Genomic DNA, 53,777 nt, shown 5'->3' with positions numbered 1-53,777 from the left:
GAAGGAGTGGGGGCAACAGCAGCTGCGCTGGTAGACTTATCCACAGTTGCTGGTAACAAAATCAGCAATCCGCCCTGGGTCAAATTTCAATCGGCAGGGTGGGTCAATTTTCCATCAGCGCCAACAGGCCTCGGGGTTGTCCAGGTAGCCTTTCATCACTGTGTTGCCGCGCACCACCAGCTCCCCCAGGGTGAGGCCGTCGGCCGGCACCGGCCGACCGCTGTCGGTATCCAGCACCGTGGCCTCCTCCAACATCGGGTGGGCGACGCCCTGGCGGCTCATGAACCGGGCGCGGGCCTCCAGGGGCAGTTCGTCGACGCCCGGCTGCCACAGGCACAAGGTGCTGGGGCCGTAGCTCTCGGTCATGCCGTAGGCGTGGGTGATGCTGAAGCCGCGGGCCTCCATGGCGGCGATCACCGCGCTGGGTGGCGCGGCGCCGCCGGTGATCACCGATACCGGCCCGCTCGGCGCGCCGGCGTGCTGCGCGTGGATCAGCATCGACATCACCACCGGCGCGGCGCTCAAATGGGTCACGCCATGCACGGCGATCGCCGCGTGGATCGCCTCGGGCTGGACCTTGCGCAGGCACACATGGGTGCCACCGGACAGGGTCACCGCCCAGGTGTGACTCCAGCCGTTGCAGTGGAACATCGGCAAGGTCCACAGGTAGACGCTGCGTGGCCCCAGCTGGAAGATCAGCGCCCCGGCGCAGGCATTGAGGTAGGCGCCGCGGTGATGCAGCACCACCCCCTTGGGGTCGCCGGTGGTGCCGGAGGTGTAGTTGATGGCAATCGACTGCCATTCATTTTGTGGCGCGCTCAGCGGCCTGGCCGGGTCGCCCTGGGCCAGGAACGCCTCGTAGTCAAGGTCATCGGCCAGCTCGCCCGGCTCGGCCGCGTCATCGTCGATAGCCACCAGCAGCGGCGGTGTGTCGAGCATGGCCAGTGCCTGTTGCACCACCGCGCCGAACTCACGGTCGCAGATCAGCACCCTGGCCGCGCAATGGCGCAGGATGAAGGCGATGCTGCGCGCTTCCAGGCGGATATTGATGCACACCAGCACGGCCCCCGCGCCCGGCACGCCATAGTGCGCCTCGAGCATCTCGGGGATGTTCGGCGCCAGGATCGCCACCCGCTCGCCCGGCTGCACACCCACCCGCTCCAGCGCACTGGCCAGGGCGCGGCTGCGCTGGTGCAGCTGCTGGTAGCTGTAGCGCCGCTCGCCATAGACCACGGCATCACGCTGCGGGTACACCTGGGCGGCGCGCTTGAGGAACGACAAGGGTGAAAGGGGCACATGGTTGGCTTCGTTGGGGGCAAGCTCATGCTCGAAGGTTGGGTGAATCATCACTGCCACCTCACTGACGGGTCATCCAGGCATTGAAAGTACATACACATCTCCTGCTTATTGTTGTTCTCGCCTCAGGCTTGCGTCGGCGTCAGATCACAGGCTGCTGCACAGATGCCCGCCATCGACCACGATCTCGGTGCCGCTCATGGCCCGCCCGGCATCGCTGGCCAGCAACAGCAAGGCGCCGTCCAGGTCCTGCGGCTGGCTGAAGCGCCGGCTGGGGATACGCGCGCGCAGCTTGTCCCCGGCCTCGCCGGCCAGGAACGCATCGTTGAGTTCGGTCATCACGTAGCCCGGCGCCAGGGCGTTGACCCGGATACCATGGCGCGCCAGTTCCAGGGCCATGGCGCGGGTCAGGTGGGCAAGCCCGGCCTTGGCCGCCAGATAAGGGCCGACGGCGCCGGCCACGCGGCTGGCGAGGATCGAGGTGACATTGATCAGGCTGCCGCCCTGCCCCGCGGCGACCATCCGCCGGGCGCACTCCTGGGCGACGGTCCAGGCGCCCTTGAGGTTGGTGTCGAGCACTCGGTCCCAGCTCTGGTCGTCACAGGCCAGCAGCGGCTGGCTGTCGCTCACCCCGGCGTTGTTGACCAGCACATCCAGCGGGCCAGCGGCGTCGAGCACCCGGCACACATCGTCGCGGCAGGTCACATCCAGGGCCAGCGCCCGGGCGCGACCACCGGCCAGCTCGATGGCCTCGACCAGGCTCTGCAGCGGCGCCAGGCGCCTGGCCGTCACCACCACCTCGGCACCGGCCGCCGCCAGGGTGGTGGCGAAATGTCGGCCGAGGCCGCTGGAGGCGCCGGTCACCAGGGCGCGGCGGCCATCAAGGGCGAACAGTTGGGCAAGGGTCGGCTGCATCAGTGGGCTCCCGGGCGTTGGTCGAGGAGTTTCTTCGCCAGGCTCATGCGGTGCACTTCGCTCGGGCCGTCATAGATGCGGAACGGGCGAATGTCGCGGAAGATGCGCTCCACCACGGTCTCCCCGGTCACCCCGCGCCCGCCCAGCACCTGCACGCAGCGATCGACCACCCGCCACAGCGCCTCGGCACTGATCACCTTGGCCATGCTCGAATCGACATTGGCACGCTGGCCCTGGTCGAGCACCCAGGCGCAGTGCCACACCGCCAGGCGTACCACATGCAGGTCCATCAGGTTGTCGGCCAGCATGAAGCCCACGCCCTGGTGCTCGCCCAGCGGCTTGCCGAACGCGTCGCGGGTGCGGGCGTAGTCACGGGCGATGTCATGGGCCCGTCGCGCGGCGCCGAGCCAGCGCATGCAGTGGGTCAGGCGCGCCGGTGCCAGGCGCACCTGGGCATAGCGGAAGCCCTTGCCGATCTCGCCCAGCACATCGCTGGCCGGTACCCGCAGGTTGTCGAAGCGAAGCTGCCCGTGGCCACCGGTGAAGCAGCTGTCCAGGGTATCGAGCTGGCGCTCGTGGATGATCCCTTCGCGCTGCATGTCGGACAGGAACATGGTCGCCGAGCCATCCTCCATGCGCGCCATGATGATGGCGAACCCGGCACCGTCGGCCCCGGTGATCAACCATTTGCGGCCGTTGATCAGGTAGTCGTCGCCATCGCGGGTGGCGGTGGTGCGCAGCATCGACGGATCGGACCCCGAGCCCGGCGCCGGCTCGGTCATGGCGAAGCACGAACGTACGTGCCCCTGGACCAAAGGCCGCAGCCAGCGGTCCTTCTGCGCTTCGGTGGCCACCACGTCCATCAGGTGGATATTGCCTTCGTCCGGGGCATGGATGTTCAGCGCCACCGGGCCCAGGGGCGAATAACCGGCCTCTTCGAAAACGATGGCCTTGGCCGCGTGGCTCAGGCCCAGCCCACCCATTTCGCGGCTGGCGTGGGGCGTCAGCAGGCCTGCGGCCTGGGCGCTGGCCTGCAGGTCCCGGCGCAGGGCGTCGCTGGGGCCGTGGCCATCCTGGCGGGGGTCGTTTTCGAACGGGATGACCTGTTCGGCAATGAAAGTGCGGGTTCTGGCCTGCAGTTCGAGCAGTTCGTCTGGGAGCGCGAAGTTCATGGGTTTCCTTCTTCGTACGTGTCGGTCTTGAAACAAGGGCTCGCCGCGCTCAGCGCACGGCCTTGGGGTTGCTGATCGCCAGCCGGTGGAGCGTCACCTGGCGCAGCGTCTCGACCAGGGCGCGAGCGCTGTGCGGGGCGTCATGGCGCCCCTGGCGAATCGCCCGCGCCAGCTGGCTGCGGGCATCCTGCAATGACGGGGCGGGGGCATCGTTCAGCGCGGCCAGGCGCGTCTGCTCCTGGAGGCTGACGACGGCGTCCAGGCGGTTTTCCCGGGCGGCGATGGCCATGGCGTTGGCGATCATCAGCGTCGGGTAGCGCAGCTCGCCGGGCAGCGCCGGCAATACCTGCTCCAGCAAGGTCTGGCGGGCAATCTCGAGGAGTTGATGGGCGTGCGGCTGGGTCATGGCGCATCGGCTCCGGTCATGTTCAGGATGTCGAGTTCAAGCTCGGGCAGCAGGCGCGCAGTCAGTGCCAGCTCCAGGGAAGGCTCTTCGCCGGACAGGTGGCGCTGCCCCTGCTGCAGGGCGATCACCGCCCAGCGCAGGGTCGCCATGACCTGCCAGTAACGCAGTTGGCCGGGCTCGATCCACAGTGGCGATACCTGGTGGTAGCCACGCAGGAAGTCCGCCAGCTGGCCGATGCCGCCGGCTTCCAGGTCAGGGCGGGTGAAACGCCAGCAGGGGGCGGTGAACCAGCCCAGGTCCTCGTAAGGGTCGCCCCAGCCGGTGAACTCCCAGTCCAGTACCGCCTCCAGCCCCTGCTCGCTGGCCAGGTAGTTGCCGGTGCGGTAGTCGCGGTGCAGCAGGCACAGACGGCTGTCGCGCGGGGCATGCAGCTCGCACCAGCGCAGGCCCCACTCCAGTGCCGGATAGGCATCGTCGAGGGTGTCGAGGTAACGACGGTAGGCATCGACCGTGGCCAACGCTGGCGAACGCTCCGGCACGGGCAAAAAGTCCAATGCCGCACTCGGCGGGCGGATCTGATGCAGGCGCGCCAGGTTGTCCCCGAGCTGTTCCGCCAGCCGGGCCTGGCCCTGGGCGCCCGCCCCTGCGCTAAGCAGCCGCCCGGCAGCGACACCCGGCACATACTCCATCAGGAAGAACAGCCGCCCATGGACCTGTGTATCGCGACACAGCCAGAGCGGGCGCGGCACTTTCACCCCGGCCCGATGGGCCACCTGCAACACCGCGAACTCCTGGGCGCGGTCGAGGCTGGCCGGCAGCGCCGACAGCGCGTCGCTGCGCAACACCCAGCGCCGGGCACCGGCCCAGGGGCCGCCCTCGACCAGCAGATCGAGCAGCCAGTTTTCCTGGATGGCACCACCGCTCAGGCGCTTGCGGGCCTGAATCACAACGCGCGTTGCCGTTGCCTGATCACGGATGAAGTCGACAAGGCGCTGCTCATCGGTCGCGACCGCGAGCGTGTCGCCTGCCGGACAAGTCGTAGAGGAACTGCTCATGAATCAAGGGTCCTGCCTTCGGTTTCAAGTGGGCAGGTCAGCTAGAGCAACGCCCGGGCCAACTTTGCCAAGAACACCTGCAGAGCCCGTCACACCTGGCTTTCAGCGCTTTATGGGAAGGGCTGACGAGGCGCCTTATTGCATATGTGAAACAAATTAGTTCACGATGGAAACACTTCATTTTTGAACAGGCGCCACCATGCACTCCCCCACGTCCCAGGTCGTCGTGCTGATCAGCCACCTGCAGCGCCCCCGGCAACGCAGCCGCCTCGCCCATATGGTGGCCGCGCTTGCCACGGACTACCCCGACACCCACATTGAAGTGCTCGACACCTCGGTGACCGAGGCGCTGCAAGTCGCCCGCGAACTGGAGTTGCGCGGTGAAGCCGACGTGTTCATCTGCGCCGGGGCCACTGCCGCCTACCTGCGCAAGCACCTGGCGCGCCCGGTACTGACGATGCGCGTGGGTGGCGATGACCTGCTGCGGGCGCTGGGGCAGGCGCGCGAGCATGCCTCGCAAGTGGCCTTGCTCAGTTACAACCGCATCGACCAGGGCCTTAAGGCCATGGCCGCGCTGTTCACGGTGCAGGTTCACCAGGCCGCCTACACCTCCCTGGAAGAAGCGCGCCAAGCGGTCGAACAGGCCGCCCGGCTGGGGTGTCGCAGCATCATCGGTTCCTCGACAGTGGTGGAACTGGCCGAACAGGCAGGCCTGCACGGCGTGCTTTCACTGAGCGAAGACACTGTGCGCAAGGCGCTCGAAGAGGCCCTGGGCATCCTCGACAGCCAACGTATCGAGATCGCCAAGCGCCGGCACTTGAACGCCGTGCTGCAACACATCCCCACCGGCGTGGCGGCGGTCGACAACCAGGGCGTGGTGCAGTCGCTCAATCCGGCCCTGGCCCACCTGCTGGACTTGCCGCTCAGCGCGGCGCTGGGCCGTCCGCTGCAGCAGCTGTGCCCGGAACTGGACCTGCAGCAGGCATTTGCAGAGGGTAGCGAAGAAAACCGAGTAATCCGGCTCGGCTCCCATGCCGTGGTCAGCAACCTGCTGCCAATCCTCGAGAACGGCCAGCGCACCGGCCTGGTCCTGACCTGCCAGGACACCACAGCCGTGCAGCGGGCGGACCAACGCATCCGCTCCACCCGCCGCCCCGGCGCCTTCACTGCCCGCTACCGGCTCGAACAGCTCGACGGCAACAGCCGGGCCCATCGCGACATGCTGCAGTTGGCCAGGCGTTTCGCCGCCAGCCACTCAACCATCCTGATCACCGGTGAAAGCGGCACCGGCAAAGAGTTGCTGGCCCAGGGCATCCACAACGAGAGCCCGCGCCGGCAAGGCCCCTTCGTCGCCATCAACTGCGCGGCGTTCCCGGAGTCATTGCTGGAAAGCGAACTGTTCGGCTACGAGGAAGGCGCCTTCAGCGGTTCGCGCAAGGGCGGCAAGCCTGGCCTGTTCGAAGTGGCGCACCGCGGCACATTGTTTCTCGACGAGATCGGTGACATGCCCGTGTCGCTGCAGACACGCTTGCTGCGTGTGCTGCAGGAGCGCGAGGTACTGCGCCTGGGCGCCACCGAGCCGATCGCGATCGATGTGCGCATCATCGCCGCCACCCACCAGGACCTGCGCACCGCGATAGAGGATGGCGACTTCCGCACCGACCTGTATTACCGGCTCAATATCCTGCGCCTGCAGACCACCCCCTTGCGCGAGCGCCCCGAGGATATTGCCCTGATCTGCCGGGGCATCAGCCAGCGCCTGCTGGTCCAGGGCCAGCCGCCGGGCGCGGCGGACGTGCCAGGCGCCCTGCTGCCCTACCTGACGCGCCATGGCTGGCCGGGCAATGTGCGCGAGCTGGAGAACGTGATCGAGCGCGCGATGCTCTCGGCCCGCGAGCTGCTGGGGGAGCATGGCGTGGACGAACAGTACCTGGCGCGGGTGCTGCCCGAGCTGTGCGAAGGCGGTGCGCCAACCCGCCGTGCCAGGCCCTCCCGGGCGTCGGACCTGCACAGCGTCGGCAAGGCCGCCCAGCTGCGCCATGTGCAGGAAACCCTGGACAGCTGCCAGGGCAATCTCGACGAAGCGGCGCGCCAGCTCGGCATCAGCCGGACCACGTTGTGGCGACGGCTCAGGGCGGCGCGTTGAACCGAAGACTAAGCCAGCGCTGACCTGAGCGTTCGCAGTGCCCCCAGCCCACTCAGCGATGCGCCCACCTGGCGCGCGTGAGTGCATAGCACTTCCACAGCCTTGACGCGCCTGAAAGGTTGAGTTGCGCATCGTAGAGATGCTCGGCACCCAGTTTCAACGTGGCCTTTTGCGACCGTATGTTGGTCGGTGCGATGTGGAAGAACACCCTGTCATGGCGCTTGAATGCGTGCTCGAGCATCAGCCCCTTGAGTTCACGATTGCTGGCACCTCCCCAGTGCGCCCTCACCAGGAAGGTGAAACCGATGGCGATGCCGTCCAGTTGATCCGGTGGCGTGTAGTAACTGGACCCACCGATCACTGTCCCTTGTCGAACATCGATCACGGCAAGCGCCTTTCCAGTGGCCAGCAGTGTCTCGAGATAGGGCTCGAAGACCTCAGGCTTGTAGCGGTCCGCAGAGGGGTGCCCTGCCCAGATCAACGGGTCGCTGGCGGCAAGCAGCATCGCCTCGAAGTGAAGCCTGGTGAGCGACTCGAGTCTTAGCGAAACTCCTTGCAATACGGGTTGGTAGTCAAAGGCCTGATCAGGCATGGTCTGTTTGCACTCGCGTCCATGGGTGGGCAGGCCGAGTCTACCGGCGTCGCATCTCCTGAAAAGGTCCAATGCCCGGGCTTTGCAGGGTGCCAACCCGAGGCAGCCTCGGATCGGCAATCACCCTGCGCCGGTCGCCTGCGTCAGGCAGACAGATGCTGCTTGAAGAATGGCAGCACCCGGGCCAAGGCATTGCCCGTCGCCTCTGGCTGGTCGTAAAGCTCGTAATGCGAGGTATTGGGCAGGACCAGCAGCTCCTTGTCCTTCGACGCGGCGCGGCCGTAGATTTCCTGGCCGTCACGATAGGCACCGAAGCCGCCGGGCTTGTCACCGATGACCACCAGCAACGGTTGGGTCAACAGCACTTCGGCCAAATGGAAGGCATCCCAGTCCACGGCCGCCGCGCGGCGCGAAAACAGGATGCGGGTCGGCCCGTGCTCGGCATGGCCACGCGCGGTCTTGTAGTAGTCGGTCGCTTCCAGGATATCGATATCGTTGATGCCGGCTTGCATGGCCACCTCCACCGAAGGCGGCAGCACATCATCCACGCGGGCCTGGCCACCACGCACTTCGACCGTCCTTTGCTCGGCGATGGCCTCCAGCGTGCCAATGGGGTCGTAGCCGGCAAAGCCTTCACGGCTGAGGCGCCCGAAATTGACGCCGGTGATGCTGACCACGGCCTTGATGCGCCGTTCGGACTTGGCGGCACTGATGGCATAGCCACCGCCGCCGCAGATGCCCAGCACGCCGATACGGCTGCTGTCGACATAGGGCAGTGTCACCAGGTAATCGACCACCTGGCGAAAGTCTTCCACCCGCTGCCCCGGCTCCTCGATGTAACGCGGCTCACCGCCGCTCGCGCCCTGGTAGCTGGCATCGAAAGCGATCACCACAAAGCCTGCCTTGGCCAGGGCCGCGCCATAGACATTGCCGGCGGTCTGCTCCTTGCAACTGCCGATCGGATGGGCGCTGATGATGGCGGGGTACTGGCTGTGCGTGTCGAAGTGAGGGGGGAAATGGATATCCGCGGCGATGGCCCAGGCCATGCCGGGGTTGCGGAACTGGATGGTTTCGATGGTGTGGCTCATGGCTGAGTCCTCGCAATGATGATGAACGGGCAATCCGGTCTTTCGGCCAACGCCGAACTGTCACCAAGGTAAGCCGTGAGGCGTTGATTTATAATCCAGCAAAATCAGGATTCAGTCATAAGCAGGTTTGATAAATGCAGGCACGTCGGCTACGGGACCTGGAGGCGTTTCTCGCAGTAGCGCAAGAGGCCAGTTTCACTCGCGCGGCTGCCCGCCTGGGCATCTCGCAATCAGCCCTGAGCCAAGTGATCCGTGGGCTGGAGGAGAGCCTCGGCCTGCCGCTGTTCGCACGCACCACGCGCAGCGTTGCCGTGACCCCGGCAGGCGAGCGCCTGCTGTTGCTGATCGGGCCGGCGGTGGGCCAGATTCAAGCGGGGCTGGAACAGGTCACCGAGCTGCGTGACAAGCCCTCCGGGACGATCCGCATCACGGCGGATGAATACGCCGTGCAGAGCGTGCTGCAACCGGTGTTGAGCCGCTTCCTGCCGCAGTACCCGGACATCAATGTCGAGCTCACCGTCGACTACGGCATGACCGATATCGTCAGTGGCCGCTACGATGCCGGTGTGCGTCGAGGCGCCCTGGTGGCCAAGGACATGATTGCGGTGAACATCAGCCCGCCGCACGCCATGGCCGTGGTCGGCTCGCCGACTTACCTGGCGCAACGGCAACAGCCCAGGCATCCTCGCGACCTGACTGAGCACGCCTGCATCAACCTGCGCCTGCCCACCCATGGCGAGCATTTCGCCTGGCTCTTCACCAAAGCGGGCCGGGAGCAGCGCGTCAGGGTGACAGGCCAGTTCGTCAGTAACAGTCTCTGGTCGGCACGCGATGCCGCCCTGCATGGGTTGGGGCTGGCCTATCTGCCCTTGGCCTATGTGCACGATGCCCTGGGTAACGGCCAGCTCAGCGAGGTTTTGCCCGACTGGCGCAAGACATTCGAGCCCTATTGCTTGTACTACCCCAGCCGAAGGCACCCCAGCGCCGCCTTTACCTTGTTTGTCGAGGCCCTGCGCCACAGGCCATAGCTGTACAAGCCGGCTGGACCTGCTGAAAACGTGGCGCCAGGCCGCAGGCCGGCCATGCAGTCACAGCCGGCTTCCTCATTGACGGTTCACTACCTGACCCAGGGCACGCCGCGTGTTCTGCGGTTGTCGGCCAGCGTCGACTTTTGAGCGCGGCCAGCACTGCCTTGGGCCTGGATATCTACACGACGCAATCCATTCACACCCGATTGTTTCGCGTATTTGGTCTGGCATTTGAAAAATTTGCGCAGCCATCCCGATCCAGCCGACGTCGATACGTTACACACCTTCTGTGTGCAATCGACCTGAGGTAATGATCATGGCTAACAATCAAGGCAGCGGTGGGCATCAGGGTGGCAGCACGCCGGGCACTCCTGAACATCAGGACAAGGCCTGGGAAGATAAGCGCCAAAGCGGTGGGGTTCCGGGCGGTGACGCAGGCAAGGACCAGCAGCGCAGTACTGAGCACGGGCCGGGTGGCGGCGAAGCCTCGCGCCAAACGACAACTCAGGATCCACAGCGCAGCGCTGAAGAAGGACAGCGAGGGGCCCAGGGAGGACGCGCCTCTTCAGACATGACGGACGAGGAACGCAAGCAACGCATGGACCCGGACTCAGCGGACTGGGAAGGCAACGATGCCGGCAAGGATCAGGATGACGAAAATCGTTGATCCTGGGTTCGCAGGCCAGGGTGAAGGATCATCCTGGCCACCGGGCCCGGCTGAGCGCATTCGCGGTTGATATGACAGTGGCAGCGAGCGTAGGGTGTATGACTCTCCCTGCCTGACTGATCACAGATGCCTGACCTCGAATCGCAGCTGGCCCGTATCCGTGCCGGTAAGATGTACAACGACCTGACAGCCGAACTGGTCGCCGCTCGCCAACACGCGGTACTGCTGACGAACCAGTACAACGGCGCATTCTCCCGCCCTGCCAGCGAACGCGAAGGCATCCTGCGGCAATTGCTGGGCAGCGTCGGCAGCGCGGTGCATTTCGAACCGACCTTTCGCTGCGAATTCGGTCGGCACATACACATCGGCAACAACTTCTACGCCAACTTCGACTGCGTCATGCTCGATGGCGGTGGCATCACCATCGGCGACGATGTGCTGTTCGGCCCACGCGTGGGCATCTACACCTCCAACCATGCCATCGACCCTGCCGAACGCGCAGCTGGGGCTTGCTTTGCCAGGCCAGTGAGGATCGGCAACCGCGTCTGGGTGGGTGCAGGGGTACATATCAACCCCGGGGTGGCCATCGGTGATGGATCGATCATCGGTTCCGGGAGTGTCGTCACCTCGGATATACCGGCTGGCGTCATCGCCGCTGGCGTACCCTGCCGGGTCATCCGAGCGATTACCGAAGCTGACAAGTCCGGATACTTGCCGTGAAGCTCACGCCATCAAGATATCAATCAACAATTGTGCATTCCTGCTCAACTCTATCTCCTTGCGCGTCACTACCTCATAGGGCTCGCTGCGGGATTTGATCAGCAATGGCAGCCGCACCACCATGCCATGCTCCACGGCCACCTTGGCCACATCCCACGGCATGACGGCCAGCAGCCCGGCGTCCTGGCGCAGCATGGCCAGGGTGGTGAAGGTCGAGGACGTCTCGATCGGGTACTGCGGAAAACTCAGCCCCGCCTCGCGAAACTCGCGCTCCAAAGTGACCCGCATCGGCATGTTCACCGGGAACACGATCCAGCGTGAGGCCGCCAGCTGATCCAACGCCAGGCTTTGGCTGGCGGCCAGCGGGTGCTGCGGGTTGGCCACCAGCACCAACTGCTCCTGGTGTTTGACCCGGCTGTCATAGGCATCCGGCCGCCGACTGACGCTGGTCCGGCAGACCACCAGGTCCAGCCGGCCCTGGTCCAGCAGGCTGAGCAAACGCTCGCTGGTGTCCTCCACCACGGTAACCGACAAATCCGGCTGCTCCTGGCGCAAGCGGGCCAGGCCCTCCACCAGCATCGGCACCGCGCCCATGATGGTGCCCACCGACAAACGCCCGCCGTGCCCCTGGAGAATGCCCAGCATCTCCTCGCGCAAGTGCGCAAGGTCGGTGTTGATCAGGCGCGCGTAGCGCAGCACGCAACGCCCGAGGTCATTGGCCTCCAGGCCCTTGCTGGTGCGCTCGAACAACACCGCGCCCAAGGTGCTCTCGATTTCATTGAGCGCCTTGGTGGCCCCGGGCTGGGTAATCGACATCGCCTCGGCAGCCTTGTGGATCGAGCCCAGCTCATCGAGGCTGATCAACAGGCGCAACTGGCGCAGGCGCAGGCGTGAAGCCATGGAACTCAGGGATGGCAGCATAGGGGATCACTAAAAGTTATCACGGGGTCAACAGGTCTCATTAGGCAGCATCAGCCGGGAAAATTAAAGTGAGCCTCACCTGTCTACCCACAAGAACAACCCGGAGCCAGCATGCGCCTGATCCAGTTCGAATCCACCACTGCCCAACGCCATGTCGGCGTGATCGAGGGCGATAACATCCAGTTGGTCCGCGGCTGCAGCAACATGCGCGAACTGGCACTGGCGGCGATCCGCAATGGCCACGGCCTGGTCGAAGAAGTCCTCGCCCGCGGCCTGGCCAGCAGTGGCGAGTCCTATGCCCAGGCCTTGGCCGAACAGCGCATCCTCCCTCCCCTGGACCATGAAGACCCGGCGCACTGCCTGGTCAGCGGCACCGGCCTGACCCACCTGGGCAGCGCCTCGACCCGCGACAAGATGCACCAGCAAAAAGCCGAGCAGCAGACGGCCATGACCGACACCGCGCGCATGTTCCAGTGGGGCATCGACGGTGGGCGCCCGCCGGCCGGCAACGCCGGTGTGCAGCCGGAATGGTTCTACAAGGGTGACGGCAGCATCGTCGTGCGCCCAGGCCAGGCGCTCCAGAGCCCGGCCTTCGCCGAAGACGCCGGCGAAGAGCCGGAGCTGGCCGGCCTGTATGTGATCGGCGACGACGGCCAGCCCTGGCGCCTGGGTTTTGCCATAGGCAACGAGTTCTCCGACCATGTGATGGAGCGGCGCAACTACCTGTACCTGGCGCACTCCAAGCTGCGCAGCTGCGCCTTCGGCCCGGAACTGCGGGTGGGCGAACTGCCCCGCCACCTCGATGGCATCAGCCGCATCCGCCGGGGCGGCGAGGTGATCTGGGAAAAGGCCTTCCTCAGCGGCGAGGACAACATGTGCCATTCGCTGGAGAACCTTGAGTACCACCATTTCAAGTACACCCAGTTCCTGCGCCCGGGCGACGTGCATGTGCATTTCTTCGGTACCGCGACCCTGTCGTTTGCCGACCAGGTGCGCACCCAAGCCGGTGACGAATTTGAAATCAGCCTGAACGAATTTGGCGCACCGCTGCGCAATGGCCTGGCCATCGCCCCGGCGCCCGCTACCCCAGGTTCGGTGAAAGCGCTCTGACCCACAGGTGGCGCAGGGCAGCGCCACCCTCGGCATTTCATAACAAACATAAAAGTGAGATGAGCATGAAAAACAGCCCCTACCCGCAGGCCAGCGCGCCTGCCATGGCCTCGGCCGACAGCGCCCGCCCCACCACCGTGCGCTGGCGCATCTTCCTGATCCTGCTGTTGCTGGCGGCAATCAACTACATCGACCGTGCCTCGTTGTCGGTGGCCCTGCCGCTGATCTCCAGCGAATTCGAACTGACCCCGGCCCTGGAAGGGCTGATCCTCAGCGCCTTCTTCTGGTCCTATGCGCTGATGCAGATCCCCAGCGGCATGCTCCTGGACCGCTTCCAGGTGCGCAACATCATCGGCGTCGCCACCGTTGGCTGGGGCGCCTTCCAGGCGCTGGGCGGCTTTGCCCACAACTGGATCACCCTGCTGGTCACCCGCATCGGCCTGGGCGTGGCCGAATCGCCGATCATGCCCGCCGGCGCCAAGCTCAACGGTGCCTGGCTGACCCCCAACGAACGCGGCCGCGGCGCCACCCTGGTGGACGGCGGCGCGCCGCTGGGCACCGCCCTGGGCGCGATCATCATTGCCGGGCTGATCACCTGGTTCGACTCCTGGCGCATCGCCTTCGTCATCGCCGGTGTCGGCACCGTGATCGTCGGCATCTGGGCCTGGTGGTACATCCGCAACCACCCCGCCGAGCACCCGCAGGTCAATGCCGCCGAACGCGACTACATCATCGGCGCCAACGAGGCGGCGGCGCAGGCCAACGCCAACCGCAAGGCGGTGCTCAAGGAGCTGCTCAAAAGCCGCTCGGTGCTGTGCATGTTCGCCGGCTACGCCTGCTACAACAGCGTGTTCTATGGCCTGCTGACCTGGATGCCCAGCTACCTGCACCAGGCCCACAACCTCGACATCAAGGCCATGGGCGGCGCGACCTTCCTGATCTTCATGTGCGGTTTCGTCGGTGAACTGGTCGGTGGCTGGGCCGCCGACAAGTGGAAAGCCAGCGGCGCCCAGCCCAACACCGTGATGCGCAGCATGTTTGCCGGCTCCGCCGCCGTCGCCGCCCTGTGCATCCTGCTGGTGGCCTACACCGCCGATGCCACCCGGGTGATCGCCCTGCTCTGCGTGGCGCTGTTCTTCATCCGCTGGTGCGGCATGTACTGGTGCCTGCCGGCCATTCTTGGCGGCAAGTCCAAGGCCGGCGTGCTGGGTGGCAGCATGAACTTCTGCGGCAACATGGTCGGCGTGCTGGTGCCGATCCTGATCGGCCTGATCGTGCAGTTCACCGGTTCCTACTTCCTGGCCCTGATCTTCTTCGTGGTCATGGCCTTCGGCCTGATGCTGTTCTCCGGCCTGATCGACTATCGCGAGCGCGGGCTGGCCTGAGCCGCGCTGCTTTTTTGAGGTGACCTCCATGCAACTCATTACAACAACAGGCCGCGAAAACGCAGCCCTCGCCGTGATCCGCCTGAACCCGCTGGACGATGTGCTGATCGCCCGCCAGCCGCTGAGCGAAGGGCTGGAACTACCGGAAGGCATCCGCGTGCGCGAGCCGATCCCGGCCGGGCACAAGGTTGCCGCCCGCGCCATCGCGGCGGGCCAGCCACTGCGCCGCTACGGCCAGATCATCGGCTTCGCCAGCCGCGACATCGAGGCCGGTGAGCACGTGCATGTGCACAATGTGGCCATGGGCGACTTCAGCCGCGACTACGCCTTCGGCGTCGATGCCAAGGGCGCGACAGCGCAGGTTGAAGACACCTTCATGGGCATCGTGCGTGCCGATGGCCGGGTCGCCACCCGCAACTACATCGGCATCCTCACTTCGGTGAACTGCTCGGCCACCGTGGCCCGCGCCATCGCCGACCACTTTCGCCGCGATATCCACCCGCAGGCACTGGCCGGCTACCCCAACATCGACGGCGTGGTCGCCCTCACCCACGGCGTCGGCTGCGCGGTCGACCCTGGCGGCGAAGCCCTGGCGATGCTGCAACGCACCCTCGGCGGCTACGCCGTGCATGCCAATTTCCATTCGGTGCTGATGATCGGCCTCGGCTGCGAGACCAACCAGATTGCCGACCTGCTCGCCGCCCAGGGCCTGCAAAGCTGCAACACCCTGCGCACCTTCACCATCCAGGGCACCGGCGGCACCTCGAAGACCATCGCCAGCGGCATTGCCCAGGTCGAATCACTGCTGGCGCAAGCCAATGCCGTGCAGCGCGAGCCGGTCAGCGTGCGCCACCTCACCGTCGGCCTGCAATGCGGCGGTTCGGACGGCTATTCGGGCATCACCGCCAACCCGGCGCTGGGCAATGCCGTGGACCGCCTGGTGGCGGCCGGGGGCACCGCGATCCTTTCGGAAACCCCGGAAATCTATGGCGCAGAACACCTGCTGACGCGCCGCGCAGTCAGCCGCCAGGTTGGCGAAAAACTCATCGCCCGCATCCAGTGGTGGGAGGCCTACTGCGCGCGGATGGGCGCCGAACTCAACAACAACCCGTCGGCCGGCAACAAGGCCGGCGGCCTGACCACCATCCTCGAAAAGTCCTTGGGCGCCGTGGCCAAGGCCGGCTCCAGCGACCTGGTGGATGTGTACGAGTACGCCGAACCGGTGCGCGCCCATGGCCTGGTGTTCATGGACACCCCCGGCTACGACCCGATTTCCGCCACCGGCCAGGTGGCCGGCGGCGCCAACCTGATCGCCTTCACCACGGGCCGTGGCTCGGCCTACGGCTGCGCCCCTTCGCCGTCGATCAAACTGGCCACCAACACCCGCCTGTGGCAAACCCAGGAAGAAGACATGGACGTGAACTGCGGCGGCATTGCCGACGGCAGCATGACCATCGAAGAACGCGGCGAGCACATCTACCGCCTGATGCTCGCCATCGCCTCGGGCGAGCGCAGCAAGAGCGAGCAGCACGGCTACGGCCAGAACGAATTCGTGCCGTGGCAGATCGGCGCCATTACCTGATGCATTGTTCAACCTGCTTACGGAGCCCTACATGACCCGCATCCTCGGCCACAACTACATCGGCGGCCAGCGCTCGGCCCAAGGCGACATTCGCCTGTACAGCCTCGATGCCAGCACCGGCGAAGCCTTGCCCTACGCCTTCAGCCAGGCCACCGAGGCCGAAGTGGCTGGCGCAGCCCAGGCGGCGAGCGCCGCGTTCCCGCGCTACCGCAACCTGAGCTGCGATCAGCGCGCGCAGTTTCTCGATGCCATCGCGGATGAACTCGATGCACTGGGCGACGACTTCGTCGCTACCGTGTGCCGCGAGACCGCGTTGCCCGCAGGCCGCATCCAGGGCGAACGCGGCCGCACCAGCGGCCAGCTGCGCCTGTTCGCCAAGGTGCTGCGCCGCGGCGACTTCCATGGCGCGCGCATCGACCGTGCGCTGCCCGAGCGCCAGCCCCTGCCCCGCCCGGACCTGCGCCAGTACCGCATCGGCGTCGGTCCGGTGGCGGTGTTCGGCGCCAGCAACTTCCCGCTGGCCTTCTCCACCGCCGGCGGCGACACCGCTGCGGCGCTGGCCGCCGGCTGCCCGGTGATCTTCAAGGCCCACAGCGGCCATATGGCCACGGCCGAATGGGTCGCCGACGCGATCCTGCGGGCCGCCGAACGCACCGGCATGCCGGCAGGCGTGTTCAACATGATCTATGGGGGCGGCGTGGGCGAATGGCTGGTCAAGCACCCCGCCGTGCAGGCCGTTGGCTTCACCGGCTCGCTCAAGGGCGGCAATGCCCTGTGCCGCCTGGCCGCCGAACGCCCCCAGCCGATCCCGGTGTTCGCCGAGATGTCCAGCATCAACCCGGTGATCCTGTTGCCCCAAGCCCTGGAGGCACGGGGCGCAACCATCGCCCGTGAGCTCAGCGCTTCGGTGACCCTGGGCTGCGGCCAGTTCTGCACCAACCCCGGGCTGATCCTCGGCCTGCGTTCGCCGGCCTTCAGCGCGTTCATCGAACAGTTCAAGGCGCACATGGCCGACCAGCCGGCGCAAACCATGCTCAACGCCGGCACCCTCGCCAGCTATCGCCAGGGCCTGCAGCACCTGCTCGAGCACCCGGGCATTCGTCACCTGGCCGGTGCGGCGCAAGGTGAAGGCCAGGCCCAGGCGCAGCTGTTCCAGGCCGATGTCAGCCTGCTGCTCGAAGGCGACCCGCTGTTGCAGGAAGAAGTGTTTGGCCCGGCGACCGTGTTGATCGAAGTGCAGGATGAGCAACAACTGGCGGCGGCCGTCCAGGCCCTGCGCGGGCAACTGACGGCGACCCTGATGGGTGAGCCTGGCGAGCTGGTGCGCTGGGGCTGGCTGGGTGAGTTGCTGCAGGAGAAAGTCGGGCGGGTGCTGTTCAATGGCTACCCGACCGGGGTCGAGGTCTGTGATGCCATGGTGCACGGCGGTCCCTATCCCGCCACTTCCGATGCCCGCGGTACTTCGGTGGGTACCTTGGCCATTGACCGCTTCCTGCGGCCGGTGTGTTTCCAGAACTACCCTGACGAACTGCTGCCGCCTGCACTGAAAAACAGCAATCCGCTGGGGATCCTGCGATTGCTCGACGGTGAATTGTCGCGCCAGGGGTTTGAATGACCTCACCAGCGTGAGGGATGGGAACGTTCGGAATCGTCAGCGTAAACCGAGCATTCGCAATGTGGACGCGGCTGCTCGGTTGCAATGGCAATAAAAGCCTGCGATCAGAACCCGACAGTCGCCGAAACCAGGTAGGTGCGCGGGGTAGACAAGCTCAACCCCGGCTCGCTGTCATCAGACGCCCCCGCCGAAATCCAATACTGGTCATCCAGCACGTTCTCGACGCTGGCACGCAGGGTGACGTCCTTGTCCGAGACCTTGAAGGCATAGCGCGCCCCCAGGTCGAAGCGCTCCCAGCCATCGATCTTCTTGCTGTTGGCCTGGTCCAGGTATTGCGAGCTGGAATGGATGCCCCGCGTGGTCAGGGTCAGCCCCGGCACCACAGGCACGTCCCATTCGGCCCCGAGGCTGACGTTGTATTCAGGCGTGGCCGGGGCGCGGTTGCCGTCGGCAACACCACCCACGGTGCCGGTCAGCTCGCTGTCGATGAACATCACCCCACCGAGCAGGCGCACGCCCTTGAGCGGCTCGCCGAACACATTCAGCTCGATGCCCTTGTTCTCACGCTTGCCATTGGGGCCGAACACCCGCGTGGCGGCATTGGTTTCGTAGGCCGGTTGCTTGATGCGAAAGGCACTGGCGGTCAGGCCGAAGGTACCCAGGTCGTACTTGGCGCCCACCTCCACCTGGCGGCTGATGAAGGGCGCGAAGATCTCGTCGGAGTTGATCGAGGTCGACGGCGCGATCTTGCCTTGGCTCAGGCCCTCCATGTAGCTGGCATACAGCGAGAACTGCTCGCTGACCTTGAACACCACGCCGCCCGAGGGCGAGACCTTCTCCTCGTCGTAGGCGGTGACGCCTTTGACATTGTTGCTCCAGTCGTCGACCTTGACCCGCTGCCAGCGCGCGCCGAGGGTGAGCAACAGGCGGTCGTCGAAAAAGCCCAGGGTATCGGCCAGCGCCACGCCGGTGAAACGGTTCTCGGTGTACACCTCGGCATCCTGGCGCGTCGGCCGGCCGGGCGTTGGAGTGGCCACCGGGTTGTACAGGTTGCTGGGCGCCGCCGCGTAGCGCGCCCCGCCGTTGGTGAAGTCCATGTAGAAGTAGCTCGCCGACAGGTTCAACTCATGGCTGACCGGGCCGGTGCTGAACCAGTTGCGCAGCCCGGCCATGGCCGTGCGCACCGACTCGTCGCGGGTGAAGTCCCGGGGCAAGACGCTGAAGTCGCCGGCATCGTTGCTGACCGGCACGTTGTGGCGCAGAAAATCATGGTTGCTCTCGCGCGCACCGAATGCAGCATAGGCCAGCAGCGAATCGCTCAGGTCGTACTCGGCGTTCACCGCGCCGAAGGTGTCCTCGGTGCGGGCCTTGCTCCAGGCCTGGGCATAGTTGCGGTGCACATCCTTGGCGTCCGGCACCTTGGCATTGGCGCCGATCAGCACCCGCTCCTGGGGGGCGTCGGTGTCGCGCTGGGTGTGGCCGATGTCGGTGGACAGGCGCAGCCGCTCACCGCGAAAGTCCAGGCCCAGCACGGCCATTTCGCGGTTGACGCGCTGGTGATCCCAGGTGGTGTCGCCGGCCTGCTTCACCGCGTTGAAACGCAGGCCGAACTGGTCGCCCTCACCGAAGCGCCGGCCGATATCCACGGCACCGCCCACCTGGCTGTCGGAGGCATAGCTGCCGGTGAACTCGGTCAGGGGCTTGTCGCCCGCACGCTTGGGCACCACGTTGATGCCACCGCCCACGCTGCCCCGCGGCGAGATGCCGTTGATCAGCTGGCTCGGCCCCTTGAGGATGTCGACGCGGTCGGCCATTTCCATGTCGATGGAATAGGTGGGCAACACACCATACAGCCCGTTGTAGGACACATCGCTGTTGAACAGGCTCAGGCCACGGATGGTGAACTGCTCGAAGCGCCCACCTGCCGGGTTGGTGGCGCGCACCGAAGGGTCGCTGGCGACCAGGTCGTTGAGGGTTCGCGCCTGCAGGTTCTTCACTGTCTGGCTGGTGTAGGTGGTCATGCTGAACGGCGTGTCCATGAAGTCACGCGAACCGAGCAGGCCCTGTGAGCCACGGCGAGCGACCTGGCCACCGGCATACGGCTCGCCATCGTCATCCAGGTGAGCGCTGTTGATGGTGGTTGGCGCAATTTCCAGGGCGCTGGAATCCTGGCTGACCGGCACCAGGGTGTAGCCGTCGGCGCCCGCCGGCTGCAGGCGCAAACCGCTGCCCTGCAGCAGGCGGGCAAAGCCTTCCTCGACACTGTAAGTGCCCGACAGGCCGGCACTGTGGCGCCCATTCACCAAGGCCGGGCTCACCGACAGGTTGACGCCCGACTGCGTGGCGAAACGCGTCAACGCGGCGCCCAGGCTGCCGGCCGCCACCTCATAGCTGCGCCGAGGGGCGTCATCGGCCCAACTGACAGGGGTAAAAAGCGTGGTGGCGCTCAGGCTCAGCACCAGGCCCACACGCTGCAAAGACTGACGGCCAGAACGGCAAGGCATGACTACGGACATTGGGGGCAAGTTCTCGTTTTCAGTTCACTTGCCTGGAATGACCGGTGAGGCGAAAAAAAGGGACATGGGTTACACCCGATTTTTTCGCGGCACCAAGGTGACCCAATAACGCGTGCGCGAATGCACCTCCAGCGGCAGGCTGGCCGCCAGCAGCGACAGCACACGGTCGGTGTCGTCGAGGCGGAAGCTGCCGATGACCCGCAAGTTTTCCAGCGCGGGGTCCCAGCGCAACAACCCTGGGCGGAAACGCCGCAGCTCGCGCAAGAAATCCCCCAACGGTTGGTTCTGGCCGATTAGCACGCCCTCTCGCCACCCCGGCAGCGAAGCATCGAAGCTGTCGACCCGGCCCGCGCCGCCAGCCTTCAAACGGACCTGCTCGCCTTCGCGCAAAAGCAGCGCAGCGCCGTGCAAGGGTTGCAGTTGCACCGCACCGCTGGCCACTGCGATTTGGCAGTCACCGTCATTGAGGCGCACACAAACATCACTGCGGCTGACAATCACCCGACCGTAAGGCAGGTGAAGGGTCAGCGGCGCACTGCCACTTACCTTGAGCGCCATCTCCCCTCGCACCAAGGTCAGCTCGCGCTTGCCCAGGTCGACATTGACCGCGCTGTCGGTGTTCAGCTGCAGCAGGCTGCCGTCGGCCAATTGCAGGGTTTGCTGTTCGCCGATGGCGGTGTGCACATCGGCCATCCACACCTGCACCGGCAACTGCCGGCCGATCAACCAGGTGGCCGGCAACAGGGCGGCAATGCCCAATGCGCGCTTGATGGCGGTGCGCCGCCCAAGGTCCGGGCGATCCAGCGAGGCCATCGCCAAGGTTGGCGGCAGCCCGGAAAAGCGCTGACGCAGCAACTGCGCCTTCTGCCAGGTGGTTTCATGGCGGGTGCAGCTGTTGCGCCACTGTTCAAGGCGGGCATGGTCTGCTTCGGTGGCCGTACCCGACTCCAGCAACGCCAGCCAGCGAGCCGCCGCGCGCGCTACCTCGAGCGCCTCGCCGTTGGGCGCCGCACGCATCACAGGTCCACCAGCAGGCAATGCTCGTAGGCTTGCGCCATGTAGCGTTTGACCGTGCGTTCCGACACCTCGAGGCGCTCGGCGATCTCGCGATAGCCCAGGCCATGCAGCTGGCTCCACAGGAATGCCCGGCGTACCAGGCGTGGCAAGCCATCGAGCAGCTCGTCCAGTGCCTGCAGCGTTTCCAACAGCAGCCAGCGCTGTTCTGGCGATGGCGCACATTCTTCAGGTAGCTGCGCCAACGCCTCGAGATAGGCCTGTTCCAGGCTGCGACGGCTGTAGAAGTTGCTCAACAGGCGCTTGCCCACGGTCAGCAGGTAGGCGCGTGGCTCACGCAACTCCTCGAGCTTTTGCGCGCTGGACAACACCCGCAGGAAGGTGTCCTGGCTCAAGTCGGCCGCATCCCAGCTATTGCCCAAACGGCCGCGCAACCAGTTCTCCAGCCAGCTGCGACGCTCGCGGTACAGGGCACTCAGGTGGTGATCGGGTGGCGTAGCGGCTTCAACCATGGCGTGAGGCTCTGCACAACATGAATGCGATTGATTCTATTTAATAACAAAGCCCCATTCCAGATCTTTCTCCGCGTGCACCTCGCCCATTGCAGCGCCCGCCGAGTACTACACCGGCAACTCGGTGGTCAGCTTGACCTTCTCCATGGGCACTTCGGTCTTGACGTTCTGCACCACATCCAGGCTGGTCAGGTGGGCAACCTGGAAACGCCGGTAGGCTTCCAGGTCTGCCGCCACCACCCGCAGCAACAGGTCGCAGTCGCCGGCCATGACATGGCACTCCACCACCTCCGGCAGCAGGCGCACCGCGTTGATGAAGATGTCGGTGGTCTCCTGGTCCTGGCGCTTGAGCCACACCCGCACGAACAAGGTCAGGCCCAACGCCACCTTGGCCGGGTCCACCAGCGCCACATAGCGCTCGATTACCCCCGCGTCCTCCAGCAGCCGTACCCGCCGCAGGCACGGCGACGGGGACAACCCCACTTGCTTGGCCAGCTCCTGATTCTGCAGGCGGCCGTCCCGTTGCAGGGCGCGCAGGATGCGGCGGTCGATGGCATCAAGCTTGATTGGCATTGAAAACCTCAAATTAATATTTATTGGTATCAGATGCCAAATGCTCACGGGTATCTTGCAACTACGCAAGCCTATTTCAACCGTACATTGAAATAATTACCCTCCACTGGAGGTGACCATGAATACCCTTGAACCCGCCCTGAACGATCCCCCTGCCACAGCTCCCGACAGCGAACTGCGCCGCGGCGCCGTGGCCGCGCTGCCGATGCTGTTGGGCTTCATCCCGTTCGCCCTGGTACTCGGCGCGCAGGCGTCGCAACACCAGCTCAATGCGGGTGAGGTTGCGTTGATGACCGGCCTGAACTTCGGCGGTGGCTCCGAGTTCGCCGCCATCGAGCTGTGGACCTCGCCACCGGCGCTGCTGGTGATCGTCGCCATGACCCTGCTGGTCAACAGCCGCCACCTGCTGATGGGCGCGACCCTGGCGCCCTACCTGCGCCACCTGCCCCTGAAGCAGGCGCTGGGCGCATTGTTCTTCATGTGCGACGAAAGCTGGGCCATGGGCCTGGCCGATGCCCGTCGGCACAAGGGCTTCAGCCTGCGCTACTACATGGGCGTGTCGCTGTGCCTGTGGGCCACCTGGGTCAGTTTCACCACCCTGGGGGCGCTGGTTGGGCCGATGCTCGGCGACCTGCGCAGCTACGGCTTCGACATGGCCTTCGCCGCCGTTTTCCTGGTGCTGCTCAAGGGTATGTGGAAAGGGGTGCACGCCGCCCTCCCCTGGCTGTTCAGCCTGGTGACCGCCGCGCTGTTCCACCTGTTGATCCCCGGCGGCTGGTACGTCCTGGCGGGCACCGTGGCCGGGCTGACCAGCGCTTACCTGTGGGCCAAGCCATGATCGACATCACCACCCTGGCCACGATCCTCGGCATGGCCCTGGTCACTTACCTCACACGCGCACTGGGCTTTTTGCTGCTACGCAATCGGGTCATGGGGCCGCAGCTCACCCAAGTGCTCAGCGCCGCGCCTGGCTGTGTGCTGATCGCGGTGATCGCGCCCAAATTCGTCAGCGGTGACCCGGCCGACCTGATCGCATTGGCCCTGACCCTGCTTGCCGCCACGCGCTACTCCATCCTGCCGGTGGTGCTGTTCGCCATCGTCGTTACCGGTGCGTTGCGTGCCGTGCTGCAGTGACGCCGGCAGCGCTAGGCCAACTGCGCCAGCGCCTCCTCTACCTTGATGACCATGCGATTGCCGCGCGCCACAGGCAGCCGCCACACGGCGATATCGACCCCCAGGGGGACGGTGTGGGCAATCGGCATGATCAGCTCGCCACTGTCGAGGTGGCGCTGCACCAGGCTCTGCCGCCCTATCAGCACACCGGCGCCCAGCAGCGCCTGCTGCACGGCGATGGAGTACAACGAGAACCCCGGCCCCTGGGCCACGAATGAGGTATCAGGCATCACCGCGCCAGCCCACGCCGCCCAGTCGCTCCAGCCGACATCGGCAATACAGCGCGTGTCGCACAGGTCTTCTGGGCGCTCGATACCGGCCGCCAGAGCCGGCACGCACACCGGGACCACCGCTTCACTGCACAGCACACGCTGCCCGTGCCCCGGCTTGTCGGTGTAGAACAGGCACAGGTCATAAGGGCTGCGCTTGAGGTTGGGCGGCTCGTCCACCGCCGTGACCGAGATCTCGATGGGTGCCAGCAGTTCGGTCAGGCGCGGCAGGCGCGGGCCGATCCACAACTGCGCCAAGGCCGGCGATGTGACGATATGCACCCGCTGCGGTGCGGCCAGCCGGCGCAAGGTACGCGCGGCCTCCTCCACCGCATCGAAGGCCTCGGTGAACTGGGCCTTCACGCTTTCGCCCAATGGCGTGAGCCGTACGCCTTTGGCGTGGCGTTCGAACAGCACGGCACCGTACTGGGCCTCGAGTGTCTTGACCAACGCGGCGATGGCGCCAGGGCTGACTTTCAGCTCGTCGGCCGCGCGGGCAAAGCCCCCCAGCCGGGCGGAGGCCTCGAAGGCGCGCAGTGCATTGAGCTGCAGGGTATGGCGGGTTGGCGCGTGTAACGGCATGGCGTGAGCCCTAGTTTTTTTAGGCCTAATATTCCATAAATCTGCCGTTGCCAGCAATTCTGCCGCGCATTAGCGTGACCGCTAAAGGCGCGCCAAAGCCCCATCGGCGCTGGCCTGCAGCGATCCCGGCCGCAGCTTGCCGGGCCATTTCAGAAGGCATTCCAATGCAACCATCCAACAGGGCCCAAGCGCTTACGCAGGGTGCCCGCGCAGTCCTGCCGCTGACCACCGGGATCGTGCCGTTCGGCCTGATCACCGGGGTCACGGCGATCAACATGGGCCTGTCGCCGAGTGAGGCCATGGGCATGACCCTGCTGTTCTACTCAGGTTCGGCGCAGATGGCCGTGCTGCAACTGATGCAGAACGGCGCCTTGCCGATCACCATGGTGGTCACCGCGCTGGTGATCAACCTGCGCTTTCTGATGTACAGCGCCTCGCTGGCGCCGCACTTCAGCGACCTGCCCCGCCACCGCCGCTGGTCGATGGCCTACCTGCTTTCGGACCAATCCTTCGCCCTGTGCACCCTCAGGCTCAATTCACGCGAAGGCCTGGGTGCGTTTGCCTTCGAGTACTACCTGGGCACCGCCATCGTCATGTGGCTGGGTTGGAACCTCGCCGTGCTGGTGGGCGTGGCGGTGGGTTCAGGCATCCCGCCGACCTGGTCGCTGGGGTTTGCCATCCCGCTGTCGTTCCTGGCGCTGCTGGTGCCGGCCATCCGTAACCGGGCGATGCTCGGTGCGGCAACGGTGGGCGGGGTGCTGGCGGTGCTGGCCATCGACATGCCCTACAACCTGGGGATGCTGGTGGCCGCGCTCGGCGGCATCCTGGCCGGGCTGGCGCTGGAGCAGGTGGGCATGGGTGCCGCCGTCGAACAACGCGCCGACCAGGAGGCCTCATGAGCCAGACTTGGCAATGGATCACCTTCCTGCTGGCGGGCCTTGGCACCTTTGCCCTGCGCCTGTCGTTCATCGAGTACTACCGCAGCCTGCGCATACCGCCGTGGTTCCGCCGGGCGCTGGCCTACGTGCCGGCGAGCGTGCTGGCGGCGCTGGTGCTGCCGGCGGTGGTGTATCAGGACCGGCATGCGGCGTTCGACTGGAGCAACCCGCAGATACCGGCGGCGATACTGGCCGGCGTGGTGGCCTGGCGCACCCGCAGTACCCTGCTGACGCTGGGGGTTGGGATGGGGGTGTTGTGGGCGTTGAAGTATTGGGGGATGTGAGGCGAGACGGCCACCGATAAACCGCGTCAGGCACTCAAGGCCTTCCAGCATGACTTGAGGCATGCGCCAAGGCTTCCAACATGACTTGAGGCATGCACCAAGGCGGGCAGCGGTACCTTTACAGGAATAATTGGCCCGAAACAGATGTGGGAGCCGGCTTGCCGGCGATGCGCCGCGCGGGCGGCGCTCGATTTCATAGGCGCTGCAAAAACACCGGCGAGCACCTGGTGGCCCTGACCCAATCTCCCGGCATGCACCTGGAGGCCATTACCGAATCCTGATTCTTCAGGGCCAATAATGTGACACCCAACAGCCTGTCTTGAGATCGCATTAGGGCCACCAGGTGCATGACGGCAGCCTTGCATCGCTCTCAAGATCGAGCGCCGCCCGCGCGGCGCATCGCCGGCAAGCCGGCTCCCACATCTGTTTCGGGCCAATGATTCCTGTACAAGTACCGCTGCCCGCCTTGGCGTAGGGCTTGAGTCATGTGTGGCCGCAGGGGTGATCGGCCAGAGACCGCAGCAACGTCCGCCGCTCACCCCCGCCGCAACCACTCGATAAACTGCGCAAACAACTCCGACTGCGAATTGATCGCAAGCTTCAGGTACAGGTTCTTGCGGTGCATGCGCACCGTCTCCGGCGAGATCCCCAGCTCATGGGCGGTGGATTTCACCGAGTGCCCCTGCAGCACCATCTGCGCCACTTCCCGCTCGCGCTCGGTCAGCACCCCGCAGCCAAAGCTGTCGAACGCAGCCTGCACACTGCCCTTGCCTTCCGGCTGCTGCGCCAGCCCGTGCCGGGCGAAACGCAGCAGCAACTCGCGCACCATTGGCTCGACCGCCTGCAGCAGGTGCAGTTGCTCGACACCCAGCCGGGCGCCGCTGCAACCCTGGAACAGGCTGAGGGAAATCTTGCTGTCATTCTCCAGGTCGACGATGAAATAGCTGTCCTCGCTGCAACCGGTGCCCAGGTAGTAGGCCTTGTAGTAGTCGCTGTCGAAGAAGTTGTCCGGGGCGATGTCTTCCAGGTGGTAGAAGCCCTGGGCCAGGCCCTTCTGCACGGCCAGGCAGAACGGGTCGAGCAGGTAGCCGGCGGCGAAATAACGCTCCAGCACGGCCTCGTGGTAACGGTCGGGAATGCCCTGCTGGTACAGCAGCTGCGGCGGCAGGCCTTTGCGCTCCAGGCTGATCAGCATCGACTCGGCGCCCACCAGCTGGCTGATGGCGGCCGCCAGCCAGGCCAGCGCATCCGGGCCCTCGCTGTGGGCGAAGGCCTGTTGCAGGGCGCCGTGCCATTGCTGCAGGGCATGAAACGGCAGGCTTATTGTGGTGTTTTCGTGTGCTCGGCTCATGCCCCGCAGTCTACCGGCCGGGGCATGGGCGCGCACCTGTGGCGGCAGGTAGGTCATTGGCCGTGGTACAGGCCCTGCTCGGTCAGCTCCCGTGCGGCATCGAGGATGCAGCTGCGCAGGGTGTCGACGATCTGGTCCACCTGGGCGTGGGTGATGATCAGCGGCGGCGACATCACGTTCAGGTGCATGATCGGCCGCACCAGCAAGCCCTTGGCCTGGGCCCGCACATGGATGCGCTCGCCGATGTTCACTTCATCGGGGAACAGCGCCTTGGTTTGCTTGTTGCTCACGAATTCGACGCAGGCCATCAGCTTCATGCAGCGCACCTGGCCCACCAGCGGCAGCTCGGCCAGGGTCTGCAACTGCTGCTCCAGGTAGCTGCCGACGTCGTTCACGTGGGCCAGCAGGTTTTCCCGTTCGATGATCTCGATGTTCTTCAGCGCCGCCACGCAGCACACCGGGTGCCCGCTGTAGGTGAAGCCGTGGGTGAAGCAGCGGCCCTTGCCGGGTTCGGCGATCACTTTCCACAGGCGCTCGGAGAAGATGCACGCCCCCAGCGGCAGGTAGGCCGAGGTCAGGCCCTTGGCGGTGGTGATGATATCGGGCGTGACGCCGAACAAGGCCTCGGAGGCGAAGAAGGTGCCCAGCCGGCCGAACGAGGTCACCACTTCGTCGGCGACGAACAGGATGTCGTAGGTCTGGCACACCTGCCACATGCGCTGGAAGTACCCTTCGGGCGGGATGATCACCCCGCCCGAGCCCATGATCGGCTCGGCGAAGAAGGCGGCGACGTTGTCGGCGCCCAGGGAGAGGATCTTGTCCTCGAACTCGGCCACCAGGAAATCGAGGAATTCGGCCTCGTCCATGTCGTCCGCCGCCCGGTAGAAGTTGGGGTTGGACACGTGGTGGATCAGGTCGTGGGCGTAGTCGAACTCCGGCACCCGGTCGGCGGCCTTGTTGCCGATCGACATGGTCAGGCAGGTGGAGCCGTGGTAGGCGTTGTAGCGGGCGATCACGTGCTTCTTGTGCGGTTTGCCGCGGCAGTTCTGGTAGTACTGGATCAGCCGGTAGGCGGTGTCCACCGCGGTGGAGCCGCCGGTGGTGAGGAACACGTGGTTGAGATCGCCCGGCGCCAGGCTGGCGAGCTTCTCGCACAGCTCGATGGCCTTGGGGTTGGCCATGTCGGAAAACGGGTTGGAATAGGCCAGTTGGCGCACCTGGTCGGCGATGGCCAGGGCCATTTCCTCGCGGCCCAGGCCGATGTTGGTGCACCACATGCCGCCGACGGCATCGAGGAAGCGGTTGCCCTCGGTGTCCTGGATGTAGGCGCCTTCACCGGCCTGGATGTTCAGCGCGCCCTGCTCGGCGTGCTCGTCGAACACATGGTAGCCGTGCATGTAGTGGGCCTTGTCGGCCTGCACCAGATGGTCGTTGTGCGGGGCGTCGGCCAGCTTGCGAATGGGGGTAGCCATGAGCGGTTCCTTGTCGAAGCGATACGGTGAAAGGTGTCAGATGCCGGTCTTGACCGTGCTCCAGACCCGGGTGATGGCGCGCATGGCCTGCGGGCCCTGGGCTTTCTGGGTGAACAGGCGCTCGCGGGTCTGGTCGTCGGGGTAGATGGCCGGGTCGTTGCGGATATCGGCCTGCACCAGCGGCGTGGCGGCAGCGTTGCTGTTGGCGTAGTGGATGTAGTTGGTCACCTCGGCCATGGTCTTGGGCTGCAGCAGGTATTCGATGAAGCGATGGGCGTTGGCGGCGTGGGGCGCGTCGTTGGGCAGGTAGAGGCTGTCGAACCAGATCAGCGAGCCTTCCCTGGGGATGAAGAACGCCAGGTTGATGTCCTTCTTCGCCTCCGTGGCGCGGGCCTGGGCGGTGGCGTAGTCGCCGGACCAGGTCAGGGCCATGCACACGTCGCCATTGGGCAGGCTGGTGAGGTAGTTCACCGAATCGAACTTCTTGATGAACGGGCGGATGCCCAGCAGCAGGTCCTGGGCGGCCTTGAGATCTGCCGGGGCGGCGCTTTTCGGGTCTTTGCCGAGGTACTTGAGGGCCAGCGGGATGACTTCGCTGGGGGCGTCCATCAAGGTCACGCCGCAGTCGGCGAAGCGCGAGACGATCTTGGGGTCGAACAGCATGGCCAGCGAGCCGATGGGCGCGTCGGGCATGCGCTGCTTGATCTTGTCGACGTTGTAGGTGACGCCCGAGCTGCCCCAGGTGTAGGGCGCCGAATAGACCATGCCGGGGTCGTAGGCTTGCATGCTCTGCACCACGTGCGGGTCGAGGTTGGCCCAGCTGGGCAGCTTGCTCTTGTCCAGCGGCTGGAACACCTTGGCCTTGATCAGCGGCGGCACCAGGGAGGCGTTGAGCATCACCAGGTCGTAGCCGGAGCGGCCGGTGAGCAGTTTGGTCTGCACTGTTTCGTAGCCGTCGAAGGTGTCGTAGATGACCTTGATGCCGGTTTGTTTCTCGAAATCGGCGAGGGTGTTTTCGCCGATGTAGTCGGTCCAGTTGTACAACCTGAGTGTGTTGCCGGTGTCTGCCTCGGTCGCCAGGGTGGCGGTGGCGGTGCAGCACAGCAACAGACTGGAAATCACCTTGAATGCCTTGCGCATAGCAACTCCATCGTGTGATCAGGATCGGCTCGGGTGAGCGGATGGGGTAACTATCGGGGGATCGAAGGATGGGGGCCATACCCCGAATGGGTGGGGGCGATGCGATTTTGTGTCATGCCAAAAAGGCGGACAGTGGAGATAGGCCAGGAGTGACTGGCCCGAAACAGATGTGGGAGCTGGCTTGCCAGCGATGCGCCGCGCGGGCGGCGCTCGATCTTGAGGGCGCTGCAAGACTTCCGTCATGCACCTGATGGCCCTTATGCGATCTCAAGACAGGCTGTTGGGTGTCACATTACCGGCCCTGAAAAATCAGGAGTCGGGAATGGCCACCAGGTGCATGCCGGGAGATCGGGTCAGGGCCACCGGGTGCTCGCCGGTGTTTTTGCAGCGCCTATCAGATCGAGCGCCGCCCGCGCGGCGCATCGCTGGCAAGCCAGCTCCCACATCTGTTTCGGGCCAGTCTTGTCTGTGACATCTCCACTGTCCGCCCTGTTGGCAAGGCGCGATTTCTCGGTGCGCGCGGCTATTGCTGCGCCAGTGGGTACAGCGCCTCGTCGAATTGCTCCAGGCGCGGGAAGGTCATCGGCAGATCATCCGAAAGCTGCTCCAGACGTTGCTGGTAGCTGCGCAGGAAATCCTTGCGCGCGTCATCGCTGATATACGGCACATGCCACGCCACGAACGGCTCCAGCACCTCGAAGCCGACATAGGCCAAGGTGCCGCGCAGAATCGGCCGCAGCATGTCCTCCAACGGCCCATGGATCGCCCCTTCGCCAAACATGTGCTCGCGCCCGCCCAGGGTCACGGTCACCAGCGCCCGCTTGCCCGCCAGCCCGCCCTGGTCATAGAAGCGCTTGCCGCCGTAGCACACCCCCGACACCAGCACCCGGTCGATCCAGCCCTTGAGCATCGCCGGCGCCGAGAACCAGAAAATCGGGAAGTTCAGCACCAGCAAATCGGCCCACAGCAGCTTGTCCAGCTCCTGCTGGATATCCGGCGCGATGGACCCGCTCTTCACCCCCAGCCGTTGCTCCAGCGCATACACCAGGTACTCCGGGTTCTCCCGGTGGCTGAAGTCTTCGGCGCTGGCCACCGGGTTCCAGCCCATCGCGTACAGGTCACTCACCTGCACCTCATGGCCCTGGGCGCGGAAGGTCTCGGCCGCCTGGTCACGCAGCGCGGCGGTGAAGGATTGCGGCTCGGGGTGGGCGTGAACGATCAGTACTTTCATGGGGGATCCTTAAACGGTTTCCAGGGGAGATTCGGTGTTACGGGCCGCCAGCAAACGGTCGAGCCAGTCGGGGTCCATCTCCGGCTCGCAGGAGAACAGCAAGCCGGTGTAGTCGCGGAACGGCGGCCGGAAGATCGCCTCGCGGCTGCCGTGATCGACCACCCTGCCCCGCTGCATCACCAGCACCTCGTCGGCGATGGCGCGCACGGTGGCGACGTCGTGGGTGATGAACAGGTAGGCCACGCCCAGCTCGCGCTGGATGCGGTCGAGCAGCTTCAGCACGCCTTCGGCCACCAGCTGGTCGAGGGCCGAGGTCACTTCGTCGCAGATGATCAGCTGTGGTTCGGCCGCCAGGGCGCGGGCAATGCAGATGCGCTGCTTCTGCCCGCCGGACAGTTCGCGTGGCAGGCGATCCATGTACTTGGCCGGTTCCAGGTCGATCATGCGCAGCAGCTCGGCGACCCGCTCACGCAGCGCCTTGCCCTTCAAGCCGAGATAGAAACTCAACGGCCGGCCAATGATGTCGACGATGCGCTGGCGTGGATTGAGCGCGGTGTCGGGGATCTGGTAGATCATCTGGATGCGCCGCAGCTGCTCCTTGCTGCGCTGGCGATAGTCCGCCGGCAGCGCCTCGCCTTCGTACAGCACCTGGCCCGAGGTCGGCTGCAGCAGCCCGCTGATCAGCCGCGCCGTGGTGCTCTTGCCACTGCCGGACTCGCCGATCACCGCCAGCGTCTGGCCGCGGTACAGCTTCAGCGAGACATCGTGCAGCACCGGCTGATGGCCATAGCTGGCATCGACCTTGCGCACTTCCAGCAGCGGCTGTTCATGGCTGGGGCAGGCCTTGGCGGATGTATGGAAATTGCGCACCGCCCACAGCGACTGGGTGTAGGCCTGCTGTGGCGCGCTGAGCATGGTGCGGGTCTGCGCCTCTTCCACCAGGCTGCCATGGCGCAGCACCATGATCCGGTCGGCCATCTGCGCCACCACCGCCAGGTCATGGCTGATGTACAGCGCGGCACTGCCGAAGGTCTTCACCGCATCGCGGATCGCCGCCAGCACCTCGATCTGGGTAGTGACGTCCAGCGCCGTGGTCGGCTCGTCGAAGATGATCAGGTCGGGGTGGCAGGCCATGGCCATCGCCGTCATCACCCGCTGCAACTGCCCGCCGGAGAGCTGGTGCGGGTAGCGCTGGCCGATGTGCTCGGGGTCTGGCAGGCGCAGGATACGGTACAGCTCGACCGCCTCGGCCTCGGCCCGGGCGCGGTCGATGCCGCCATTGATCACTGCGGTTTCCACATGCTGCTCGATCAGCCGGTGCGCCGGGTTGAACGAGGCCGCGGCGCTCTGCGCCACGTAGGCGATGCGCAGGCCGCGCAGCTTGCGCAGGGTCTCGGCGCTGGCCTGGAGCAACTCGATGCCATCGAAGCACACGCTGCCGCCGGTGATCCGGCAGCCGTCGCGCACGTACCCCATGGCGGCCAGGCCCAGGGTGGACTTGCCGGCCCCGGACTCGCCGATCAGGCCCAGTACCTCGCCACGTTGCAGGGTCAGGTCGATGCCTTTGATCAGCGGGTGCCAGGCGTTTTCGTAGTGGCCTTCGATACGCAGGTCGCGGATCGTCAACAAGGTGTCTTGGCTCATGCTCAGCACTCCTTCAGGCCACTGGACAGGTGCAGCACCCAGTCGACGACAAAGTTCACGCTCACCGTGATCAACGCCACCGCCAGGGCCGGCAGCAGCGGGCTGACGTCACCGAAGGTGATCAGCACCGCGTTGTCGCGCACCATGCTGCCCCAGTCGGCGGTGGGCGGCTGGATGCCCAGGCCGAGGAACGACAAGGCGCTGATGAACAGGAAGACGAAGCAGAAGCGCAGGCCGAACTCGGCGATCAGGGGCGCCGCGGCGTTGGGCAGCACTTCCCGGCTGACCAGCCACCACAGGCCTTCCCCGCGCAGCCGCGCGGCCTCGACGAAGTCCTGCACCACCACGTTCATGGCCACCGCCCGCGCCAGGCGGAACACCCGGGTGGCGTCCAGCAGCGCGATCACCAGCACCAGCGAGGTGGCCGTGGTGCCGACCACGCTGAGGATCAGCAAGGCGAAGATCAGTTGCGGGATGGCCATCAGGATGTCCACCACCCGTGACAGGCCCTGGTCGATCCAGCCGCCCTTGATCGCCGCGACCAGCCCGCACAGGCCGCCCAGCAGGAACGCCAGGGTGGTGGTCAGGAAGGCGATGCCGAGGGTGTTGCGGGCGCCGTACAGCAGGCGGCTGAACATGTCGCGGCCGAGGTTGTCGGTGCCCAGCAAGAACTCCGGGCCCCAGGGCGCGAAGCCCTCGCCCACCACCTGGGTTTCGCCGTAGGGCGCCAGCAGCGGCGCGAACAACGCCACCACCAGGTAGGCGACGATCACCAGCAGGCCGAACTTGGCGCTCAGGGGCGCGCGCAGCAAAGGTGTGATCAGGCTCATGGTCTACCCCTTCGGGTGCATCAGGCGTGGGTTGCTGGCGATCGACAGCACGTCGGCGCCGGTATTGAGCAGGATGTAGGTGCCGGCGAAGATCAGGCTGCAGGCCTGCACCACCGGGATGTCGCGCTTGGCCACCGAGTCCACCAGCAGCTGGCCCAGGCCCGGGTAGACGAACACCACCTCCACCACCACCACGCCCACCACCAGGTAGGCCAGGTTCAGCGCCACCACGTTGACGATCGGTGCCAGGGCGTTGGGCAAGGCGTGCCGGAAGATGATCCGCGCCGGCGACACACCCTTGAGCCGGGCCATTTCGATGTACGGGCTGGCCAGCAGGTTGATCAACGAGGCGCGGGTCATGCGCATCATCTGCGCGATCACCACCAGGCTCAGGGTCGCCACCGGCAGCAGCGACACCTGCAGCACCTCACCCAGCGACGCCCCCGGCGCCAGGCTGGAGATGCCCGGCAGCCATTCGAGCTTGACCGCGAACACCAGGATCAGGATGTAGGCGACGAAGAACTCGGGGAACGACACCGCGCTCAGCGCGCCGGTGTTGAGCAGCCGGTCGAACCAGCTGTTGCGGTACAGCGCCGCCAGCATGCCCAGCAGCAACGCGGTCGGTACCGAGAACAGCGCCGCCAGCAACGCCAGGCTGAAGGTGTTGCCCAGCCGCGCGCCCACCAGCTCGACGATCGGCCGCTGGTTGGCCAGGGACACGCCCAGGTCGCCGTGCAGCAGGCGCCAGGCCCACTGCACGAAGCGCTGCACGGGCGACAGGTCCAGCCCCAGTTGGGCGCGGAACGCCGCCACGGTTTCCGGGGTGGCCGACTGGCCGAGCATGGCCTGGGCGATATCGCCCGGCAGCATGCCCACGGCCAGGAAGATCACCACCGACACCGCGAACAACGACAGCAGGCCCAGGGCCAGGCGCTGCATCAGTAACTTGCCAAGGGTATTCACCATTGCACTCCTTCAACGCGCGCGAAGTTCAGGCCTGCCACCAGCGCTCGATCACCCGCAGGCCATCGAGTTCGCCGTAGGGGGCGGTCTGCCCGCCATGCGCCACCCGGGTGGAGCGCGCGGCCACGGAGCTGGCGAACAGCGGCACGATGGCCCCGCCATCGTCGCGGCACAGCGCCTGCATCTCGTTGTACATCTCGCGGCGCAGCGTTTCGTTCATCTCGCCGCGGGCAGCATTGAGCAGCTGGTTGAAGCGTGGGTTGTCCCAGTGGGTCTCGTTCCACGCCGCGCCCTTGGCGTAGCCGATGCTGAACATGCGGTCGGCGGTCAGGCTCGAGTACCAGAACGAGGTGGTGAAGGGTTGTTTCATCCAGACATTGGAGAAGAAGCCATCGGCCGGCTCGCGCACCACGTCGATGTCGATCCCGGCCTGGCGCGCCTGCTCCTTGAACAGCACCGAGGCGTCCACCGCGCCGCTGTAGGCGGCATCGGAGGCTTGCAGGCGCACCTTGAGGCTGTCCATGCCGGCCTGGCGCAGGTAGAAGCGCGCCTTGTCGGGGTCGTAGGCGCGCTGTTCCAGGGCCGGGTTGATGAAGCGGTTGGCCGGCTGCAGCGGGTGGTCGTTGCCGACCTGGCCGTAGCCGTACAGCACCGAGGCCAGCAGGGCCTGGCGGTCGACCGCGTGCTTGAGGGCCAGGCGCACGTTGTTGTCCTTGAACTGCGCGCTGTCGGTGAGCATCGGGAAGGTGTAGTGCTGGGCGCCCTTGGTTTCCTCGATCACCAGCTTGGGGTTGCGCTTTAGCAGCGCCACGGTCTTGAGGTCGACCTTGTTGATCACATCGACCTTGCCGGTGACCAGTGCGTTGACCCGCGCGGCGCCATCGGCGATGGCGAGCAGCTCGGCGCTGGCGAAATGCGCCCTGCCCGGCTTCCAGTAGTCCGGGCTGCGCTCAAGGTCCATGCGCACGCCCGGCTCGAAACCGTTGATGCGGTAGCCGCCGGTGCCGATGCCGGCCTGCCAGTCGGCCTGGCCGTCCTTGGCGGGCATGATCACCAGGTGGTAGTCGGCGACCACGTAGGCGAAGTCGGCGTTGCCCGAATGCAGCTCGAACACCACCGTGTCGGGGGCACTGGCGTGTACCTGGGCGACATCGCCCAGTACGGTCTTGGCGGCGGAGGTGGATTTTTCGCCCAGGTGGTGCTGGATCGAGGCGACCACATCGTCGGCGGCGAGGGTCTTGCCGTTGTGGAAGGTCACGCCCTGGCGCAGGGTGAACGTCCAGGTCTTGGCGTCCGGGCTGGATACCCAGCGCTCGGCCAGCTCAGGGATGGCGGTGCCGTCCACGGCGATTTCGGTGAGGGTGTTGTACACCGCCGAGAAGCCGATGAAGGTGAAGGTGTCGACCCAGGAGCCCGGGTCCTTGGAATCGGTGGTGCTGCCCCCCGCCAGGCCCAGGCGCAGGGTGCCACCGGGTTTCGGCGTGGCTTCGCCAGCATGGCCGTTCAGTGGCAGGCCGAGGGAAAACGCCCCGGCGATGGCTGCGGCGACGGCGCTGTATTTCAGGAAGTCCCGGCGCGGCAAGCCGCCGTCGAGAATGGCCTGAGGACTGTTCTTGTTGTTATCGCTCATGCATGTGCCCCTGTTGAACCGTAAGGAATTGTTGTTCGGTCAAAGCGGAGTGCGTAGAAGCTGTGTATTATTTGTAATTGTTACCGTAACAAATACATTAGCGGCACGACAAGCTGTTTTCCAGGGGCCCGAGCCGGGCAATTTTCATCGTGTAACATGAGCGTTTTCGCAGGGAGCCACTACCTCCATGAGCCAGTCGACCCGCCTGATCACGGCTTCGTACATTCTCTCGTTCGTGGCGGCCAATGCCCCGCAGAAGCTGCGCACCGAGACCATCGCCAAGTGGGTGAAGGTGCACCCCACCCGCGTGCGCGGCCTGGTGTCGCAGATGGTCAAGGCCGATATCCTCACCTCCTACCGCGGCGCCCAGGGCGGCGTGACCCTGGCCCGCCCGCCCCAGCAGATCACCCTGCGCGAGGTGTATGACGCGGTGCAGGAAAGCTCGCTGATCGCCGAGAAGATCGACAACCCGTTTGCCGGGATGGAGGACCACTGCAAGGTGTTCGAGGTGTTCACCCGGTTGTTCGCCATGCTCGAGCAGAACATGCGGCTGGACCTGGGGACGATTACGGCGGATCAGTTGTTCGTGGCGTTCGAGACGCCGCAGGAGCAGGTTGTGTAGCAGCAGGCCTCGAAGCCCACTCAGCAATCACGCCAGACAAACAAGGCGGACAGCGATGAAACCACAGGAGTGACTGGCCCGAAACAGATGTGGGAGCCGGCTTGCCGGCGATGCGCCGCGCGGGCGGCGCTCGATCTCATAGGCGCTGCAAAAGCACCGGCAGGCACATAGTGGCCCTCACCTAATATCCCGCCATGCACCTGGTGGCCATTACCGAATCTTGATTTCACAGGGCCAACAGTGAGATGCCCAAGCGCCTGTCTTGAAATCGCATGTGGGCCCCCAGCTGCATGGCGACAGATGTGCAGCGCCCTCAAGATCGAGCGCCGCCCGCGCGGCGCATCGCCGGCAAGCCGGCTCCCACATCTGTTTCGGGCCAGTCACTCCTGTGATTTCATCGCTGTCCGCCTTGTAGGCACGACGCGGTACTGAGGTGGGCACTTCTGGCGCCCCGCCTGGCTTGAGTCATGTAGGTATTGGGGGTCTAAAACTGAATTGCCTTGGTTTCTACAAACTCACCCAACCCCTCCTCCCCCCACTCGCGCCCATTCCCCGACTGCTTGTACCCGCCAAACGGCGCCTGGTAATTGAACGCTCCACCGTTGACGAAGCACTGCCCCGCGCGCAACTGCCGCGCCAGTTGCAGCGCCTTGTCCCGACTACCAGCCCACACCGCGCTGGACAACCCGAACGGCGAATCATTGGCCAGGGCAACCCCTTCAGCCTCGTCGGCATAGGGAATCAGGCACAGCACCGGCCCGAAGATTTCCTCCTGGGCGATACGCATACGGTTATCGACATCGGCAAAAATCGTCGGCGGCCCATAGAACCCACGCTCGAAGCCCGGTGCCCTTTCACCGCCGCACAACAACCGTGCGCCCTCCTCCTGCCCAATGCGGATGTACTCCTGCACCGTGCGCCGCTGCCCCGCCGAACACATCGGCCCGAGGAAGCTGCGCGGATCCTGCGGGTCGCCCATCACCAGCCCGCGCGCCTCGTCCACGGCGATGTCCAACGCCTCGGCATAGCGCGACGCCGGCAACAGCATGCGGGTCAGCGCCGTGCAGGTCTGCCCCGAGTTGATCATCACGTCCTGCACGCCATAGCGCACCGCGGCCTGCAGATCGGCATCGGCGGTGATCAGCAGCGGCGACTTGCCGCCCAGCTCCAGGCACACCCGCTTCACCGACGGCGCCGCCGCCTGGGATACGCGCACGCCCGCGCCGGTGGAGCCCGTGAACGAAACCATGTCCACCTGCGGGTGGCGCGCCAAGGCCTCACCCACTTTCGACCCCGGCCCGCTGACCAGGTTGAACACCCCGGCCGGCAGGCCGATGGCCTCGATCATCTCGGCCAGCAGGAACGCGTGCAGCGGGGTTTCCTGGCTGGGCTTGACCACCACGGTGCAGCCTGCCGCCAGGGCTGGCGCCAGCTTGCCGATCAGCTGGTGCAGCGGGTAGTTCCACGGGTTGATGAACGCACACACGCCCACGGCCTCGCGGTACACCAGCGAGTTCCCGACCTCGCGCACCTCGTCCATCAACCCGGCCAACTCAATGTACTGCTCAAGCCCGACGATCGGCCCGTCCACCTGCACCGGCCGGCACCACTGCACTGGCATGCCTAGCTCGGTGGTGATCACGGCGGCCATCTCGTCAGCACGGGCCTTGAGCTGGTCGACCAAGGCACGAATATACCCGGCGCGCACACTGGAGGGCGTTCGCGACCAGTCGGCAAACGCCCGGCGGGCTGCCTGTACGGCTCGCTCCACATCCTCTTCATTGCCCAGCGGCACCTTGCCGGCGACCGCTTCGCTGGCCGGGTCGATCACCTCGGCCATGCCCTGCCCCACTGGCTGCTGCCAGCGGCCATCGATGAACAGACGGCTGTACTCACGCATCACGTTGCGCCTCCATCAGCTCGGCGGCACACAACACGATGCGCCGACAGGCTTCACGCAGCGGCTCGGCGCCGAGCACCAGGCCCAGGCGGATATGCCCGGCTGCGCTGGGGCCGAAGGCCTCACCGGCCAGCACCGAAACCCCATGCAGATCGAGCAGGCGGTTGGAGAAGTCCTGCGCACTGAGCCCGGTCTCGCGGATATCGACCATCACGAACATCCCGCCATCAGGCTTGAGCGCACGCACACCCGGGCAATCCGCCAGGCTTGCGCACACCAGGTCGCGGCGCTGGCGATAGGCTTCGCGCATCGCTTCCAGCTCTGGCAGTGACTGCTCAAGCGCAACCACCGCGGCGTCCTGGATGAAGTCCGGCGAGCCGTACAGCATGCACAGCGCCAGGTTTTCCAGGTGCCCGGCCAGTGCCGGCGAGCCCACCACCCAGCCGACCCGCCAGCCGGTCATGGCATGGGACTTGGATAGGCTGTTGAGCGTCGCCGTGCGCTCGGCCATGCCCGGCAGGCTGCCGGGGCTGATGTGCTCGCCGTCGTACAGCAGCTCGCTGTACACCTCGTCGCTGATCAGCCACAAATCGTGGCCGATGCACAGTTCGGCCAACGCCTCCCAGGTGCTGCGCGGCAGGCTGGCGCCGGAGGGGTTGTGCGGGCTGTTCAGCGCCAGGGCGCGGGTACGCGGGGTGATTCGCGCGGCCACATCCTCGGGCTGCACACGGAAACCGTGCTCCGGGCGCACAGGCACCGGTACCACTTTCGCTCCGCAGGCGCCGAAGACGGCTTCGTACGTCACATACATCGGCTCGGCGACGATGACTTCATCGCCCGGCTCCAGCACGCACTGGGCCACGCAGAACAGCGCACACTGCGCCCCCGCCAGCACCGTCACCTGGTCGGCGGTCACCGCCTGGCCACTGCGCTGCTGGTGCCGCCGGGCGATGGCCTCGCGCAGGCTGCGCTTGCCGCGCACGTCGGCGTAATGGGTGTTGCCGGCCTGCAGGCTGTCCATGGCGGCCTGGACGATGGGCGCCGGGGTGTCGAAGTCCGGGTCGCCCACCGACAGCAGCAGCACGTCGCGGCCCTGTTCGAGCATGGCCAGGGCGCGGTAGTGGATCTCCCAGGCGGCGGCGCCGTCACCGGCGATCCGTTGGGTCAGGGAAGAAAAACGCATGGCTAATATCCTGTTGTGCGGGATGGGCTCAGCGCGCGCAGGCGTGCTTGAGCTCGATCAGGGTCACGCCGTTGCGGGCAAAGCCTGCGCGCAGGTCCCGTTGCAGTTCGTCAAGGCTTTGTGGCTGGGCGACCGTGCAACCGAAGGCGCGGGCCAGGCCTGCGAAGTCCGGGTTGCGCGGCAGCACGCCGATGGGCTCGATGTCCAGGTTGAGCATGTCGTCGCGGATCTGCCCCAGCGCATCGTTGTTCCACAGCACCACCACCAGCGGGCGGTCCAGCTCTTCGACGGCGGTGGCCAGTTCCTGGGCGGTGTAGAGGAAGCCGCCGTCGCCCACCAGCACCAGGCCCGGGCGGTCGCTGCTGCCGAACATGCCGCCGATGCCTGCCGGCAGGCCGTAGCCGAGGGTGCCGTAGCCGGTCGGGTGCAGCCAGCTGCGCGGCGCCCGGCTGTTGAACACATAGTTGCCGGTGTAGGCCAGCTGGGTCATGTCGGTGCTGATGAAGGCGTTGTCCGGCAACGCGGCGGCGATGCGCTCGAGGATGGACTGGTGCAGCGCCTGCAGCGGGCCGTGGCTGGCCTGTACAGCGCTGCGCAGCGTGGCCACCGCCGCGCTGGCCGCTGCGGCATCGCGCACGCTGTCCGGCAGCTGTTCGAGCAGTGCAGCCACGGTCTGCCGGGCATCGCCGTGCAACGCCACCGCGCAGGGGTAGAAGTCGTTGAACTTGCGCGGGTCGATATCCACCCGCAGCAGCTCGCCGTTCAACGGCAGGCGCTCGCGCCAGAAGTCGGTGTCGGCCATTTCGGTGCCGACCGCCAGTACCACGTCGGCCTGGGCGATCAGCTCCCAGCCGGGCTCGACGCACAGGCTGGAGCCTGCGTTGAGCGGCGAGTCCAAGGGCGCCAGGCCCTTGCCGGCCACGCTGGTGAAGAACGGCGCGGCCAGTCGCTTGCTCAGCAGCTGCAGCTCGGCCGCAGCGCCCAGCGCACCACCCCCGGCAATGATCATCGGGCGTTTGGCCGCCGCCAGTTTGCTGGCCGCAAGTGCAACGCTTTCAAGGTTCGCCGGGCCGCGCCCGGGGCGTCGCACCACCTCATTGCTCCAATCCCGCGCCACCGGCGCCGCCAGCACATCCAGCGGCACCGAGATATGCACCGGGCGTGGCCGCTCGCTGTCGAACACGGCATAGGCGCGGGCAATCAGCTCCGGCAGGTCTTCAGCCTTGAGGGCCACCGCCGAGAACGCGGTGATCGGCGCGGTCATGGCGCGCTGGTCCTGGGTCTCGTGCAGGCAGCCCCAGCCTTTGCCCAGGCTGGCGGTGTGGTTGACGCTGGAGATCACCAGCATCGGGATCGAGTCGGCGTAGGCCTGGCCGATGGCGGTGGCGGCGTTGGTCACACCGGGGCCGGTGATGATGAAGCACACCCCGGGCTTGCCGCTGACCCGGGCATAGCCGTCGGCCATGAAGCCTGCGCCCTGCTCGTGGCGGGTGAGCACATGGCGGATGCCGCTGCCGGGCAGGCCGCGGTACAGCTCCAGGGTGTGCACGCCGGGGATGCCGAACACGGTGTCGACGCCGTAGTTGGCCAGCAGGCGCACCAGCGCCTGGCCACCGGTCAATGGGTTGTTCGTCATGTTCATGTCCTCACGCCTGGCCGAGGCGGATCAAGGCATCGACCGCGGTGGTGCCGGTGGCACCGACCATCAATGGGTTCACATCCAGCTCCAGCAACTGGCTGGCGTTTTCGCAGGCGTAGTCGGCCACCGCGCGGATGGCCGCGACCAGCGCGTCCAGGTCCGCCACCGGCTTGCCGCGAAAGCCCTGCAGCAAGGCGGCGCTGCGCAGGCCGAGCACGGCGTTGCGGATGGCGCCGTCGGTGGTCGGCAACAGCAGGCTCTTGCTGTCCTTGAGCAGCTCGACGAGGATGCCGCCAGCACCGATCACCAGCGCCAGGCCGAAGTCCGGCTCGCGCTTGATGCCAACGATCAGCTCGGCCAGCGGTGCGCTGGCCATGGGTTCGAGCAGCACCTGGTCGAAGGCGACGCCAGGCGCGTAGGCGGCGATGCGCGCGCGCATCTGTTCCAGTGCCCGGCTCAGGGCCGCTTCGTCGCCCAGGTTCAGCGCGACCGCGCCGGCTTCGGTCTTGTGCGGCAACTGCGCGCTGACGGCCTTGAGCACCAACGGGAAGCCGACCTTGCGCGCTTCGGCCAACGCCTGCCGTGGGCTGCTGAGCACGCCGTTCGGCACAGGCAGACCAAAGCCGCGCAGGGCCTGCTTGGACGCCCACTCATCCAGCAGCTGGCTGTCACCGCCAAGTGCCCGTGGGCACAACGGCACCAAGGCCGACTCGCCCAGCGCCAGCAGCGCCGCGCGCTTTTGCGCATAGCGGGCCACCCTCCCCCAGGCCGCCAGGCCATCCTCCACCCCTTGCAGGGCCGGCACACCGGCTGCGTGCAAGCGCTCGCGGGCGCTGGCCGGCAGCAGTTCGGGGAAGGCCGAGGTGACGAAGCCGGTCTTGCCATGGCGCTGTAGCGCCTCGCAGAACAGCCCCAGCAGCAGGTCGCATTCCTTGCGCTCGCCGGTGAATTCGGCGGGGTAATCCAGCACCAGCATGGCCGCGTCGGCATCGCTGCGCAGGGCGCTGTCGAGCATGCGCTGCTTGGCCGGGCCGTCGCCCCAGATCGCCGTGGTGAAGTCCAGCGGGTTGACCAGGTTGGCGTAGGCCGGTAGTACCTGGGCCAGCTCATCGACCTGGCTGCTGTCCAGGGCCGGCAGGCGCAGCTGGTTGCTTTCGCTGTAGTCGGCGATCAGGCCGGCGTCCCCACCCGAGCAAGCCAGGGCGATCAGGCTGTCGCCCTTGGGCAGGTTGCCACAGGCGGCGGCCTTGAGGGTTTCGACGAAGCTCACCGGGCCACTGACACGGATCACCCCCAGGCGCTCGAACAGGCTGTCGTACAGGGCGTCGGAGCCGGACAGCGAGCTGGTATGACTCAACGCCAGTTCGGCGCCGATCTGCGACACCCCGGTCTTCAGCGCAATGATCGGGATGCCCTTCTCCAGCGCCTTGTGCGCGGCGCGGGCAAAGCCCGGCACGTTCTTCAGGCCTTCAAGGTGCAGACCGATAGCGGTGACCCGTGGCTCGTCGAGCAGCACGTCCATCAGTTCGGCGATGCCCAGTTGCGCCTGGTTGCCCACCGAGGCCATGTAGGCCACCGGCAGCGAACGGTCGCTCATGGACAGGTTGTAGGCGAAGTTGCCGCTCTGGGTCAGCACCGCCACGCCCTTGTCCACCGCCTTGCCGCCGTGGGCCACGGGCCACAGGGCGGCGCTGTGCAGGTAGTCGAGCAGGCCGTAGCAGTTGGGCCCGAGCAGGGCCATGTCGCCGGCGGCGGCCAGCAGTTGCTGTTGCAGGGCCAGGCCTTCGGCGCCGCTTTCGGCGAAGCCCGAGGCATAGCAGATCGCCCCGCCCGCGCCCTTGGCGGCCAGTTCGGCAACGCAGGCCAGGGTCAGTTCACGGTTGGTGGCGATGAACACCGCGTCCGGCGCGCAGGGCAGCTCGGCCACGCTGCGCACGCAAGGCACGCCGTCGATGTTGTCGTGCTGCGGGTTCACCAGCCACAGCTGGCCCTGGTAGCCGCCGTCGGCGCAGCGCTTGAGCGCGCGGGCCATGCTGCGCCCGCCGATGAAGGCCAGGTGCCGGGGCGCCAACAGGCGCTTGAGGTTGTCACGAATGGCGTTGGACATGACGGGGCTCCGGTCAGCGCAGCAGCGGGCGCAGCAGTTCACGGGAGATGATGTGGCGCTGGATCTCCGAGGTGCCTTCCCAGATCCGCTCGATCCGTGCGTTGCGCCAGATCCGCTCCACCGGGCCTTCGTCCATCAGGCCCATGCCGCCGTAGATCTGCACCGCCTCGTCGGCCACCTTGCCCAGCACTTCGCTGGCGAACAGCTTGGCCATGCCGGCTTCACCGTCGGTCATGCTGCCCTGGTCCATCTTCCAGGCGGTGTGCAGGGTCAAAAGCTCCGCGGCGCGGATCTGCGTGGCCATGTCGGCCAGCTTGAACGACACCCCTTGATAGCTGCCGATCGCCTGGCCGAACTGCTTGCGGTCGGCGGCCCACTGCAGCGAGGCATCCAGCGCGCGCTGGGCCTGGCCGACGCAGTTGGCGGCGACCATCACTCGGCCCGCGGTCAGCCAGGCATTGGCCACTTCCCAGCCCTTGCCAACTTCGCCGAGCACCTTGCTGGCCGGCACCCGGCAGTCGTCGAAGAACATCTCGTAGGTGTGGTAGCCACGGTTGCTCACGCATTTCGGCCCACGGCGGATGGTCATGCCCGGGGTGTCGCGGTCGACCAGGAAGGCAGTGACGGCGTTACGCTTGCGGCCGTTCTGCTCATAGGTGTCGGTGACGGCGAAGACGATGGCGAAGTCGGCGTGCCCGGCATGGCTGATGAAGTGCTTGCTGCCGTTGAGCACGAAGTCGTCGCCCTCGCGCAGGGCGCGGGTCTTGATGGCGTTGGCATCGGAGCCGGCGCCCGGCTCGGTCAGGGCGAAGCAGTCGATCTTCTCGCCCTGGATGCACGGCAACAGGTAGTCGTCGATCTGCTGGCCGGTGCAGGCCATGAGGATTTTCGAAGGCCGCGCGACGAACACATGCAGCGCCCAGGAGACTTTCGACAGTTCGCGCTCGATCAGGGCCTGGGACAGGTAGTCGAGGCCGCCGCCGCCCACTTCCTCGGGCATGTTGAAGGCGTAGAAGCCGGCGGCGATGGCCTTGCCGCGGATCTGCGCGGCGAGTTCGGGGGAGACTTCGTCGGCGCGGTCCACGGCCTCTTCATGGGGCAGCAGCTCCTTGGCGACGAAGCTGCGTACGGCATCCACCAACATTTCTTGTTCTTGGGTCAGTTGGAAATTCATGGCCTGTTCCTGGGTAACCGGGGGAAAGAGGGAGTGCTTACTTGCCGATGAAGCGTGGCGCGCGTTTTTCGGTGGCGGCGCGCAAGGCCTCGGCGCCATCTGCGCTGCGCCCGCACAGCAGGCCGGCGGCCAGTTCTGCGCTGAGCTGTTCGCCGAGGGTGCGCTGGGCGCCGTCGCGGATCAGGCGTTTGGTCTGGGCGTGGGCGAAGGTCGGGCCCTGGGCCAGGCGCGCAGCCAGTTCGGCGGTGGCCGTGGCCAGTTGCTCGTCGGCGACCACTTCACCCACCAGGCCGGCGGCCAGGGCACGTTCGGCCCCCCAGAGTTCGTCGAGGAACAGCAGGCGCTTGGCCTGTTCGCTGCCGATCAGCCGTGGCAGGTGCCAGCTGGCGCCGGCGTCCGGCGAGTAGGCCATGCTGGTGTAGCCGGCCTTGAAACGGGCGGATTGCGCGGCCAGGCGCAGGTCGCAGCACAGCGTCAGGTCCATGCCGGCACCGACCGCGGTGCCGTTGATGGCGGCGATGGTGGGTTTGTCGAGGCTGTGCAGGCACTGCATCAGGGCGTGGGCGGTTTCGGTCCAGCCGTAGGTTTCCAGGGCGCCACGGGCTTCGGCCTCGGCCCATTCGGCCAGGTCGGCGCCGGCGCAGAAGCTGCGGCCCGTGCCGGTCAGTACCACCACGCGCACGGCCGGGTCGCTGTTGCAGGCGTCCAGGGTGGCGTGCAGGTGCTTGAGGGTCGGGATGTCCAGGGCGTTGCGCTGGTCGGGGCGGTTCAGGGTGATCGTGGCGACGCCGGCTTCAACCTGGATGAGTAGGGACGACGGAGCAGTCATGACGGGCCTCGGATTGTTGTGATTGTGCTGAGGGTGGGTGACTTGAGGCTCATGCTAAACGAGTGTTCAACAAGGAGGCAATTGGGGGAGAAGGCGGTGTTACAACTTCGAACAAGTGGTTGGAGAACCGGGGGAAGAGCGGGATCGGATTTGGCCTACAAGGTGTATGGCGACAGGTTTGCAGCGCTCTGAAGATCGAGCGCCGCCCGCGCGGCGCATCGCTGGCAAGCCAGCGCCCACATCTGTTTCGGGCCAGTCACTCCTGCATGCTCATCACTGTCCGCCTTGTTGGTTCGACTCGATATTGAGGTGGGCACCACTGGCGCCTCACCTGACTTAAGACATGCACCAAGGCGTGCAGCGGTACTTTCACAGGAATAATTGGCCCGAAACAGATGTGGGAGCTGGCTTGCCAGCGATGCGCCGCGCGGGCGGCGCTCGATCTCAAAAGCGCAGCAAAAACATCGGCGGACACCTGGTGGCCCTCACCTAATTCCCCGCCAATCCCTCCTCAGGCCACCGGCACTTCCACCGCCACCCCCTGGCGCCTGCGCTGCACCACGAAATACGCCGCATAACACAGCGCAATGAACCCGAAGCCCCAGTACAGCGAAGGCCGCTGGGTCTCATCCATGGCCAAGAACACGAACAGCGAACTGCACAGGGTGATGCACAGCAACGGCACCAGCGGGTACAGCGGCGCACGGTACTTCAGGTCGCTCACTTGCCCGCCCTCGCGCAGGAACTGCTGGCGGAAGCGGTACTGCGCCAACGCAATCACGATCCAGGTCACCGTGCCCGACATGCCGCTCACCGCCATCAGCACCATGAACAAGGTGTCCGCCGCGACAAAGCTGGTCATCAGCGAGATCAGCGCGAAACACAGGGTGATGAACAGCGCGCGCAGCGGTACGCCACGGCTGCTCAGCGGCGACAGGCTCTTGGGCGCCATGCCGGTCTTGGACATCGCCCAGAGGATACGGGTGGACGCATACAGCCCCGAGTTGCCCACCGACAGGATCGCGGTGAGGATCACGAAGTTCATCAGGTCCGCCGCATAGGGGATGCCGACCATGTCGAACACCTGCACGAACGGGCTTTCCATCAGCCCGGCCTGCTGCCACGGCACGATCGCCGACAGCACCACGATGGCCAGCACATAGAAGATCAGCACGCGGAACACCACGTTGCGCACCGCCCGCGGGATGCTCTTTTCCGGCTGGTCGGTTTCACCCGCCGCCACACCCATGATCTCGCAGCCCTGGAAGGCGTAGACCACGGTCATCATCACCGCGAACACCGCCGACAGGCCGTTGGGGAACAGCGAGTCGCCGATCAGGTTGGTCATCATCGGCGCCGGTGCCCCGCTGGTCAGCGGGATGGCACCGAAGATCACCAGCACCCCGACAATGATGAAGCCGAGGATCGCCGCCACCTTGATGCCCGAGAACCAGTATTCCGCCTCGCCGAAGGCACGGGTGGCCAGGGCATTGATGCCGAACAGCACCGCCACGAACAGCGCCGACCAGTACCAGATCGGCACCTCGGGGAACCAGCGCACCATCAGCATGCCGGCGGCGGTGAACTCCAGGCCGACGGTGGTGGCCCAGCTCATCCAGTACACCCAGCCGATCATGAAGCCGGTGGCGGGGCCGATGAACTTGGTCGCATGGGCCTGGAACGAGCCGGACACCGGCATCTGCACCGACAGCTCGCCCAGGCAGACCATCACCAGGTACATCAGAAAACCCGCCACCAGGTAGGCCAGGATCGCGCCCACCGGCCCGCCCTGGTTGATGGTCACGCCCGAGCCCATGAACAGCCCGGTGCCGATCACGCCACCGAGCGAGAGCATGAAGATGTGCCGGCTCTTCAATGCCCGTGTGAGTTGGATACCTTCAGCTTTACGGCCTTTCATTATTGTTATCTCCAATAAGCCTTTAGGGCCGCGTGTGCAGCGGCTGCCCCGATTATTGGAAAGCGATGTAAGGCCCGATTGACCGTAAAGATCGAAGATGTAAAAAGTCGTAAGTTTTTTGTCGCTCAGGCGGCCAGCAGTTCAGCCAGGCTGTGTTCGGCGCGCAGCAGTTGCTCGCGCAGTGCTGCGCCCATGGCCTGCACCGCAGCTTTATCCCGCGCCAGGGCGTGCGCTTCGAGGCTGCGCAATGTGGCCGCCAGCCCGCAGAACCCCATGGAGTCGCTGCTGCCCGCCAGCCGATGGGCCAGGTGAGTCACCTCGGTGCAGTCACCCGCCTCGACCGCTTCGAGCAGTGCCTGGCGCTGCTGGTGCAGCGCGTCACGCAGGCCGGCCAGCAGGCCTTGCAGCTTTTGCTCGCCGAGCAGGGTGCGATGGGTGTCGAGCAGATCGTGGTCCAGCCAGCCGGGCGTCGCCGGCGGCGCGGGATGATCCTGCCCGGCCAGCGCCTGGCGCAGGCTGGCAAGCTTGAGCGGCTTGCCCAGCACGCCTTGCATGCCGGCATCCAGGTAGGCGCGCACCAGCCCCGGCTGGACACTGGCGGTCAGCGCCAGGATGCGCGTGTCGCGGTTGGGCGTATCGCCCGCGCGCACCTGCCGGCACAGCGCCACGCCGCTGATGCCCGGCAAGTGCACATCCAGCAGCAGCAGGTCGAAGCGCCGTTGTGCGCACAGTTCCAGCCCCTGCTCGGCGTCCTCGGCCAACCACACACGGTGGCCGTCACGCGTAAGCAACCCGCGTACCACCTCGCGGTTAAGCGCTACGTCCTCCACCACCAGAATGTCCAGGGGCGCCATGCTTGCAACGGCAGCCGGCAACGCCTCGGCCTGCTTCACGACTTCAAGGTCCAGCTCGAACCAGAAGCAACTGCCCTCCCCCTCGCGGCTGCGCACGCCGATCTGCCCGCCCATCTGCTCGACCAGGTGCTTGCTGATCGCCAACCCCAGCCCCGTGCCGCCATAACGCCGCGCCACCGCCTCGCTGGCCTGGACGAAGCGGTCGAAGATCTTCGGCTGCATCGCCTCGCAGATACCGATGCCATCGTCGCTGACACTCAGCCGCAGGTGCTGGCGGCCGGCTGCTTCGCGCAGCACCTGCACCTCCACCAGAATCTCGCCGCCCTCGGTGAACTTGATCGCATTGGCCAGCAGGTTGCTCAGCACCTGGCGCAGGTACTGCTCGGCGCCGCGCTGGTGTGCCGCCAACTGTGGGTCGATACGGCACAGCACCACGCTGTCATTGGCCAGGGCCCTGGGTTCGAGCAGGGTCAGGACTTCGTCGCACAGCTGGCGCAGGGAGAAACCCACGGTTTCCGGGTGGCTTTCGCCTTCTTCGAGGCGGGCAAAATAGAGCACCTCGTTGAGGATGCCGAGCAGCCCTTCGCCCGCCTTGTACAGCGCCTCCAGGCGCTTGCGATCCGCCGCCGCCAACCCAGCGTCGCGCAGCAGTTCGGCCATGCCGAGGATGCCGTTGAGCGGCGTGCGCAGCTCGTGGCTCATGGTGGCGAGGAAGCGCGACTTGGCCAGGTTGGCCGCCTCGGCGTCGTCCTTGGCACGCAACAGGCTGGCGGTGCGCCGCTCGACCTGCTTCTGCAGTTCGTCGCGGTTGTCCTGCAGGGCCAGGCGATCGGTCTCGCGGCGCTCGATATCGCTGAGGATCGCCCGGCGCATGTCGTCCAGCGCCAGGGCCACGCTGTCGATCTCGTCCGGGTGCGGTGAGCGGCGCTTGTTAAGGCGCAGCGGCTCATGCCACTGCCCGGCACCAATGCGCCGGGCGAAGTCGGCCATCACCTGCAGGTGGCGGGTCACCAGCCGGTAGAACAGCCCGGACAACGCCAGCGCCAACCCGCAGAGGAACACGCTCATCCACAGCAGGCTGGTCAGGCCGGTGGCGAACAGCCGCCGGTGCACCGCGCCCAGGTCGATGCTCACCTCAAGCTCGCCCAGATGGCGCGCAGGCCCGGAAGGCGGCTGGAAATCCAGGGCAAAGCGCTCGACCCGCAACGGCCCCGTTGGCGCCGGGTCCCCTTGCTGCAGGGTGAAGTCGTCGCTGTTCAGGCGCACCCGCGCCACATCGGAGAAGTCCACCAGCCCGCGCAACTGCACGTTCAGCTGCTCCTGGTTGAGGTCCCACAGGCTGCGCTCCAGGCTGGCCAGGTAACCGGCACGGATCAGCTCCATGCGCCCATCGATGTCGCGCATTTCGCGGCGATACTCGAAGTACAGTTGCACGCTGCTGGCCAGCACCGTGAAGCACAGGCTGAAAAGCAGAATGAACAGCAGCAGCCGACGCAGCAGGCCACCCGGTTGCAGGCGGCTCATGGCTGCCTGACCATGTCGCGGTAGGTGACCTCGCTTTCATGCAGCCAGCGCTCAAGCTCGCCCGCATCGGCCATCTTCTGCAGTTGCTCGTCGATCTCGTTCATGTGCTCACTCAGGGGCGAGTGGCGCGACACCGCCACGCGCAGGTAATCGACGCTCAGCGCAGGCCCCAGTGCAACGATGTCCCGGGCACCGGGCAGGTGCTCGACGAACAGCTGGCCGGTGCGCCGCTCCTGGATCACGAAGTCGATGCGCCCGCGGATCAGCTTGCCGAAGTTCTGCCCGCTGTCCGATACCCATTCGATGTTCTGGTGCTTCGCCACGAAACGGTCGAACTCGGCGCCGTAGCTTTCGCCGAACAGCAGCCCGCCACGGTACCGGGCCAGGTCTTCGAGCGTGTTGAACGTCAGCGGCCGCTGGCGGTTGGCAAACACCGCCACCTCTTCACGCAGCACCGGTACCTGGGAAAAACGCATCGACTGCGCACGCTGCTCCGAGGCATAGGCCAGCACCACGTCCACCCGCCCTTCGGCGGCGTCCAAGAGGCAACGCTGCCAGTTGCCCAGCACCACCATCTCAACCTTGTAGCCCAGGCGCCCGAACAGCTCGCGCACCACCGTCGGCGCCAGGCCGCGCGGTTGCTTGCCATCGCTCCAGGACACCGGCGGGTAGACCGGGTAATCGCAGTAACGGACGGTTTCGGCGGCCTGCAATGCGCCGCTGAACAGCAGCACCAGCAGGCCGAGCAGGCGCCGGGTCACGCCGCCACGCTGGCGGTGAACAGGTAACCGGCGCCGTGGATGGTGATGATCAGCTCGGGTTCGGCGGGGTCGTCGTGCAGCTTGCGCCGCAGGCGGCCGACCAGCACGTCGATGGAACGGTCGTTGGGCACCCACTCGCGGTTGCGGATCTGGTCCATCAGTTGATCGCGGCTCAGGGTGTGGCCGCTGTTGCGCAGGAACACGCTGAGCAGCTGGAACTCACCGTGGGTCAGCAGGGTTTCGCCGCCTTGCGCATCGATCAACCGGCGCCGGTCGCAGTCCAGTGCCCATTCGCCGAACTGCTTGAGGGCAGCAGATGCCTGGGTGGCGGGCCGGGTGCCCTGGGCATGGCGCACGCGGCGGATCAGGTTCTTGGCCCGCGACACCAGCTCGCGGGGGTTGAGCGGCTTGCTCACGTAGTCGTCGGCGCCGCATTCCAGGCCGACGATACGGTCGATGTCGTCGTTGCGGCCGGTGATCAGGATGATCCCCACCTCGGAACGCACCCGCAGTTCGCGGGTCAGGGTCAGGCCGTCCTTGCCCGGCAGGCGGATATCCAGCATCACCAGCTCCACCGGCTGCTCGGCCAGCAGGGCCTCGGCCTGCTCCGCGGTGGCGGCGCAGTGGACGGTATAGCCTTCCTGGGACAGGTAGGCCTGGAGCAAATCACGAATCAGCGGATCGTCGTCGACGATCAGTACCCGAGAGGTCATTGCGTTTGGTCCTGAGTCGCCCGTGGGCGTGTTTCTTATTAGAGTGGGCCAAGACTAACGATTGCTGAACGGTCGATCAACAGCCCTCGGCCGGCAGGGTGAAGCGTTGCCGACCGCCGGCTTGCAGGCCGTCGACCCAGGCTTCGCAGATCTGCACGCCCTGGGCCGGGGTGAAGGTGCCCGGGTTCAGGCCCGACTCCAGCCACAGGCCGTCGAGCAACGCGCTCAGGCTGATGGCGGCCAGGTCGGCGTCGAAGCGCGCCCAGCCCTCCTCCCGCGCCAGCTCGCTGAGCAGGCTGCGCAGCTCGCGGCGGTATTCGCCGTAGGAGTGGTCGTGCACCTGGTTGATCGCCTCGGCGGTTTTCACCGCGCCCCAGAACGCCAGCCAGGCGTCGAGCAGTTGCGGGTCGAGCAGCTCGGCGCTGAACGAGCCGCGAAAGAACGCCGACAGGCGCTCACGGGCGTTGGGCGCCACCTGGTCCATGGCCTCGCGCAGCAGTTGCATCACCCGGCCGGTGACGGCCATGTAGGCTTCGGCGACCAGTTCGTCCTTGCCGGAATAGTGGTGGCTGATCAGCCCGACCGAAACACCGGCCTCGGCGGAGATCTTGCGGATCGATGCACCCTGGAAGCCATGGCGTTTCAGGCAGGCCAGGGTAGCCTCGACCAGATTGGCCTTGCGCAGTTCGGGGAGCATGCGGCTGAAGCGGGCTTCCTGGGACATGGGGTGGGTCTCGTGGCGGGATATGCAGTTGAACGACTGTATAGCAAGTCAGACGGCTGGCGAAACCCCGTGTACAAAAGCCAGTGGGAGCCAATGTTTTGTACTGCCTGTGCTGGCCTCATCGCTGGCAAGCCAGCTCCCACAGGGAAGCGCGATCTATGTGGGAGCTGGCTTGCCAGCGATGAGGCCAGAAAAGGCAATGCAAGACAGTTGTTCAATCGCGATAGCCTGGCGCCACCTTGTCCAGCATCCGCAACAACGCCGCCCAGGCCAACTGCATCGCGTCCGGATCGGCCAGCTGGCCCTCTTCCAACGGCCGCCTGGGGTCATTGAACTGCCGCTCGGTATGCGCGCACACCGCGTGGGGCGGCAACACCAGCTTGCCGCTGGCCTGGGCAGCCAGCTGGATCTCGCAGGCTTTTTCCAGGTAGTACATGCGCATGAAAGCCTCACCCACACTGCGCCCCACGGTGAGCAGGCCGTGGTTGCGCAGGATCATCACCGGCTGCTGCCCCAGGTCCGCCACCAGCCGCTGCTGCTCGCTCAAGTCCAGCGCCACGCCTTCGTAGTCGTGGTAGGCGACCTTGCCGTAGAACTCCATCGAGATCTGGTTCACCGGCAGCAACCCGCACTCCAGCGCCGCCACCGCACAACCGGCGCGGGTGTGGGTATGCAGCACGCACTGCGCATCTTCGCGGGCGCCATGGATGGCACTGTGGATGACGAAACCCGCCGGGTTCACCGGGTAAGGCGAAGGCTCGACGGCATGGCCGTGCAGGTCGATCTTCACCAGGTTGGAGGCAGTAATTTCATCGAACATCAAGCCGTAGGGGTTGATCAGGAAATGATGCTCGGGCCCCGGCAGGCGTACCGAGATATGGGTGAAGATCAGGTCGGTCATGCGAAAGTGCGCGATCAGCCGGTAGCAGGCCGCCAGCTCCTCGCGCAGGTGTTGTTCGGTAGGCATGGTCACGGGTTCCAGGTTGGTGATGGGCGGCTGGAGAGTATGGACACTGTCCAGCCGCGATGGGTTACTTGCTGGCAGCCCAGGCGTTGAAGCGTTCCTCCAGTTCCTCGCCATGATCGACCCAGAACTCCACGTTCATGGCCAGGGCGCCTTCCAGGTTCTGCTTCGAGGTCGGCACCCACTTGGCCAGCTCCGGCGCCAGTGCGGCGGCTGCCTGGGTATTGGTCGGGCCATAGGGAATCTGTTCGACGTAACGCACCTGCGCCTCGGGCTGGTTGGTGTAGGCAATCAGCCGCTCGGCCTGCTGCACATGTTTCGAGCCCTTGATGATCGCCCAATAGTCCATGCCGTACAGGCTGCCCGGCCACACCAGCGCCAGCGGGCTGCCGTTCTGTGCGGCGGCGGCGATGCGGCCGCTGTAGGTCGAGGTCATCACCACGTCGCCGGCGGTCAGCCATTGCGGCGGCTGGGCGCCCGCCTCCCACCACTGGATGCTGGGCTTGAGCTCGCTCAGCTTGGCGAACGCGCGGTCAACGCCTGCCTGGGTGGCAAGTACCTTGTACACGTCTTCTACCTTGACCCCGTCGGCCAGCAGGGCGAACTCCAGGTTGTACACCGCGCGCTTGCGCAGGCCGCGCTTGCCCGGGTACTTCTTCACGTCCCAGAAGTCGGCCCAGGAGGTCGGCGCCTGGGCCAGCTTGTTACGGTCGTAGGCGATCGCCACGCTCCACACCAGCGCCGCCGAGCCGCATTCCTGCGCGGCGTCGGCAATCAGCTGGTCCTTGTGGCCCAGCGTGTTCCAATCCAGCCGCTCGTACATGCCTTCATCACACCCACGCAGCAGGTCGGGGCCTTCGATCTGCACCACGTCCCAGTCCACGCTGCCGGTGTCGACCATGACTTTGATCCGCGCCATCTCGCCGTTGTACTCGGTCTGCATCAGCCTGCTCTTGTCCTGGGCGCTGAACGGCTGGAACAACGCCACGTCCTGGGCCTTCTGCCCGGCACCGCCATAGCCCACCACCACCATGTCCGACGCCGC

General features: G+C 66.0%; 46 protein-coding genes and 1 pseudogene (1 of these 47 running past the window's edge). 13 read left to right on the top strand and 34 right to left on the bottom strand.

Translation table 11 applies throughout. The features are described 5' to 3' along the window. Positions 1-126 precede the first annotated feature (126 nt). From L6D77_RS16930 to L6D77_RS16910, 5 genes and pseudogenes are all read right to left on the bottom strand, one after another. Positions 127-1,347: pseudogene (locus L6D77_RS16930) on the bottom strand (AMP-binding protein); the annotation flags it as partial. Between the two features lie 96 nt (positions 1,348-1,443). Beyond that, positions 1,444-2,211: an SDR family NAD(P)-dependent oxidoreductase gene (locus L6D77_RS16925; RefSeq protein WP_232885451.1), complete on the bottom strand. Its 768-nt coding sequence runs from the start codon at positions 2,209-2,211 to the stop codon at positions 1,444-1,446. Then, complete coding sequence (locus L6D77_RS16920; RefSeq protein WP_232885450.1) at positions 2,211-3,383, bottom strand: acyl-CoA dehydrogenase family protein; 1,173 nt, start codon at positions 3,381-3,383, stop codon at positions 2,211-2,213. Before L6D77_RS16920 ends, L6D77_RS16925 begins: the two co-directional genes overlap by 1 nt. Positions 3,384-3,432: 49 nt before the next feature. Then, complete coding sequence (locus L6D77_RS16915; protein WP_232885449.1) at positions 3,433-3,789, bottom strand: DUF6285 domain-containing protein; 357 nt, start codon at positions 3,787-3,789, stop codon at positions 3,433-3,435. Further along, a complete protein-coding gene (locus tag L6D77_RS16910; RefSeq protein WP_232885448.1) occupies positions 3,786-4,844 on the bottom strand; it encodes a phosphotransferase family protein in 1,059 nt (352 codons plus the stop codon). Before L6D77_RS16910 ends, L6D77_RS16915 begins: the two co-directional genes overlap by 4 nt. A 199-nt stretch (positions 4,845-5,043) precedes the next feature. Between L6D77_RS16910 and prpR the strand changes: the two genes are divergently transcribed. Continuing rightward, a complete protein-coding gene (gene prpR, locus L6D77_RS16905; RefSeq protein WP_232885447.1) occupies positions 5,044-6,990 on the top strand; it encodes a propionate catabolism operon regulatory protein PrpR in 1,947 nt (648 codons plus the stop codon). A 52-nt stretch (positions 6,991-7,042) separates the two neighbouring features. Here the strand turns inward: prpR and L6D77_RS16900 are convergent, their stop codons facing one another. Together L6D77_RS16900 and L6D77_RS16895 are read right to left on the bottom strand one after the other, a co-directional pair. Continuing rightward, on the bottom strand, positions 7,043-7,582 hold the full coding sequence (locus tag L6D77_RS16900; protein WP_232885446.1) for a GNAT family N-acetyltransferase: 540 nt from the start codon (positions 7,580-7,582) through the stop codon (positions 7,043-7,045). A 143-nt stretch (positions 7,583-7,725) separates the two neighbouring features. After that, positions 7,726-8,670: an alpha/beta hydrolase gene (locus tag L6D77_RS16895; RefSeq protein ID WP_232885445.1), complete on the bottom strand. Its 945-nt coding sequence runs from the start codon at positions 8,668-8,670 to the stop codon at positions 7,726-7,728. A 134-nt stretch (positions 8,671-8,804) separates the two neighbouring features. Between L6D77_RS16895 and L6D77_RS16890 the strand changes: the two genes are divergently transcribed. The 3 genes from L6D77_RS16890 to L6D77_RS16880 all read left to right on the top strand — a co-directional run bounded on the left by L6D77_RS16890 (position 8,805) and on the right by L6D77_RS16880 (position 11,085). Further along, entirely contained in the window at positions 8,805-9,698 is an 894-nt protein-coding gene (locus tag L6D77_RS16890) for a LysR family transcriptional regulator (protein WP_232885444.1), read from the top strand. Positions 9,699-10,014: 316 nt separating this feature from the next. Continuing rightward, complete coding sequence (locus tag L6D77_RS16885) at positions 10,015-10,365, top strand: hypothetical protein (protein ID WP_232885443.1); 351 nt, start codon at positions 10,015-10,017, stop codon at positions 10,363-10,365. Positions 10,366-10,491: 126 nt separating this feature from the next. Further along, positions 10,492-11,085, top strand: coding sequence for a sugar O-acetyltransferase (locus tag L6D77_RS16880; protein WP_232885442.1), 594 nt, complete (start codon positions 10,492-10,494; stop codon positions 11,083-11,085). A 3-nt stretch (positions 11,086-11,088) separates the two neighbouring features. On the opposite strand, the gene L6D77_RS16875 is transcribed toward L6D77_RS16880, so the two are convergent. Further along, positions 11,089-12,006: a LysR family transcriptional regulator gene (locus L6D77_RS16875; protein ID WP_232885441.1), complete on the bottom strand. Its 918-nt coding sequence runs from the start codon at positions 12,004-12,006 to the stop codon at positions 11,089-11,091. A gap of 111 nt (positions 12,007-12,117) precedes the next feature. Between L6D77_RS16875 and araD1 the strand changes: the two genes are divergently transcribed. The 4 genes from araD1 to L6D77_RS16855 all read left to right on the top strand — a co-directional run bounded on the left by araD1 (position 12,118) and on the right by L6D77_RS16855 (position 17,698). Then, the gene (gene araD1 / locus L6D77_RS16870; RefSeq protein ID WP_232885440.1) at positions 12,118-13,116 is read left to right on the top strand and encodes an AraD1 family protein; all 999 of its coding nucleotides are present in this window, start codon (positions 12,118-12,120) and stop codon (positions 13,114-13,116) included. Positions 13,117-13,181: 65 nt separating this feature from the next. Next, positions 13,182-14,501 carry an MFS transporter gene (locus L6D77_RS16865; RefSeq protein WP_232885439.1) on the top strand — a complete coding sequence of 440 codons (1,320 nt, stop codon included), beginning with the start codon at positions 13,182-13,184 and terminating at the stop codon, positions 14,499-14,501. A 28-nt stretch (positions 14,502-14,529) separates the two neighbouring features. After that, positions 14,530-16,083: a UxaA family hydrolase gene (locus L6D77_RS16860; protein ID WP_232885438.1), complete on the top strand. Its 1,554-nt coding sequence runs from the start codon at positions 14,530-14,532 to the stop codon at positions 16,081-16,083. A gap of 31 nt (positions 16,084-16,114) precedes the next feature. Beyond that, complete coding sequence (locus L6D77_RS16855; RefSeq protein ID WP_232885437.1) at positions 16,115-17,698, top strand: aldehyde dehydrogenase (NADP(+)); 1,584 nt, start codon at positions 16,115-16,117, stop codon at positions 17,696-17,698. A gap of 104 nt (positions 17,699-17,802) precedes the next feature. On the opposite strand, the gene L6D77_RS16850 is transcribed toward L6D77_RS16855, so the two are convergent. The 4 genes from L6D77_RS16850 to L6D77_RS16835 form a co-directional block, all read right to left on the bottom strand. After that, positions 17,803-20,214, bottom strand: coding sequence for a TonB-dependent receptor (locus L6D77_RS16850; protein WP_232885436.1), 2,412 nt, complete (start codon positions 20,212-20,214; stop codon positions 17,803-17,805). A gap of 69 nt (positions 20,215-20,283) precedes the next feature. Further along, the gene (locus L6D77_RS16845; RefSeq protein ID WP_232885435.1) at positions 20,284-21,231 is read right to left on the bottom strand and encodes a FecR domain-containing protein; all 948 of its coding nucleotides are present in this window, start codon (positions 21,229-21,231) and stop codon (positions 20,284-20,286) included. Beyond that, on the bottom strand, positions 21,231-21,740 hold the full coding sequence (locus L6D77_RS16840; RefSeq protein ID WP_232885434.1) for a sigma-70 family RNA polymerase sigma factor: 510 nt from the start codon (positions 21,738-21,740) through the stop codon (positions 21,231-21,233). Before L6D77_RS16840 ends, L6D77_RS16845 begins: the two co-directional genes overlap by 1 nt. Positions 21,741-21,848: 108 nt before the next feature. Then, entirely contained in the window at positions 21,849-22,313 is a 465-nt protein-coding gene (locus tag L6D77_RS16835; protein WP_232885433.1) for an Lrp/AsnC family transcriptional regulator, read from the bottom strand. Positions 22,314-22,431: 118 nt separating this feature from the next. On the opposite strand from L6D77_RS16835, the gene L6D77_RS16830 reads away from it, so the two are divergent. Together L6D77_RS16830 and L6D77_RS16825 are read left to right on the top strand one after the other, a co-directional pair. Then, a complete protein-coding gene (locus L6D77_RS16830) occupies positions 22,432-23,151 on the top strand; it encodes an AzlC family ABC transporter permease (RefSeq protein ID WP_232885432.1) in 720 nt (239 codons plus the stop codon). After that, the gene (locus tag L6D77_RS16825) at positions 23,148-23,447 is read left to right on the top strand and encodes an AzlD family protein (RefSeq protein ID WP_232885431.1); all 300 of its coding nucleotides are present in this window, start codon (positions 23,148-23,150) and stop codon (positions 23,445-23,447) included. The genes L6D77_RS16830 and L6D77_RS16825 overlap by 4 nt, the downstream gene beginning before the upstream one ends. Positions 23,448-23,458: 11 nt before the next feature. On the opposite strand, the gene L6D77_RS16820 is transcribed toward L6D77_RS16825, so the two are convergent. Beyond that, the gene (locus tag L6D77_RS16820; RefSeq protein ID WP_232885430.1) at positions 23,459-24,337 is read right to left on the bottom strand and encodes a LysR family transcriptional regulator; all 879 of its coding nucleotides are present in this window, start codon (positions 24,335-24,337) and stop codon (positions 23,459-23,461) included. Between the two features lie 164 nt (positions 24,338-24,501). Between L6D77_RS16820 and L6D77_RS16815 the strand changes: the two genes are divergently transcribed. Further along, positions 24,502-25,236 carry an AzlC family ABC transporter permease gene (locus L6D77_RS16815; RefSeq protein WP_232885429.1) on the top strand — a complete coding sequence of 245 codons (735 nt, stop codon included), beginning with the start codon at positions 24,502-24,504 and terminating at the stop codon, positions 25,234-25,236. After that, on the top strand, positions 25,233-25,559 hold the full coding sequence (locus L6D77_RS16810; RefSeq protein ID WP_232885428.1) for an AzlD domain-containing protein: 327 nt from the start codon (positions 25,233-25,235) through the stop codon (positions 25,557-25,559). The genes L6D77_RS16815 and L6D77_RS16810 overlap by 4 nt, the downstream gene beginning before the upstream one ends. A 535-nt stretch (positions 25,560-26,094) precedes the next feature. On the opposite strand, the gene L6D77_RS16805 is transcribed toward L6D77_RS16810, so the two are convergent. The 8 genes from L6D77_RS16805 to L6D77_RS16770 all read right to left on the bottom strand — a co-directional run bounded on the left by L6D77_RS16805 (position 26,095) and on the right by L6D77_RS16770 (position 35,820). Then, the gene (locus L6D77_RS16805; protein ID WP_232885427.1) at positions 26,095-26,910 is read right to left on the bottom strand and encodes a helix-turn-helix transcriptional regulator; all 816 of its coding nucleotides are present in this window, start codon (positions 26,908-26,910) and stop codon (positions 26,095-26,097) included. Positions 26,911-26,963: 53 nt separating this feature from the next. Then, positions 26,964-28,382: an aminotransferase gene (locus L6D77_RS16800; RefSeq protein ID WP_232885426.1), complete on the bottom strand. Its 1,419-nt coding sequence runs from the start codon at positions 28,380-28,382 to the stop codon at positions 26,964-26,966. Positions 28,383-28,418: 36 nt separating this feature from the next. Further along, entirely contained in the window at positions 28,419-29,522 is a 1,104-nt protein-coding gene (locus L6D77_RS16795; RefSeq protein ID WP_232885425.1) for a polyamine ABC transporter substrate-binding protein, read from the bottom strand. Positions 29,523-30,045: 523 nt separating this feature from the next. Then, entirely contained in the window at positions 30,046-30,753 is a 708-nt protein-coding gene (locus L6D77_RS16790) for an NAD(P)H-dependent oxidoreductase (RefSeq protein WP_232884513.1), read from the bottom strand. A 9-nt stretch (positions 30,754-30,762) separates the two neighbouring features. Beyond that, positions 30,763-32,397, bottom strand: coding sequence for an ABC transporter ATP-binding protein (locus tag L6D77_RS16785; RefSeq protein ID WP_232884512.1), 1,635 nt, complete (start codon positions 32,395-32,397; stop codon positions 30,763-30,765). A gap of 2 nt (positions 32,398-32,399) precedes the next feature. Then, positions 32,400-33,227, bottom strand: coding sequence for an ABC transporter permease (locus L6D77_RS16780; protein ID WP_194792262.1), 828 nt, complete (start codon positions 33,225-33,227; stop codon positions 32,400-32,402). Between the two features lie 3 nt (positions 33,228-33,230). Next, positions 33,231-34,190 (bottom strand): ABC transporter permease, encoded by a 960-nt coding sequence (locus L6D77_RS16775; protein WP_110992889.1) that lies wholly within the window; start codon positions 34,188-34,190, stop codon positions 33,231-33,233. 28 nt (positions 34,191-34,218) lie between these two features. Beyond that, complete coding sequence (locus tag L6D77_RS16770; protein ID WP_232884511.1) at positions 34,219-35,820, bottom strand: ABC transporter substrate-binding protein; 1,602 nt, start codon at positions 35,818-35,820, stop codon at positions 34,219-34,221. 187 nt (positions 35,821-36,007) lie between these two features. Here L6D77_RS16770 and L6D77_RS16765 point away from each other — a divergent pair, with 187 nt between their 5' ends. Further along, positions 36,008-36,442: an RrF2 family transcriptional regulator gene (locus tag L6D77_RS16765; RefSeq protein ID WP_232884510.1), complete on the top strand. Its 435-nt coding sequence runs from the start codon at positions 36,008-36,010 to the stop codon at positions 36,440-36,442. A 484-nt stretch (positions 36,443-36,926) separates the two neighbouring features. On the opposite strand, the gene L6D77_RS16760 is transcribed toward L6D77_RS16765, so the two are convergent. From L6D77_RS16760 to L6D77_RS16700, 13 genes are all read right to left on the bottom strand, one after another. Further along, a complete protein-coding gene (locus L6D77_RS16760; RefSeq protein WP_232884509.1) occupies positions 36,927-38,342 on the bottom strand; it encodes an aldehyde dehydrogenase family protein in 1,416 nt (471 codons plus the stop codon). Continuing rightward, the gene (locus tag L6D77_RS16755) at positions 38,335-39,525 is read right to left on the bottom strand and encodes a pyridoxal phosphate-dependent aminotransferase (RefSeq protein ID WP_232884508.1); all 1,191 of its coding nucleotides are present in this window, start codon (positions 39,523-39,525) and stop codon (positions 38,335-38,337) included. The genes L6D77_RS16760 and L6D77_RS16755 overlap by 8 nt, the downstream gene beginning before the upstream one ends. 28 nt (positions 39,526-39,553) lie before the next feature. After that, positions 39,554-41,161, bottom strand: a complete 1,608-nt coding sequence (locus L6D77_RS16750; RefSeq protein WP_232884516.1) for a 5-guanidino-2-oxopentanoate decarboxylase — start codon at positions 41,159-41,161, stop codon at positions 39,554-39,556. 10 nt (positions 41,162-41,171) lie between these two features. Then, positions 41,172-43,271 (bottom strand): acetate--CoA ligase family protein, encoded by a 2,100-nt coding sequence (locus L6D77_RS16745; protein WP_232884507.1) that lies wholly within the window; start codon positions 43,269-43,271, stop codon positions 41,172-41,174. 13 nt (positions 43,272-43,284) lie between these two features. Continuing rightward, positions 43,285-44,445: an acyl-CoA dehydrogenase family protein gene (locus L6D77_RS16740; RefSeq protein WP_232884506.1), complete on the bottom strand. Its 1,161-nt coding sequence runs from the start codon at positions 44,443-44,445 to the stop codon at positions 43,285-43,287. A gap of 37 nt (positions 44,446-44,482) precedes the next feature. After that, the gene (locus L6D77_RS16735) at positions 44,483-45,274 is read right to left on the bottom strand and encodes an enoyl-CoA hydratase/isomerase family protein (RefSeq protein ID WP_232884505.1); all 792 of its coding nucleotides are present in this window, start codon (positions 45,272-45,274) and stop codon (positions 44,483-44,485) included. 511 nt (positions 45,275-45,785) lie between these two features. Further along, positions 45,786-47,192, bottom strand: coding sequence for an amino acid permease (locus L6D77_RS16730; protein WP_232884504.1), 1,407 nt, complete (start codon positions 47,190-47,192; stop codon positions 45,786-45,788). Between the two features lie 125 nt (positions 47,193-47,317). Continuing rightward, positions 47,318-49,570, bottom strand: a complete 2,253-nt coding sequence (locus tag L6D77_RS16725; protein WP_232884503.1) for an ATP-binding protein — start codon at positions 49,568-49,570, stop codon at positions 47,318-47,320. Further along, entirely contained in the window at positions 49,567-50,331 is a 765-nt protein-coding gene (locus L6D77_RS16720) for a substrate-binding periplasmic protein (protein ID WP_232884502.1), read from the bottom strand. The genes L6D77_RS16725 and L6D77_RS16720 overlap by 4 nt, the downstream gene beginning before the upstream one ends. Continuing rightward, positions 50,328-51,044, bottom strand: coding sequence for a response regulator (locus L6D77_RS16715; protein WP_232884501.1), 717 nt, complete (start codon positions 51,042-51,044; stop codon positions 50,328-50,330). Before L6D77_RS16715 ends, L6D77_RS16720 begins: the two co-directional genes overlap by 4 nt. A gap of 76 nt (positions 51,045-51,120) precedes the next feature. Next, positions 51,121-51,768 carry a TetR family transcriptional regulator C-terminal domain-containing protein gene (locus L6D77_RS16710; RefSeq protein ID WP_232884500.1) on the bottom strand — a complete coding sequence of 216 codons (648 nt, stop codon included), beginning with the start codon at positions 51,766-51,768 and terminating at the stop codon, positions 51,121-51,123. 214 nt (positions 51,769-51,982) lie between these two features. Then, positions 51,983-52,735, bottom strand: a complete 753-nt coding sequence (locus L6D77_RS16705) for a class II aldolase/adducin family protein (protein ID WP_232884499.1) — start codon at positions 52,733-52,735, stop codon at positions 51,983-51,985. 64 nt (positions 52,736-52,799) lie between these two features. Next, positions 52,800-53,777, bottom strand: the 3' portion of a protein-coding gene (locus L6D77_RS16700; RefSeq protein WP_232884498.1) for an ABC transporter substrate-binding protein. It continues 69 nt past the right edge of the window; 978 of the gene's 1,047 nt are visible here — the last part of the coding sequence; the start codon falls outside the window, past its right edge — the gene reads right to left on this strand; its stop codon occupies positions 52,800-52,802.

It is taken from the genome of Pseudomonas parasichuanensis (genome assembly GCF_021601385.1).
GTDB classification, from domain to species: domain Bacteria; phylum Pseudomonadota; class Gammaproteobacteria; order Pseudomonadales; family Pseudomonadaceae; genus Aquipseudomonas; species Aquipseudomonas parasichuanensis.
This window is presented reverse-complemented; position numbering and strand designations above follow the sequence as displayed.

What these genes read in the sequence shown, in the direction of transcription:
- L6D77_RS16900 (WP_232885446.1), bottom strand. Translation starts at nt 7,582, where the DNA reads ATGCCTGATCAGGCCTTTGACTACCAACCCGTATTGCAAGGAGTTTCG.
- L6D77_RS16780 (WP_194792262.1), bottom strand. Translation starts at nt 33,227, where the DNA reads ATGAGCCTGATCACACCTTTGCTGCGCGCGCCCCTGAGCGCCAAGTTC.
- L6D77_RS16715 (WP_232884501.1), bottom strand. Translation starts at nt 51,044, where the DNA reads ATGACCTCTCGGGTACTGATCGTCGACGACGATCCGCTGATTCGTGAT.
- L6D77_RS16855 (WP_232885437.1), top strand. Translation starts at nt 16,115, where the DNA reads ATGACCCGCATCCTCGGCCACAACTACATCGGCGGCCAGCGCTCGGCC.
- L6D77_RS16745 (WP_232884507.1), bottom strand. Translation starts at nt 43,271, where the DNA reads ATGTCCAACGCCATTCGTGACAACCTCAAGCGCCTGTTGGCGCCCCGG.
- L6D77_RS16785 (WP_232884512.1), bottom strand. Translation starts at nt 32,397, where the DNA reads ATGAGCCAAGACACCTTGTTGACGATCCGCGACCTGCGTATCGAAGGC.
- L6D77_RS16805 (WP_232885427.1), bottom strand. Translation starts at nt 26,910, where the DNA reads ATGAGCCGAGCACACGAAAACACCACAATAAGCCTGCCGTTTCATGCC.
- L6D77_RS16790 (WP_232884513.1), bottom strand. Translation starts at nt 30,753, where the DNA reads ATGAAAGTACTGATCGTTCACGCCCACCCCGAGCCGCAATCCTTCACC.
- L6D77_RS16740 (WP_232884506.1), bottom strand. Translation starts at nt 44,445, where the DNA reads ATGAATTTCCAACTGACCCAAGAACAAGAAATGTTGGTGGATGCCGTA.
- L6D77_RS16810 (WP_232885428.1), top strand. Translation starts at nt 25,233, where the DNA reads ATGAGCCAGACTTGGCAATGGATCACCTTCCTGCTGGCGGGCCTTGGC.
- L6D77_RS16865 (WP_232885439.1), top strand. Translation starts at nt 13,182, where the DNA reads ATGAAAAACAGCCCCTACCCGCAGGCCAGCGCGCCTGCCATGGCCTCG.
- L6D77_RS16710 (WP_232884500.1), bottom strand. Translation starts at nt 51,768, where the DNA reads ATGTCCCAGGAAGCCCGCTTCAGCCGCATGCTCCCCGAACTGCGCAAG.
- L6D77_RS16850 (WP_232885436.1), bottom strand. Translation starts at nt 20,214, where the DNA reads ATGTCCGTAGTCATGCCTTGCCGTTCTGGCCGTCAGTCTTTGCAGCGT.
- L6D77_RS16725 (WP_232884503.1), bottom strand. Translation starts at nt 49,570, where the DNA reads ATGAGCCGCCTGCAACCGGGTGGCCTGCTGCGTCGGCTGCTGCTGTTC.
- L6D77_RS16835 (WP_232885433.1), bottom strand. Translation starts at nt 22,313, where the DNA reads ATGCCAATCAAGCTTGATGCCATCGACCGCCGCATCCTGCGCGCCCTG.
- L6D77_RS16735 (WP_232884505.1), bottom strand. Translation starts at nt 45,274, where the DNA reads ATGACTGCTCCGTCGTCCCTACTCATCCAGGTTGAAGCCGGCGTCGCC.
- L6D77_RS16765 (WP_232884510.1), top strand. Translation starts at nt 36,008, where the DNA reads ATGAGCCAGTCGACCCGCCTGATCACGGCTTCGTACATTCTCTCGTTC.
- L6D77_RS16845 (WP_232885435.1), bottom strand. Translation starts at nt 21,231, where the DNA reads ATGCGTGCGGCGCCCAACGGCGAGGCGCTCGAGGTAGCGCGCGCGGCG.
- L6D77_RS16895 (WP_232885445.1), bottom strand. Translation starts at nt 8,670, where the DNA reads ATGAGCCACACCATCGAAACCATCCAGTTCCGCAACCCCGGCATGGCC.
- L6D77_RS16820 (WP_232885430.1), bottom strand. Translation starts at nt 24,337, where the DNA reads ATGCCGTTACACGCGCCAACCCGCCATACCCTGCAGCTCAATGCACTG.
- L6D77_RS16890 (WP_232885444.1), top strand. Translation starts at nt 8,805, where the DNA reads ATGCAGGCACGTCGGCTACGGGACCTGGAGGCGTTTCTCGCAGTAGCG.
- L6D77_RS16840 (WP_232885434.1), bottom strand. Translation starts at nt 21,740, where the DNA reads ATGGTTGAAGCCGCTACGCCACCCGATCACCACCTGAGTGCCCTGTAC.
- L6D77_RS16860 (WP_232885438.1), top strand. Translation starts at nt 14,530, where the DNA reads ATGCAACTCATTACAACAACAGGCCGCGAAAACGCAGCCCTCGCCGTG.
- L6D77_RS16885 (WP_232885443.1), top strand. Translation starts at nt 10,015, where the DNA reads ATGGCTAACAATCAAGGCAGCGGTGGGCATCAGGGTGGCAGCACGCCG.
- L6D77_RS16825 (WP_232885431.1), top strand. Translation starts at nt 23,148, where the DNA reads ATGATCGACATCACCACCCTGGCCACGATCCTCGGCATGGCCCTGGTC.
- L6D77_RS16800 (WP_232885426.1), bottom strand. Translation starts at nt 28,382, where the DNA reads ATGGCTACCCCCATTCGCAAGCTGGCCGACGCCCCGCACAACGACCAT.
- L6D77_RS16730 (WP_232884504.1), bottom strand. Translation starts at nt 47,192, where the DNA reads ATGAAAGGCCGTAAAGCTGAAGGTATCCAACTCACACGGGCATTGAAG.
- prpR (WP_232885447.1), top strand. Translation starts at nt 5,044, where the DNA reads ATGCACTCCCCCACGTCCCAGGTCGTCGTGCTGATCAGCCACCTGCAG.
- araD1 (WP_232885440.1), top strand. Translation starts at nt 12,118, where the DNA reads ATGCGCCTGATCCAGTTCGAATCCACCACTGCCCAACGCCATGTCGGC.
- L6D77_RS16830 (WP_232885432.1), top strand. Translation starts at nt 22,432, where the DNA reads ATGAATACCCTTGAACCCGCCCTGAACGATCCCCCTGCCACAGCTCCC.
- L6D77_RS16760 (WP_232884509.1), bottom strand. Translation starts at nt 38,342, where the DNA reads ATGCGTGAGTACAGCCGTCTGTTCATCGATGGCCGCTGGCAGCAGCCA.
- L6D77_RS16910 (WP_232885448.1), bottom strand. Translation starts at nt 4,844, where the DNA reads ATGAGCAGTTCCTCTACGACTTGTCCGGCAGGCGACACGCTCGCGGTC.
- L6D77_RS16915 (WP_232885449.1), bottom strand. Translation starts at nt 3,789, where the DNA reads ATGACCCAGCCGCACGCCCATCAACTCCTCGAGATTGCCCGCCAGACC.
- L6D77_RS16880 (WP_232885442.1), top strand. Translation starts at nt 10,492, where the DNA reads ATGCCTGACCTCGAATCGCAGCTGGCCCGTATCCGTGCCGGTAAGATG.
- L6D77_RS16770 (WP_232884511.1), bottom strand. Translation starts at nt 35,820, where the DNA reads ATGAGCGATAACAACAAGAACAGTCCTCAGGCCATTCTCGACGGCGGC.
- L6D77_RS16705 (WP_232884499.1), bottom strand. Translation starts at nt 52,735, where the DNA reads ATGCCTACCGAACAACACCTGCGCGAGGAGCTGGCGGCCTGCTACCGG.
- L6D77_RS16875 (WP_232885441.1), bottom strand. Translation starts at nt 12,006, where the DNA reads ATGCTGCCATCCCTGAGTTCCATGGCTTCACGCCTGCGCCTGCGCCAG.
- L6D77_RS16925 (WP_232885451.1), bottom strand. Translation starts at nt 2,211, where the DNA reads ATGCAGCCGACCCTTGCCCAACTGTTCGCCCTTGATGGCCGCCGCGCC.
- L6D77_RS16795 (WP_232885425.1), bottom strand. Translation starts at nt 29,522, where the DNA reads ATGCGCAAGGCATTCAAGGTGATTTCCAGTCTGTTGCTGTGCTGCACC.
- L6D77_RS16755 (WP_232884508.1), bottom strand. Translation starts at nt 39,525, where the DNA reads ATGCGTTTTTCTTCCCTGACCCAACGGATCGCCGGTGACGGCGCCGCC.
- L6D77_RS16815 (WP_232885429.1), top strand. Translation starts at nt 24,502, where the DNA reads ATGCAACCATCCAACAGGGCCCAAGCGCTTACGCAGGGTGCCCGCGCA.
- L6D77_RS16920 (WP_232885450.1), bottom strand. Translation starts at nt 3,383, where the DNA reads ATGAACTTCGCGCTCCCAGACGAACTGCTCGAACTGCAGGCCAGAACC.
- L6D77_RS16750 (WP_232884516.1), bottom strand. Translation starts at nt 41,161, where the DNA reads ATGACGAACAACCCATTGACCGGTGGCCAGGCGCTGGTGCGCCTGCTG.